Genomic DNA, 57,671 nt, shown 5'->3' on the forward strand with positions numbered 1-57,671 from the left:
CAACAACATCCTCACGGTAATCATGGGGTTCGGCCAGTTACTCCAGCACTCGCTACCCGAAGGGGATCCCATGCTGGAAAACATGGAGCAGATCCTCGATGCCGCAGACCGTGCCACGCACCTCACGAAGAGTCTGCTCGCTTTCAGCAGGAAGCAGGTCATGGTGATGCAGCAGGTCGAACTTAACGAGCTGGCGCGCCGGCATTCCAAATTCCTTATGCGGATCATCGGCGAAGATGTTGCTCTGAAGACCGATTTCAGTGACGTACCGCTTCCGGTTATGGCAGACAGCGGGCAGTTGGAGCAGGTGCTTATGAACCTCGCTACCAACGCAAGAGACGCCATGCCCGGCGGCGGAGAACTCAGCATCAAGACCGCGGCGGTCACCCTCGACAACGAATTTCACCGCCTGCACGGCTATGGCGTTCCAGGTCGCTATGCCCTTATTACCGTTGCCGACACCGGGTCCGGGATGGACACCGAGACCCAGCGGAAGATCTTCGAACCCTTCTTCACCACCAAGCTTCCGGGACGCGGCACCGGCCTCGGTCTTTCCATCGTCTACGGCATCATCAAGCAGCATGGAGGCTACATCACCATAAGAAGCCAGAAAGGCTTCGGAACAACGTTCAGCATATACCTTCCGCTGGCGGAGAAGACCGTCAGATCGAAAGTAGCCACCCAAACGTTCCTTCCTGAAGGGGGGAACGAAACCATCCTGGTGGTCGAAGACGACCCGGCTGTGGGGAGACTCGTGGAATCGGTCTTGAAGCGTTACGGCTATCGGGTCATGCTGGCCGGCAGCGGCGAGGACGCCTTGGAGCTCTTCGAGTCGGACGGAAATGACATCGGCCTGGCGCTGCTCGACGTGATCATGCCCAAGATGAACGGGAAACAGCTCTGCGAGGCTCTCCGGGAGCGCTCCCCGCACCTCAAGGTTTTGTTCCTGAGCGGCTACACCGCGGACGTCATCGAAGACAAGGGAATTTTCATGGAAGGGGTCGATATCATTAAAAAGCCTGCGAAACCGCTCGAGCTCGCGAGAAAGGTTCGGGAGATGCTCGACGCATAGCCGGCTCCCCTCTTCATTTTGCAAAGAGGGGAGGGTGGTTAAATGTCATAAAAACAAATGCTTAGGCGGTGGAAATGATTGTTGAAAATATGACTATGGAGGAATTCGTAGCGGGATTGCGCACTTGCAAGACCGTATATATACCGTTTGGTTCGGTCGAGGAACATGGGAGTCACTTGCCTTTGTCGACGGACACCATCGAGGCATACGAAGTCGGCAAACGTGCAGCCGAGCGGATACCGCTCTTTGTCGTGCCGCCGATTCATTACGGTTCCTGCCGGTCCACGTCTCGTCATCCCGGCACAATTTCCATCAGCACCGGAACCTTGAAGGTGCTTCTCAAGGACATCGTACGTTCGCTGCATGCACAGGGACTTGCAAACTTTATAGTTTTGACCGGGCATGCCGGAGGATCGCATCGCATGGCGCTGCAGGACGCCGGTGAAGAGCTGATTCAGGAGTTGCCGGAGATAAACATGGCCGTGGTCACGGAGTACGATCTGGCCAAGGAAACAGGCGCACACCTGATCGAGACGCGCGGCGACGCACATGCAGGCGAGATCGAGACCTCGCGTATCATGCACTCGCATCCGCATCTGGTCAAGGGAACCGCCGCAGCCGAATACCCGAGTTTTCCGACCGGCATCCTGGTGCGCGACAAGCGCAGCTTCTGGCCCGGCGGTGTCTGGGGGGATCCCGGCAAAGCCACCGCGGAAAAAGGCAAGTTGCTGGAATCACTGGTGGCTGACAAGGTCGTCGAGCTTGTGCGGGCGCTCGAAAGCAGGCGCTGGTGAGGCGCCGAAAAACCGGCTTCCAAATTTGGCTTTTAAAGGGACTTTTTGATCCGGTGTAGGGGTAGGCCTGCACCGGATTTTGCTAGAGAGGCGCCGGCAGGTGATCTTGGGGGCAAATCGGAGCGTTTGGATCTTACGTGCCGTCCCGAGCGGGGTGGATGGAGCATCCCGTGAGAATCATGTGGTGCTAGGTCGCTGACAGGTATGCGCGGCACGAGGTACAGCAGAGTGTCAGCCTCAACCGGCTCAAGGTGGTGTCCCATAGGGCGGGACCGTCGTAAGATAACGAAGGAAACGCGACCGAGATAAGACCGATCCTATGATTTGACGTCTTCCGCGTTTGTAAGCCGGTTCCGGAGCAGTGCTCCTTCAATATGGACACCTTCAACTTGACATAATATATCTTATGGGACGTAAGATAAGGGTAGGCGAGAGAGGGTCCCCTTCGTCGGTCGTCGTCGGTCGCTCGCTCGCGTCGTTCGAGGACGGTGTTGCTCTCTCCTCTTTTCCAAACTGCGTTGTTCCCGCAATGGCAGACTATTCACTACTCAGAGACAGGAGGCGCCCATTTGAAGGTGGGACCTGTTTTTTTAGTGGCTGGCGGTTGCTCATTCCCCGAGGGCTGCTGTGCAGGCTTTTCTCCTTTGAAGAATTCCCTGATCTTTTCCGGCAACGGCACTGCGGCTACCTCTTTTAGCCTGATGTCTTTCACTTCCTTGGCCTTACCTTCAAGTTCGATGGTCTGAACCTTCCCCGAACTGTAGGTGACCTCGATAGTATCTGCCCCGGCGCCCCTCGCACCACACACAAGGCTCATCACCGCACATATTGCAACAGTCGTTTTCTTCATTGTTCTCCCTTTCCAGAGGATAATTTCAGTCATAGTGAGTCCATCATATTAGGCTTATATTATAAATCAAGTCGCAATGACTGACATTTCCAAAATACATGGTATTAATATCTTGGTCGTGAGTTTTTTTATGACCAAAGAAGCTGAGCTTATACGAGGAGGGAAATGATGTTTCACCTCAAGAATGGCTTTTGTTGTCTTACGTTGTTACTACTTCTGCTGGCTGCCCTCCCCTGCTCCTCTCCGGCGGCTGAAAAGGTCTACACGCTGGCCGTTGTACCCAACCTCCCCGCGGTCACATTGCACAAGAACTGGAGACCACTGGTCGAGTATCTATCCAAAGAAACCGGTGCCAGGATCGAGCTTAAGCTTTATGACAAGATCAACACCTTCCTGGCCGATGCACAGGCCGGGCAGGCTGACTTTCTCTACGCCCCCCCAAACATGTATTTCCTCGCTTACCAGAGGCAGAAATACATACCGCTCGTGCGCAGCGCCCACATGATCCGTGGACAGGTCTTCGTGCGCAAGGACTCGCCTTATACCAAGGTGAACGAATTGAAGGGAAAGACCATCGCCTTTGTCGGACCGAGAAACGTCTGCAGCGTCATCACGCGTCATTCCATGCTGACCGGCCAGGGCGCGATCGACTACAACGTCTCGTTCAGCGGTTCGACCATAAATGTAGCGAAGAGCGTCCTGGTCGGAAAGGCCGATGCGGGGGCCACGCTCGACACAAGCATGATGAACGACCTGCCCGAGATGCGAAAGGAGTTCCGCGTCATCATGGAAACGGAAAGAATGGCACCCCACCCTTTCGCCGCCCATCCGCGTGTACCGAAGCAGGTACAGGAAGTGGTAACTGCGGCCCTGCTTCGACTTGATGAGTCTGACCATGGAAGAAAGATCCTGGACACGGTGAAACTGACCAAGCCGATCCGTGCCGACTATAACCGTGATTACTCCTTCTTCGCCAAAGTGGACTTCGAGCGATTGGACAAACAGCAACCGAAGTAACCGGGATTCACTCAATGTTCAAACGTCTCGACGTAAAAATTATCGTATCCCTTGCCCTGATCCTCGCTGCGATGATCGCTGTCTACGGCTGGCGCATAGGCAGCAGACAGCAGTCGGTCTACGTGCAGTCTCTGTCGAACAATCTTAGAGTGCTGTCTCATAGTTACGCGGATAACGCTGCGAATTTTCTTGTTGTTCAGGATTATGCCGGGCTGGAAAGCCAGATGATGAATGCGGCCCACATCCCCGAGGTGCTGAGTGTCCTGGTCGTCGAGCCGGACGGCAACGTGCTTTGCAACGTTGAACGACCCTCGCGTGGAGAGGCGCCGCACCTGACCTACGATGTCAGGCATTTTCCGGTGCCGCGCGGACGCGAGCCGAGTCTCGGCCGCGAAGGGGACCAGTTGGTCAGTTGGGCTCCGATCTTGGCCGGAAACCACCTCGGTTGGGTGCGGATGGCACTCACGCTGGAAACAGCGCGTGATTTGCAGCGCGCCGCATGGCGCAGTTCACTCCAGATAGGGGTGCTCTGGATCCTGGTGGGAACCTTTTTGATGATCTTAGTGGTGCGTCCGCCGCTGCGTGCGATCCGCGAACTGAGCCGCTTCGCGGGTGAGTTGCAGGACCGCAAGGGGGCACAGGTGCCGGTCCAACGCGGGGTCTTGGAGATCGATACCCTTGCCGACGCGCTCAACTACTCGTCCGCCCGTTTGCTGGAGGCGGAAAAGCGCCTTATGGCAGAGCAGGAACGTCTCGCAGTCACCTTGCAGTCCATAGGCGATGGTGTGATCGCTACCGATACCGAGTGCAGGATCGTCTTCTTGAACCACGTAGCCGAGACGCTTACTGGATGGACGCAGGATGAGGTCCGGGGGGAGCATCTCGATCACGTGCTCAGAATCGAGGGGACGCCCGAAGACGCGGGCGCCCTCCCTGCGCTATTCTCCGTGCTTGAGGCGCGACGCACCCTTGAATTGCCGGGCACGCGCCGGCTGCGCTCGAAAACCGGGACCGACCGTACGGTTACCGTCAACGGTGCCCCGATCGTCGATGCCGCTGACCAACTTGGCGGCATGGTACTGGTGATCAGGGACGTCACCGAGAAGACCGAGATGGAGGAAGAGCGTCGCGTGCTCGCCCACCAGCTTGCACAATCGCAGAAGATGGAGGCGATCGGTCAACTGGCGGGCGGCGTGGCGCACGACTTCAACAACATGCTCGGGGTCATCATAGGGCATGCCGAACTAGCCTTGCTGGCACCAGACCTTTCCGGGCAGCTGCAGGACAGGCTCCGGGAGATTCTGGACGCCGCCAGCCGCTCCGCCGAGATAACCCGGCAGCTCCTAGCCTTCTCCCGTAAGCAGCACGCCGAGCCAAAGGTGCTTGATCTGAACGAGACCATCGCCAGGATGCTTAAGATGCTGCATCGCCTCATCGGAGAGGACATTGACCTTTCCTGGTCCCCCGGCTTCGAGCTAAGTCATGTGCGTATAGATCCGAGCCAGTTGGACCAGGTTATGGCCAACCTGTGCGTCAACGCCCGCGACGCCATCGCCGGCATCGGTAAGATCGAGATCTTCACCGACAACGTCATGGTGGGCACGGCGGAACGGGCACGTGTCGGAGACCTTGCACCCGGCCAATACGTAAGGTTGGTGGTGGCGGACAGCGGGTGCGGCATGAGCGCAGAGGTAATGGAAAGGATCTTTGAGCCCTTCTACACAACCAAACAGCTCGGGCGCGGCACCGGACTGGGGCTTGCGACCGTCTTCGGCATCGTGAAGCAAAACGGAGGTCACATCGAGGTTACCAGCTCGGTCGGCAAGGGTTCCGTATTCACCGTGTATCTTCCGGCCGTCACCAAAAGCCCCGAAGAACTCGAGCAGGAGAAGAAACGTCCAGCCGGAGGAACTGAATCGGTGCTACTGGTCGAGGACGAGCCCGCCATCATGGAAATCGGTGCCACCATCTTGAAGCAGCTTGGATATCGAGTCTATCCGGCAGCCTCACCAGAGGAAGCGATCGACATAGCCGAGAACAGCAAAGCGAAGATAGACCTGCTTTTGACCGACATCATCATGCCGGGTATGAACGGCAGAGACCTGTCGGAACGGCTGTTGGAAAGCCGCCCCGACATGAAGTGCCTGTTCATGTCAGGGTACACGTCAGACGTCATAGCCGAGAGGGGCAAGATAGGAGCGGAGATGTGCTTTCTGCAGAAGCCTTTCAGCGTGGAGTCTCTTGCCTTGAAGGTACGAGAAGCGCTGTCAGGTTGAAACGTTGAGTTCAAAGGCGCCCGGCTGGTGTGATCCGGGCGCCTGGTCCGGCGTTACATTCCCATGCCGCCGCCCGACATCATGCCCTGGCGGTAGTACGAAGACATGTTGTGGAAGGGTTGAGCGATGCTGATCGTATCAAGCGTCGAAGTCATCTGATTCATCAGCTGGGTCATGTCCGTATTGGTGTTAGCGGCGCGCACCGAGGACATGTTGCTGAACATGGCCCCCATCATGCCGCGGTAACGGTTCACGTTCACCGTAGTCGTCATGCCGGAAGTCGTGAATACCTGGACCATCTGCCCACCCATGATGGTCGCCATGTTTTGCGCCGTGCTGTGCATGGTCTGGTTCTGCCCCTGGATGTAATCGCCCATCACGCTAGAACTTGAATCAAGGTGGAGCCTGTCCCTTAACTGGGTCATGGCCTGGTCCATGGTGTAGTTGCCGGTCTCAAGCATCTCGCGTACCTGGGTGGTGAGAGGACTTATGAAGTTGCTGCTCACCGTGCCGGAGACGCTTTCCTTCGGCATGCTCATCAGGTAGCTCTTTGTCACAGTCGAGCCGGTATCCTTGTCGATGGTAACGCCCTGCACAGCCATAGCGACGATGGGGTATTTCCCGACGTCGGCAGGATCGACGGTGAGTGTGTATGCGCCGTTTTCGTCGGTCTGGGTGGAAGGCTCGCCTGCATCAAGGAGGTAGTTGCCGTTTTTGTCCATGAACACGGTGGCATTCTGCAGATAGCCGTCAGCCACCTTCCCTGCGACCTTGGCCGTATCCGTCGTAGAAGAACCACCGCCGCCACAACCTGCCAACATCCCTGCCGCGACGACCGCCGCGACCCCAATAAGCCGCTTTTTCATATCAATCCTCCTGTAACTGTTCTTATAGCTATGAAATTTTTTAGAAATCGTAAGTGACCGAGACCCCGCTTGTGAAATCGGGGCTGCTGCGGGTCCACCCTTTGCCGGCGTAGGCTTCGATGCCGGTGTTCTTAGTGGCCAGGTACTTCACTTTGAGTCGTGTCTCCAGCAGGTCACTGCTCCCCGAGATGGGCGCTGTAGACGTTTTAACGATGAGCATCGGTAGCAGCTTTTCGCTTACGGCATAACCGGTTCCGGCGTTGAAGCTCGCGTAATCCTTGAGAGGCAAGACCGACGAGTGCCCCTGGAAGGTGTAGCCAAGTTCGGCGAAGGAGTACCAGTTGCCTAGCTGCTTGAAAAACTCGACCGCGGCCCCTTCATCGAAGGAGCCGGTACCCAGGGCGCGGTCTTTGTCCCCGGTGGGGAACTTTACCGAAAGATAAGGCCTGATCCGCGGCATGAGCTCTCCTTCCTCCACCAGCACGTACCCCGCCTTCGCTGTTACATCCCCTACTCCGCTGGCGGAACGTCCATAGTTATCAGGGTTGGCCGATGACATCGAACCGCCTCCGCTACCGCTTGAGGAACCGCCCATTGATCCACTCATGACTGCAGTCTCTTTCCGCATCCCGGCCATCTGGCCACCGGAGCCAAGGAGTACGCCGGTGTTGACCGCCGAGTTGCTCTGGTAGACGTAGGGGACTTCCAGTGTGAAGCCGAGTCGTTCGGTAGGCGCGACGGTCAGGGTAAAGGGAAGATATATCGACCGCGTCGTGGTCCCTGTTCCGTAGTCGCCTGAGGCAAACTCGAAGCCAAGCGAGGCAGAGACGGCAGGACCCGCCCCCATGGCCGGTCCTGGAATGGCTAAAGCAACAACTGCCAGCATCAACCCGAACCAGACCTCGCAACGGTGCAATTTGTTTGTCATTACCACTCCATCGCGCCGCCGCTAGCGCCGCATCATGCCGCCACCGCCCATCATGCCGCCGCCTCGCATAAATCCGCCACCGAAGCGTCCGTCCTGAGACCGGAACCCTGAAGAGCCTGCATTTTTGCCGGACCAGACCGGTGCACCGTTTTCGCTGCGCAGTTCTGCCGTGGTGCCCGTGGTACGATTCACCAGCTTCTGAGTAAGCAGGTACTGCTTTCCATCCTGGCCTTGTGCTTTCGCGCCTTTGGCGCTGATTTCGTCGTTGATCCGGAGGGCGATCCCGGATTTTTGCCAGTAAGAGCCTGGCCCGACGGTCACGTTGACGGGGCCGGTCCCGGTTTGGACCTCAAAGGCGTACTGCTCGTTTTCAACCGCGTGCGGCAGCGATGAGACATGCCCGTTTACGACCCCCACTGTGTTGAGGTCGTAGCCCCGGTTGAAGTCCAACCCGGTTTTCCCTTTCTCCTCGGAACCGAAACCGAGAAATCCAGCGTAAGCGTTTCCCGTGGGACCGCTGAGAAAGATCGACAAGATCAGCGTTAAGGTCAACCTCCTGTACGACATAACATTTCACCACCTTGTCATTGGTCACTACATCGGATGCAACATGCAGCATCCGTTCAGCAGAACTGCGAACGATAAAACTACCAGTACCACCGTCCAAACTCTCATCGTGTTTCCCTCTCAGTTAGTTGCCTTGGAGTGGCGGACTGCAGATCCGCGCACTCTTTCCTTGCAGTGCACCACGATGAGAAGAAGAGCACGGTCTGTGCCAGCCAAGGCCGACCAGTTAAAGCATTGAAATACAGCGCTTTCAATGAATGAATCTTCCGCCATGGCGTCAGATCGGTGCAACAAATTGCACCATGGATGCAGACGCCTTGCACCACCTAACTCTCGTCGAGCAGGCTGTGTTCCTTCAACTTGTACTGCAGCGAACGGCGCGACATACCGAGTTCCTCGGCAGCTAACCGCCTGTTGCCGCCGTGCCTGGCCAGCGCCTGGGTGATCATCTCGCGTTCCGTCCCTTTCAGACGGTCACGGCTGCAGAGGCAACGCCCGTCCGACTGGCACACGATTTCTTCCGGAAGCGCCTCCTGTCTCACCATGTCCCGGGACAGGATCACCGCACGCTCCATGACGTTTTGCAGTTCCCGGATGTTCCCGGGCCAGTGATAGCGGCGCAGCGTCGCAATCGCGTCGTAATCGATCCCTTTGAGGGATTTCCCCATCTGCTGACAGAAACGCTGCATGAAGTATTCGACCAGGATGGGAATGGCGTCCTCCCTGTCGCGCAGCGGCGGCAGCGGTAACGGAAAGACGTTGAGCCGGTAGTACAGGTCCTCACGGAAGCGCTTCTCAGCCACTTCCTCGCGCAGGTTGCGGTTGGTGGCGGCGATGATCCTGACGTCCGCCTTGATTTCCCGTGTCCCCCCTACCCTTTCAAAAGCGCGCTCCTGGATCACGCGCAACAGCTTGGCCTGCAGGGAAAGTGGCATCTCGCCGATCTCGTCCAGGAAGATGGTTCCACCTTTGGCAAGCTCGAATTTCCCCTGTCTGGCCTGGACGGCACCGGTGAAGGCACCTTTCTCGTGCCCGAAAAGTTCGCTCTCCAAAAGGTTTTCCGGGATCGCGGCGCAGTTAATGGCGACGAAGGCGGCGTTTTTGCGCGGGCTCAAGAGATGCACGGTACGCGCGACGAGTTCCTTGCCGGTACCGCTTTCCCCCATAATGAGGACGTTCGCCATGGTGCCGGAGACGTCGTACACAAGCTGCCGCACCACGCGCATCGCGTCCCCGGCGAAAAGAAGCTCCTCGGGTGGAAGTCCAGCTGCCACAGCTTCCTTAAGGGAAAGGTACTCGCGCGCCCTTCCTTCAGCCTCTACCGTGCGCTGCACGAGGGCCAGGAGCGCCTGCGGGTCGTTCAGCGGCTTGGTCAGAAAATCCACCGCTCCTTCCTTGATGGCGGATACCGCCTCCTCTACGGCGCCAAATGCGGTTAGAAATATAAATGGCGGGGCGGCCAGGTCTGCGCGCGTTTCGCGAAAGATCTCGAGGCCGCTCTTTCCGGGCAGTTTCAGGTCGGAGACTACTACGTCGAAGCTGCGCCGGCGCAATTCGCGCAAGGCTTTCACACCGTCCGCGGCGCATTCGACCTCGTACCCTGCGTCCTGTAGGATGGTCTGCAGGAAACTGCGAAAGGTGTCGTCGTCCTCGATTACCAGCACTGTTCCCTTCATCTCGGCTCCTTCTTTTATCTATGCGTAGCTGCGGGGAGGCTGAGGATCACCCTGGTCCCCACCCCTTCCCTGCTATGCAGCGTGATGCTGCCGCCGTTTCCTTCAACAATTTTCTTGCATAGCGCGAGTCCCAAGCCGGTGCCGCGCGACTTGGTGGTGAAAAACGGCTCGAATACGTGCGGGCGGTGCTCGTCAGCGATGCCGTGACCGTTATCCTCTACGGTGATGACCGTCTCCCTTCCTTGCCCCTCTGCGGTGAACCGCAACATCCCGCCGTCCGGCATAGCCTGGAGCGCGTTCCGCCCTAGGTTCAGCAGCGCCTGTTCCACGCGGTCCCGGTTCGCACGAGCCGAAACGTCGCCGGTACAATCCATCTTTATCTCGACTCCTTGGGCGCGCGCCTCTGGCTCCAGTAGGGAACGGACTTGATCGATCAGGTCACGGAGTTGGAAATCCCCACTTGCCGACGGCTCGTGCGCCGCATAGGTAAGTAGATCGTTGACCAGGGCCTCGAGACGCACCGCTTCGGTAACGATGCTCTGGGCGAAAGGACCGTTGCGCGACTCCTGCGGCTTCGCCGCGATGACCTGGGCGAACCCCTTGATGCCGGCCAGCGGGTTGCGGATCTCGTGGGCCAGCAGCGCGCCCATTTCGCCAAGTTTTGCCAGAGCATCCCGGCGAGCCAGTTCCTGCTTGTGGTTTTCCTCCCGCCGCGCATAACGTATCAGTACCGCGCAGAGCAGCCATCCGGCCAGGACAAGACCAAAGACAATGGTCGCATTGAGGCGGGCTCTGCGGATCACCGCGTCGGCCCGGTAGGTGTGCAGCGTGAGCACCAAGGCAAGAGGTTCCCCCTGCACGGTGACCGGGGAAGTGAACTGGTAGGCGCGCTCTCCGGTGCCAAGGAGCACCCTGGTTTCAGACCGGGTCAGCAGCTGAGTTTTCCCTGCGGATTTAGGATCGGATGCGACGCCGATAAGATCCTTGTTGGAATGGAAACGGTAGACACCACGACGGTCGATGAGCGCGAAGTAGGCGACATCGACCGGGTGGAAGGCGTGCAGGGTCTTGAAAGAAGGATCGTTCGCAGCCAGGTTTTCTATGGCCGTGGTGAGGGAAAGGGCAAGACCGCGCAGGTTCTCCTGTGCGATGGGGCCGGCTTGCCGGTAATCGTAAATCGAGAACCAGAGCATGGGGACAGTGACGAGGATGACCAGCAGAACCGCTGCCTTCTTAAACATGAGCTTTAACCGTCATCTTTCGGATCGGTGACTGTGCCACCGCCTCCCTCAACGTTCGCAACAGTGCCCGACTAAGGTCAGTGCTCTTTTACTTCCAAAGCGACATCGGTGTCGCCAGATGAGGCGCGCCCGATCTTGTCGACCACCTTCCAGTGCACTTTGATGGTAGTTCCCGGCGGGTATGGTTGCGGCTTCTTCGCCTTCAGAACGCCTGCCATGTCGAAGACCGATTGAAAGATCTCACCGTCGATCTTCTTGCCGTTAGCGCCGGAGAGTGTGAGTTCCTTGATGTCGACCGGACGATCGAAAAACGCATCGATCTCCTCTATGTCGGTGCGCCCCTTTTCCTTCATCCCGGTTACGCCCAAAAGCCTGGGTGGAGCAAGAGGGAGAACGCTCTTTTCATCGGCGGATGCGGTTAGTTTGTTGAGCGGTGTATCAGCACCGTCCACCTTGATGGCCACGCGGGACACGCCGGGGAACTGCCGCAGGGTCAGGACGACCGCGTTGACCAGGGACTGCTGCGCCTTTGCATCAAGCTGTGCCCCGGCAAGTTCCTTGCTGAAGTTGACGGACACGGTGTCGCCGGACTGTGAGACATCGAGAACACGGGTACCGGCAGAAAACGGCTGGGCCAGTTCTCCATGGTAGGCGGGAAAATCCCCCATGCCGGCCACCAGTTTGCCGAGGGCCACCTTCTTGAGGCTCCCCTCGTCGAAACTGAAGAACGGGAAAGGGAGCACCTTCCCCGGCTCCTTTGCCGAAGGGAAGTAAATGACGAAGCCGTAGCAGGTCCCTTTGTCGATGGGCGGGACCGGACCGAACTGTGAAACGAAGGCGCCGGTGGCATGCACCCTTCCTTTTGCCTCGGCGGACGGCTCCTTGCGCGCGTTGCATCCGGCAAAGACGACCATCAGGAAAAGGAGAGCGGCCATACTGGAGAGCCTGAAAAGGTTAGAATTTTCCATAGAAGATCCTCTAAGCCATTTTAGGTAAAAACGCCAGATGATTAATCTAATAGTTCAATAAGATGCGCTTTGCATCAGCTGTAGCAGGGGCGGAAGAAGATGACTGAACATTGCAGTGTGGGAGGTAGAACGAGGGCGGCTCCTTATACAGAAGCCGCCCCAGCTTGCACTACTTTACCGTGTACCAGAACTTCGAGCTGCGCACCTGCCCGTCTTTCACCTTAAATTTGCACATGACGCCATACTTCCCTTTTTTTGAGAGGTCGAAGTCCGCACCGAAGTGTCCCTGCATCCCCATCAGGTCCTTGGTCTGCTCCGCCTTGTCCGGCCCCTGAACTTTGACCTTCACGTCGCCCTCGGTGATGGCTTTGCCGGTCTTGGCGTCCTTGAACGTGACCATAATATGATGGGTCTCCTTCATACCCTTGGGCATCTCCATGTCCATCGCCTTCATGTGCTCTTTCATGCTCAGGACCTTGAAGGTTGCCTTGACACCGTTGACGACCTCTTCGTGGGCGAGACTCCCCTCTTTCATCATCGACCCGTGATCCATATTCATTGAGCCGTGGTCCATGGCGAAGGAAGCGATCGGGGCGGTCAGTGCGAGTGCTGCTGCTACGAGGACGATGAGTTTCTTCATGTTTCATTCTCCTTTGATGTGAAAAGTAATCATGCTTCGTTTAGCATGCGGTATGCCAAGAGCTGAAGGTGCGTATTTGCTGGATCCGTGACTCCCGATGGCGGAGTGGGTGCAGAATATTCCACTCACGCAGTAGCATATTCCGCTGTCAGTGCTTCATCCCGGAGTATTTCAGTTTTCCTTTTTTAAGATCGTGCTTCTTCATCAGGACGAAGATCACCGGGGTCATGATGAGTACGTGGACTGCCGAGGAGATCATGCCGCCGATCATCGGCGCCGCGATCGGTTTCATTACGTCGGCACCGGTTCCCGACGACCACATGATCGGAACGAGGCCGAGGAGCGCGACGGCAACAGTCATCAGCTTCGGTCTCAGGCGCAAGACCGCTCCCTCGAAGGTAGCGTCATAGATGTCCTGCTCGGTTACGGGCCCCTTGAGGAGCCTTCGGTCGAGCGCCTCGTGCAGATAGATGACCATGACCACCCCGGTCTCGACCGCAATGCCGTAAAGGGCGATGAAGCCGACCCATACCGCGACGGACATGTTGTAACCGAGGAGCTTCACCAGGTAAACTCCGCCCACCAGCGCGAATGGTACGGAGAGCATGACCATGCTCGCCTCGAGCGCCGAATGGAAGGTGAAGTATAGCAGGATGAAGATGATCAGAATCCCTGCAGGTACCAGCATCTGCAGCCTCGCCTTCGCGCGGACCTGGTTCTCCCACTGTCCCGACCAGGCGACGTAATATCCCGGGGGGAGCTTCAGCTGTTTTTCGAGAACCGTCTTCGCCTCGTTCACGAAGCCGCCCATGTCACGTCCGCGCACGTTCAGGAAGACGATGGAGCGCAAAAGCCCCCCCTCGCTGTTGATCTCGGGCGCACCGGTGGAGACCTTCAGCTTCGTGACCAGCGAAAGCGGGACCTGCGATCCCTCCATGCCGGAGACCAGGATGCGCTGAATGGACGGAATGTCGCTGCGCAACTCGCGCATGTAACGCAGGCGGATCGGGAAGCGGTTGCGCCCCTCGACCGAGGTGGAGAGCATCTCGCCGCCGAGCGCCGTTGAAATCACTTCCTGGATGTCCCCAACCTGCACGCCGTAGCGCGCGGCCGCTTCACGGTCGATATCGATGTCGATGTAGTTGCCGCCGGTGACACGTTCGGCGACGACGTCGGCGGCTCCCGGTACCGTCTTCAGGATCCCCTCGGCCTGCACCGCCAGATCCTTCAGGACGTTCAGGTCGGAGCCGAAGATCTTGACGCCGAGGTCGGTGCGCACGCCGGTTGAGAGCATGTTGATGCGGTTGATGATCGGCTGGGTCCAGCCGTTTCTAACACCTATCTGCTGCAGCTTGCCGTCCAGCTCGGAGACGATGTCCGCCTTCGTTACACCGGGGCGCCATTGCTCCTTGGGCTTCAGGATTATGATGCTCTCGAACATGGAAACCGGCGCCGGGTCCGTGGAGGTCTCCGCGCGCCCCACCTTGCCGAGCACGTGCTCCACCTCAGGGACGCTCTTGATCACGGTGTCCTGTACCTGGATCAGGCGTTTCGCCTCATTGATCGAGATGTTCGGAAGCGTAACCGGCATGTACAGTAGCGATCCCTCGTCCAGAGGCGGCATGAACTCGCTGCCGATGCTCATGAACATCGGGATGGCGATGGCGAGCGCCACTACGTTCAGCGCTATGGTGGTCTTCTTCCACTTGAGCACCCACCTGATGACCGGCGAGTACAGCTTTATGAAGAAGCTGGAGACCGGGTTGGAGCTCTCCGGCGGCATCTTCCCCTTCATGAAGAAGTACATGAGCACCGGGACCAGGGTGATGGCGATGAACGCCGACCCCATCATGGAGAAGGTCTTGGTGAAGGCGAGCGGATGGAACATCTTCCCTTCCTGTCCCTCGAGCAGGAAGACCGGGACGAAGGAGAGGATGATGATGGCGAGCGAGAAGAAGATGGCGCGTCCCACCTGCTTGGCCGAGGTGATGATCACCTCGAGGCGCTTCTCTTTGCGCTCCTCGGGCGGCATCTCGGAAAGGTGTCGGTAGCAGTTCTCCACCATGATGACGCCCGCGTCGACCAGGACGCCGATGGCGATGGCGATCCCCCCTAGCGACATTATGTTCGACGTCACTCCCATGAGCTTCATGGTGATGAAGGAGATGAGCACGGCGATGGGCAGGGTCAGCACGATGACAAGGGCGCTCTGGAAGTGGAGCAGGAACACGAGGATCACCAGCGAGACGACAATCGATTCCTCTATGAGCGAGTGTTTCAGCGTGTCGATGGCGCGGGCGATGAGGTCGCTTCGGTCGTAGGAGACCATGATCTTCACGCCGGGAGGAAGCCCCTTCTCGAGCGAAACGATCTTCTCCTTGACCCGGTCGATGACGTCCTTGGCGTTTTCACCGTAGCGCATGACCACGATGCCGCCTACGGCCTCACCCTGCCCGTTCATGTCGAGCATGCCGCGGCGGATGGCGCCACCCAGTTGCACGGTGCCGAGATTTTTCACGTAGATCGGGGTGCCGCGCATGTCGGCGCCCACGACGATGTCTTCAAGGTCGGCGGTCGACTTCACGTAGCCTCGGCCGCGGATCAGGTACTCGGCGTCGGCCTGCTCGAGCAGCCTCCCCCCCACGTCGTTGTTCGACTTCTTGATCGCCTCGGCCACCTGCCCCACCTTGATGTTGTAGGCAAAGAGGCGGTTGGGATCGAGGTCGACCTGGTACTCGCGTACGAAGCCGCCGATGGAGGCGACCTCGGCCACGCCTGGAACGGTATTCAACTGGTAACGGACGAACCAGTCCTGCAGCGTGCGCAGCTGTTCGAGGTCGTACCCCTTCCCTTCCAGCGTGTACCAGAAGACGTGTCCGACACCGGTGCCGTCAGGGCCAAGCGTCGGCACCACGCCTGCCGGAAGCAGCGAGGCGGCGTAGTTCAGGCGCTCCAGAACGCGTGTCCTCGCCCAGTAGATGTCCGCCTTGTCCTCGAAGATCACGTAGATCATGGAGAAACCGAAGGCGGAGGAGGCACGCACCGCGCGTACCTGCGGGAGCCCCTGCAGGTTCACGGCGAGCGGATAGGTCACCTGGTCCTCGACCACCTGCGGAGAACGGCCGGGGTAATCGGTGAAGACGATTACCTGGTTGTCGGAAAGGTCCGGGATGGCATCCACCGGCGTCTTATAGACGGCCCACACGCCCCAGGCGATCACCAGAGCGAACATCATCAGGATGACGACTCGGTTGCGGGCGGAATATTCGATGATCTTTTCAATCATGTAAAACCTCAGTGCTCAATGGAATGCCGGCAACTACATCTTCATGTCGTCCATGTTCATACCGCCCTTCTTGGGAGCAGCCGGTGCGGCCGGGGCGCCGTGCCCTTCGTGTCCGCCACTCGCGCCGGGAGCGGCAGGAGTCCCTTTAGCGGGAGCCGCGGCACCGCCGTGTCCCTCGTGGCCGCCTCCGCCTGAGCCGCCGGCAAGCTGCGCCTCGGAGTCGATCAGGTAGCCGCCGGAAGCCGCAACCTTCTCGCCCTGCTTCACCCCGGAGAGGATCTGCACCTTGTCGCCCACGCGGGCACCCACCTGTACGTCGCGCGGCTCGAACATCCCCGGCTGGGACTCGACCCAGACCACCTGGCGCTTCCCGGTGTCCATGAGCGCGGTGACCGGAACCACCAGAGCGTTCCCGAGCGGCGCCTTGATGCTCGCGTTGACGAACATGTCGGGCTTCAGTTTCAGCCCCGGGTTGGGAAGATCCACCCTCACCTTCACGGTACGGGTTTTGGGATCGAGGAAGGGGTAGATGAAGGAGACGCGCCCCGCGAAGGTCTTGCCCGGGTAGGACTGCGAGACGATCTCGACGCGCTGCCCCATCTTCACGAAGGAGAACTCGTTTTCGTACACCTCGACCTCGACCCAGACACTGGAGAGGTCGGCGATGCTGAAGAGGGGATCACCCATGTTGACGTATTGCCCCTCCTGGACGATTTTCTCGATGACGATCCCGGAGAGCGGCGTGTAGATGGGAAGCTTGATGTTCGGGTGCCCCGCCTTCTCGAGTCCTGCGATCTGTGCATCCTTGACGCCCAGAAGCTTGAGCCTTTGGCGTGCCGAAGCGACCAGTCCCTCGCCTCCCTGCGAAATGGCCTCTATGGTTGATTTCTTGAACTGGTCGCGGCTTCTCAGGGCGAGAAGGTATTCCTGCTGGGCGGCAACAAGGTCGGGCGAGTAAACCTCGGCAACCGGCCTTCCCTTGGAAACATAGGCGCCGACCGTGTTCACGTTCAGCTTATCGATGCGTCCCGCCACCCATGCGGTCACCTTCGCCTGCCTCGCCTGGTCGTACTGCACGATGCCGACTGCGTTGATCTCCTTGGATAGAGGCGCGTAATCGGCGGCTACCGTAGCCACGTTGGCCATGACCGACTGGGTCGGCGAGAGGGAGACATGGCCGAGCATCTTCTGCTCTTCAGGGCTTGCCTGAGCTCCTTCGACCTTCTTGATCAGCTGCATCCCGCAGATTGGGCAGGTTCCGGGCTTGTCCTTGATGATAAAGGGGTGCATGGCGCAGGTGTAGAGCACCGGTCCCTGGGCGGTTTTTTCCTTCCCTGCGGGAGCCTGGTGTTTCTGCTGCCAGAAGTAGTATCCTCCGCCTGCTGCCGCAACCAGGACCAGGATGATGGGAACCGCAACCTTCAAGCTTTTGTTCATAGGTAAGTACCTCGTGGGTGGAAATTAAATAACATCACTGGTGCCCATCGGCATGTTCGCTCTCGCTGCCCTGCTCGTGCACCGAAGGTGCGTTAGAGGGAGGCGCCGAAGAGAGATCCCTGCCGACCAGCGCTTCCAACTGGGCCAGCTTCATCTGGTAGTCCGCCATGGAGTCGTAGTACTCGCGCTCGTAGTTGAAGAGCGTCACCCGGTTGTCGAGCAGGGTCAGGAAATCGACCTTGTTGACCCGGTAACCGATGACGGCAGATTCCAGCGACTGCTCGGCCTGCGGGAGGATCCCGGTGGTGTAGAGATCGACCAGTTTCCTGCGCCGGTCCATCTGGGCCAGAAGATCGTTGATACCCGAGGATATGGTGTTTCTAGCGGCCGCGAGCTCGGCGTCGCCCATGCTCACCTCGGAGGTGGACTCAGCAACCATCGCCTGGCGGCGCGCCTTCTGGATGGGAAGGTTGAAGGTGACCCCCAGCGAGTACATGTCGGAGCCGTCGCTCCCCATCGCCTTGTCGCGCTGCATGTACTCGAAGGAGACGTTGAAATCCGGGTAGGATTCCTTCTGCGCAAGCAGGCGCCCCGCTTTCCCCTTCTCGATCTGGGCCCGGACCGTTTTCAACTGCGGACGGCTATCCTCGGCCATGTCGAGCAACTGCTCTGAGGTGTAACCGAACGGGGGGAGCTTGAAGTCGCTTATCTCACCCACCTTGGTGCTCTGCGGACGGTTCAGCAGCGAGTTGAGATTGACCTCGAGGCTTCTGCGCTGCTGTTCCAGGGAGATCTTCATGTCGAGCATCTTAGAGCGCTCGAGGAGCGCCTTGTAGATGTCCTGCTGCGCCCCCTGCCCCACCGAGTACTTGGTCTGGGCCAAGGTAATGAAGTCGTCTAGGATCTTGATGTTTTTGTCGAGGATCGCGAGGGATCTGTCAGTGAAATAGATCTGGTAGTAGGTTTCCTTCACCATCCTGGTGAGTTCCAGCTTTCTTTCCTCGACGCTCCAGCGGTACCCTTCCGCCTCGGCGGCTGCGATGTCTTCTTTCAGCTGCCTTTTTCCCGCGAACGGGAACAGCTGGCTTATGCCGATAACCTTCTGAGTCATGCCGTCGCGCTTGAAGTTGACCGGATCGGTGACGACGCCGTTCTGGATCTTCAGCATCAGCATGGGATCTTCCAGGGCGCCGGCTTGCTTGATGCGGTTTCGGTACATCTGCCACCGCGCGGAGGAGGACTTCAGCTCAGGGTTGTTCTCCAGGGCGGATTGCACCAACAGGTCGAGGTTTTCGGGGGTGGGCTTTGTGGCGTCGGCGTGGACTGCAGGAGCGGCCAACAGAAGTGACAGTAACAGGTACAGCGGAAATAGCCGGTATTTCATGGTGACTCCGGAAACTTGGCGATATCTTTAGCTTTGACAGTACACAATCCGTGCCGTACACGTAACATACTGACTTAGCGTGATTCACTGCTTAAGACGGTGCTGTGCGAGAAGGATATTCACCAGTCGGCGTGGAATATTATACAACCACCGGGAAATATTTAACGCAATGCCCTGATATTTCTCGGCATAAAAGGAAAAATCTGAAGAACACACAGTGGGAAAAAGAGTGTTCTCCAGATTCTTCAGACTAAAGTCGTCGGCCTCGCCCCCCACGTGACAGAGGAACGCGGGGGGCTTGCAAAACTAATCGCTGATCAGGCCGTCCTTTAAGCGTATGGTCCGGTCCGAATAAGCGCCGTTCTCCTGGTTGTGCGTGACCATTACCACGGTCTGCCCCGCCTCGTTCAGTTGCCTGAAAAGCGCCATGACTTCCTCGCTCGTCTTGGAGTCGAGGTTTCCCGTCGGCTCGTCGGCAAGAAGGATGTGCGGGTTGTTGACGATGGCCCGGGCGATGGCGACGCGCTCCTGCTCACCGCCGGAAAGCTGGTTCGGAAGCCGGTCCGTTTTCGCGCCGAGACCGACCCGCTCGAGCGCCTTGCGCGCAGCATCCCTCTTCTCTGCCGTGCTCATCTTCACGATGGCAAGCGGGAGCATGACGTTTTCCAGCGCGGTAAGGTATTGGATCAAGTGAAAGGATTGGAACACGAACCCGAGGTTCTGAGCCCTGAAGTCGGCCAACTGCTCGCTTCCCAACTGGTAAAGCTTGACGCCTGCCATCTCGACATCCCCGCTCGTGGGATGGTTCATGCCGCCGAGAACGGACAGCAGGGTACTCTTCCCAGAACCGGACTGCCCCATGATGGTGATGAACTCTCCAGCCTCGATGGTTATGTCGACTCCGCGCAGCGCCTCAACCAGGTCCGCTCCGGTCTGATACTGCTTCTTCACGTTCTTGATTTCTATGATAGCCATGTCGTCCTCTTATAGAGCCCTGAGGGCTTCGGTCGGATCCATCTTGCTTGCGTGCAGCGCCGGGTAGAGGCTTGCCAGGATGCCCAGGAGAAGCGCGAGCCCGACGGAACCGAAGGCGATGGTGGTATCCCATACCAGGTGGGCGTTCTTGCTTTCAGCCATGAAAGGCAGGGCAAGTTTCGCACCTCCCATGCCCGCGGCGTATCCAAGGAGCCCGGCCAGGATGCTAACCAGGGCAGCTTCGAGCAGTATGATGCGCATGATGTGACTCTTCCTGAAGCCGATGGCGCGGAAGACGCCGATCTCAGTGGTGCGCTCGTTCACGCTCCCCATCATGGTCACGAAGACGATCAGGGAGCCGATGAAGACGACCACCCCCGCCATGGCGTAGGAGAAACGTTTGAACTGGTCCAGCGCTTTAAGACGTCCGGCGACTACCTGCTGAATCGCGGAAACCTTGCTGTCGGGAAGCAGTTCGGCGATCTGGTTCACCATGTCGCTGATCGGGCAGCCGGAGCAAAGTGCCGCCACCTCTGCCATGGTGATCTTCCCCTCCTTGCCGAGGATCTTCTGCACCTTCGGGAGCGAGGCGAAGACCAGCGAGTCGTCCTGAGAGCCGGTCTGGTTCAATACACCCGCCACCTTGAACTTCTCCCCTTTTATCTCGATGGTGTCGCCGGAACTTGCGTTCAGCGTATTGGACGCGTCACTGCCTAGCAGGATGTCGTTCTCACCCTTCGGTTCCTCACCGAAAATCTGCCACCACTGTTTCATCTTCAGTTCGGCGGGGAATTCAACCCCAACCAGCAGCACGTCGTGACCATTTATCTTCACGCCGCCCAGCACCTTGGGCGAGATCGCCGAGATGTTCTTGTTGTTCTTGATCTTGCGGACCTTGTCGAGGTCTTCCTGCTTGATCTCGCGCTGGTCGAAGGTGACGCCGCCAAGGCTGATGCCGCCGTAGTTCATGGACAGGCCGTTACTCTGCGGCGTGATCAGGATGTTCGCACCGAACTCGTCCATCTTGCGTTCTATGTCGTTGGACATGGAGCGGGTCAGGGTGACGAGGGTTACGATGGTGGCGATGCCGACCATAAGGCCGATGGTGAGGAAAGCCATCTTTGCCTTGCGCCGTTTCAGGTTGTTGATCGAGATGGTGTGCAGTTTCATCTTGTCTCCGTGATGCGATATCGATCGATTGAGTTGCTGCTGAATGCTTCAAGACGTCCAGTATTCGCTTCTGGTTCCCCTCCCCTTGCGGGAGGGGGGGAGTGATCCGCCGAAGCGCGCACGCGAAGGCGGGTGAGGAAGATGCCGCGGGACCGAGGAGGCGGTATCCCACGGCATCCTTTCCAACGACTACCGGGTTCCTCATTATCAAGGTACGTGCCAACCCTGGGGGACCGCTCAAGTAGGCGAAACTTCGTCATATCCAGACACGACAGGGAAAAACGCGGCACGGCCGCGGAAGAATATTCAACGTACCCCGAGGAATATTCCACACACGGCCGTCCTGCTACTTCCCGACTTCGTCGCTCTTGACGAGCTTCATGCCGCAGATCGAGCAGTCCGCGGTGGGGTCGCTGCTGGTGATCCAGGGATGCATGGGGCAGGCATAGAGGGCGCTCTTCGATGAAGAAGGCTGGCTGGTGCTCTTTTTGCCGAAAAAGAACCAGAGGGTGAAGGCTATCAGGGCGATGCCGCCCAAGGTGACGATGATCTGTGCGGTATCCATGACCTATCCCCTTTCCACGGTGAACCCGCGCAGGCGCAGGGCGTTGGTGACGACGCTTACCGACGACATCGCCATGGTCAGCGAGGCGATGATCGGGCTCAACAGCCAGCCGGTGAACGGGTACAGGATGCCCGCCGCGATCGGGATGCCGAGGATGTTGTAGATGAAGGCGAAGAACAGGTTCTGCTTGATGTTGGCGATGGTGGCCCGCGACAGGGCGATGCTCGAGATGACGCCGTTCAGATCCCCTTTTACGAGGGTGATGTCGGCCGCCTCGATGGCGACGTCGGTGCCGCTTCCCATGGCGATGCCGACGTCCGCCTGGGCCAGTGCCGGTGCGTCGTTGATGCCGTCGCCCACCATGGCGACCACCTTGCCCTGCACCTGCAGTTTCCTGATTTCCTCCCCCTTGCCGTCCGGGAGAACCTCGGCGACGACACGGTCGAGCCCCACCTGGCGTGCGATGGAGTCGGCGGTGCGCCTGTTGTCTCCGGTAAGCATGATCACTTCCAGCCCGAGCTCATGCAGCCTCTTTACGGCCCCGGCAGAACCATCCTTGATCGGGTCGGCGATGGCGATGACGCCGGCATAGGCGCCATCTACGGCCATGAAGATGGGCGTTTTCCCTGCATCGGCAAGATCGTGTGCGGATGCCGCGTCGACGGCTATGCCGTGATTCTTAAGCAGCAACGGCGTTCCGATCAGCACCTTCTTGCCGCCGACCTCGGCTTCGATGCCGTGTCCCGGGATGGCGTTGAAGCCGGAGACCGAGAGCTTCTCGATTCCCTCCTCCTCCGCGCTGCGCTGTATCGCTTCACCAAGAGGATGCTCGCTTCCCGCTTCCGCTGATGCGGCGAGCTGAAGGAGATCTCTACGGTCCATCCCCTGCGCTTCGATATCGGTCACCGACGGGACGCCGCGGGTGATGGTCCCGGTCTTGTCGAGGACGATGGTGGTCAGCTTGTGCGCCGTCTCGAGCGCCTCGCCCCCTTTGATCAGGATGCCGCTTTGCGCGCCCCGCCCTGTGCCTACCATGATGGCGGTAGGCGTGGCGAGCCCGAGCGCGCAGGGGCAGGCGATGATCAGCACGGAGACGAAGGTGAGTACGGCCATGTTGAGCCGGGTCTCGGGCGGGGAGACGTCGAACCAGACCACGAAGGTGGCGATGGCGAGGCTGATCACCACCGGAACGAAGTAGCTCGCTATCAGGTCGGCCAGGCGCTGGATGGGCGCCTTGCTCCCCTGCGCCTGCTGCACAAGTCGAACGATCTGCTGCAGGACGGTGTCCTTGCCAATTCTGGTGGCGCGCATGCGGAAGGAGCCGGTCTTGTTCATGGTTGCACCGATCACGGTGTCCCCGGTCTGCTTTTGCACCGGCAACGGCTCACCGGTCAGCATGCTCTCGTCGATGGACGAGTTCCCCTCGATCACCTCGCCGTCCACCGGAACCTTCTCGCCGGGACGCACCACGATGACATCGCCCAGTTGCACCTCCGCAATCGGGATGTCCTGTTCCTTGCTGTCACGCACGACGCGCGCGAGCTTCGGCTGCAGGCCGATCAGGGCGTGGATGGCGCCGCTTGTCTTGCTGCGGGCGCGGGCTTCGAGCAGGCGCCCCATGAGGATCAGGGTGACGATGATGGCGGCGACCTCGTAGTAGACGCCTACCGGTGCCGCCATGCCATGTGCATGTCCGGCGGCCGCGCCATCCGCGGCGGTGGCACCGGCCATGAGCCATTCGGGCGCTATGGTCGCGACGAGGCTGAAGATATAGGCGGACAGGGTGCCCAGGGAGACCAGGGTGTTCATGTCCGCAACACGATGCTTGGCGGCAGCCCAGGCGCCGGTGAAGAACTCGCGGCCGGCCCAAAAAAGAACCGGCGTGGTGAGCGCAAGTTCCACCCAGGCGCGACCGGGGAAGTTAAGGGCGTCGGAGAGAGCCGGTACCACGTGCCCCGCCATCGCCAGGAAGGCAACCGGAATGGTGAGGGCGAGCGCTATGAAAAACCTGGTCCTGTTTTTCCGGTACTGCGCCTCGTGTACCTGCGTCTGGGCCTCAAGCATCTCGGCCTCGTCGGTCGCCAAGCCGCCTGTGCCCGTTTCCAGCACGTCGTAGCCCATGTCGCGCACCACCTGCTTAAGAGCATCAGGATCGGTGGCCTGCGGGTCGTATTTGACCGTCGCGCGCGTCGTCGCGAAGTTGACCGCCGCGGTAACGACGCCCGGGGTCGTGTTCAGCGTCTTTTCGATGCGTCCTGCGCACCCGGCGCAGTTCATCCCCAAAAGGGGAAACTCGCACTGATCTACCGTACCCGGTGCGGGTGCGGCCTTCGGCGCGTCAGCGGGCGCCTCCTTCAGAAACGTCTCCGGCAAGGCGACGAACTTCTCCTTGCAGCTTGCCGAGCAGAACTTGTAGGTAACCCCCTCGTGGACGGCTTCAATCGGCGCCGTTTCCTCCACGTCCATGCCGCAGACAGGATCGCGTAAAACCAGTTGTTCCGACATATCATTTTCCTCCCATGGCTACTTTAAAAAACGCGACAGCGCCGTCTTAACCTCGTCCAGCAGTTGCTGCTGGCTCATCGGTTTCGCGCTGTCATGCTGCTTGTCGCTCCCCTGCCCCAGCACGCAGTTCTCCAGGTGACGAGTCAAAAGTTCCACCCCAAGCGCGTCCAGCGCAGAGCGGACTGCAGAGATCTGGTTCAGGATGTCGACGCAATAGCGCTTCTCATCCAGCATCCGCTCAATCCCGGCCACCTGCCCGGCAATTTTCTTGACGCGAGTCGTCAGCTTGTCTTTAGGCGAGTCAGTCATGGCTCCCTCCGGCTTTCTTTGATACCCCTGGGGGGTATAGATGCAAAGCCAGCATACCCCCTAGGGGTATTGTCGTCAAGAGGGAATTGTTGTGGACGGAATCAGGGAGGAACTGTCGAATACTGACGCCAGGACGGCATGGTCTAAGGGCGGATCACATACTCCCTCTCCCCCTGGGAGAGGGCTAGGGTGAGGGCGTTGGCAACTGCAATTTCTCACTTCGCGGCAGCGCCCTCACCCGCCCTCCGGGCACCCCCTCCCAGAGGGAGAGGGAACCAGCGGAAGATGGATCTAAATGGTTGCAGTTATGCCTTGAGGAACTGCCTCAGTACGTACGGCAGGATGCCGCCGTGGTGGTAATAGTCGAGCTCGTTGGAAGTGTCGATGCGGGCGAGGACCTTGAAGGACCCCGTATTCCCGTCGATCCTGGAGAAGGCGACTTCCACCTCCTGCCCCGGAACTAGCGCGTCTAGGCCGGTGATCTCGAAGGTCTCGGTCCCGTCCAGCCCTATGCTCTTGTAGTTCTCGCCCGGTCGGAACTGCAGCGGCAGAATCCCCATGCCTACGAGGTTCGAGCGATGGATCCTCTCGAAACTCTCCGCGATGACCGCGCGGATACCGAGGAGCTTGGTCCCTTTAGCCGCCCAGTCGCGCGAGGAGCCGGTGCCGTACTCTTTGCCTGCGATGACGACCAGCGGAACCCCTTCGGCCTGGTACTTCTCGGACGCCTCGAAGATCGATGTCTGCGTCCCGGTGGCGTCGCCTGCTGCGAAATGCTTGGTGACGCCACCTTCAACACCGGCCACCAGCGCGTTCCTGATCCTCGTGTTGGCGAAGGTGCCTCGCACCATCACTTCGTGGTTGCCGCGACGCGCCCCGTAGGAGTTGAAATCCTTCGGCTCGATGCCGAGCGACATGAGGTAGCGTCCCGCCGGAGTGGCCTTGCCGATCGAGCCCGCCGGTGAGATGTGGTCGGTTGTGATGGAATCGCCAAGCAGTGCCAGGCAGCGGGCACCCTTGATGTCTGCGATCGACTCCGGTTGCGCCGGCAGGTCGAGGAAGAACGGCGGCTCCTTGATGTAGGTGGAGTCCTGTTGCCACTGGTACAACTCGCCGCTTGGGACGGAGAGCCCGCGCCACTGGTCGTCGCCATGGAAGACGTCCGCGTAGTTGGTGGCGAAGGACTCGGCGTGCACGCAGCTCTGAACGAGTTGGGCGACTTCCTTGTCGTCCGGCCAGATGTCCTTCAGGTAGACCGGCATGCCGTTGGGATCAGTGCCGAGGGGGTCGCGGGTCAGGTCGATGTTGATGTTGCCCGCCAGTGCGTAGGCGACCACCAGTGGCGGCGAGGCGAGGTAGTTGGCCCTTACGTGCGCGTTGATGCGCCCCTCGAAGTTGCGGTTGCCGGAAAGCACCGCGGCAACGGCGAGGTCACCCTCCACCACGGCGCGCGAAATGTGGTCCGCCAGCGGTCCGCTGTTGCCGATGCAGGTGGTGCAACCGTAGCCCACCAGATGGAAGCGCAGGGCATCCAGGTACGGGGTGAGTCCCGCCGCAGCCAAGTAATCGGTGACCACCTTGGAGCCGGGGGCGAGGCTCGTCTTCACCCAGGGGCGCACCTGGAGACCGCGTCGCACCGCGTTCCTTGCGAGGACACCTGCGCCGATCATTACCGACGGGTTCGAGGTGTTGGTGCAGCTTGTGATGGCCGCGATCACGATGGAGCCGTGGCAGAGGTTGTAGCTCGTTCCGTCCGGCTGGCGTACCGGGACGCATTGCCCGAGGTTGCCAAGCGCCTTGTCGGGGTGCTCCGCCATGAGCTCGGGTGCGACGGTGACCGGTGAGCCCCCTTCACCCAACCAGCGGTTCAGGGTCTCCTTGTCGACGTGTGCGGCGTCCTGCTGCTTGAGAGTGACGAGCTGTTTGCGGAACGAGCCGCGCACCTCCTTGAGGCGGACGCGGTCCATCGGACGACTCGGCCCGGCAAGGGATGGTTCCACGTCGGCAAGGTCGAGCTCGAGGGTGTCGCTGAAGACAGGCTCCGGGCGGTCTGAGGAACGCCACAACTCCTGCTCGCGGAAATACGCCTCGACCCGCGGGACAAACTTTCCCCTGCCGGAAAGCTGCAGGTACGCCGTGGTCTGCTCATCCACCGGGAAAACGCCGATGGTGGCGCCGTATTCGGGTGCCATGTTGCCGATAGTGGCGCGGTCGGCGATATTGAGCGAAGCGGCGCCCGGGCCGTAAAATTCGACGAACTTGCCGACCACCCCTTTCTTCCTGAGCATCTGGGTGATGGTAAGCACCAGGTCGGTCGCCGTGGCACCGGGACTAAGAGAGCCGGTCAGGCGGAAGCCGACCACCTGCGGGATCAGCATGGAACATGGCTGTCCCAGCATGGCCGCCTCGGCTTCGATCCCCCCCACGCCCCAGCCGACCACGCCGAGACCGTTGATCATGGTGGTGTGGGAGTCCGTCCCTACCAGGGTGTCCGGAAGCACCCAATCCTCGCCGTCGACCGTGTTCACCAGGGCTACCTGTGCCAGGTACTCGAGGTTGACCTGGTGGCAGATGCCGGTTGCGGGGGGGACCACGCTGAAGTTTCTAAAGGCGGACTGCCCCCAGCGCAGGAACTGGTAACGCTCGTGGTTTCTTTCGAATTCGAGGACCGAGTTGGCCTGGAGGGCGAGCTGGCTGCCGTACTGGTCCACCTGGACCGAGTGGTCGATGACTAGATCGGCGCGCTGCATCGGATTGATGTCGGCGGGGCGTCCGCCGAGCCGGTCGAGCGCCGAGCGCATCGCGGCAAGATCGGCGACGGCAGGGACACCGGTGAAATCCTGCAACAGGATGCGGGCCGGCATAAACTGCAGCTCCTTGTCCGGCTCCGCCTTCGCGTCCCAGCGGGCGACCGCCTCGATATCCTCCTTTTTCACCACCACTCCGTCTTCGCGGCGCAGCAGGTTCTCCAGGAGGATCTTCATGGAGTAGGGAAGTTTCGAGATGTCGATACCGGAGTTAGCCGAGAAAGCCTTCAGCGAGTGATACCGGTAGGTCTTGCCGTCCACGTTGAGCGTGGAGAGGGTGTTGTAGCTGTTGTTGCCCATGCTGGTCTCCTCAGACTTTTTTTACGGCGACGTTTGCCGCCACGAGAATCGGATCCCAAACCGGTGCGTACGGAGGGGAGTAACTAAGGTCGAGCTCGGCGACTTCGAAAACCGTCATCCCCTTGTAGATCGCAGTCGCGAGGACGTCGAGCCGCTTGGCCACCACGTCCTCGCCCACCATCTGGCACCCGAGCACGAGGCCGCTTCCCTTCTCGCAGAAAAGGACGATACGCACGGTGCCGCCGCCGGGGAACTCACCGCGTGTGGGGGCGTCTACCGTGACCTTGACGACGTTCTTTCCAAGCGTCTGCATCTGCAATTCGGAAAGGCCGGTGGTGGCGACGGTGTATTCGAAGAACTTGAAGACGGCGGTCTGGTCGACGCCCCAGAACTCGGTCATCTTTTCCGGGTTGCAGATGTTCTGGCCGATCACGCGCCCCTGCTTGTTGGCAGCAGGACCAAGGGGGAAGTAGGAGTTCCGCCCGAGCTGCCGCACGTAATGCTCAGCGCAGTCGCCGCCGGAGAAGACACCGTCCAGGTTTGTGCGCAGGAAACGGTCGACCTTCACGGCACCGGCGACGCCGAGCTCGCCTCCTGCCGCCGCGAAGAGAGCGGTGTTCGGACGCGCACCTGCCGCGACTACGACCATGTCCGCCTCAAAAGTGCCGGCCGAGGTGCGGACTATTCGTCCGGCCTTCTCCTCGATGTCCACCCCGGTCAGGAGCTCGATCCCCTTCTCGGCCGCCTTTTCCATCACCTTGGCGCGCACTTCCTCGCAAAAGGAGGGAAGGATCATGGCAGCTTTCTCGACGATCACCGGCTTCAGTTTCATGTTGGTGAGGACATCGGCCACTTCGAGATTGGTGTAACCGGCGCCGATGAGCAGCACCTTGGCGGGAGGTTTACCGTAGAGGAAAGACTTTGCCCGACGGGTGTCTTCGAGGGTTCTGAAATAGAAGATGTCTTCGCTGTCAAAGCCGGGATAATCGAGGCGGATGGCCTTGTTTCCAGTGGCATATACCAGAAAATCGTAACTCTCTCGGTAGCTTTTACCGCTCGTCAGATCGGTCACCTCGACGCTCTTTCCTGACGCATCGATCCTGGTGACCTCCTGGTGCAGTCGGTAGTCCACCCCCCTCTCCTTCCGGATCGTGTCGAGTGGCATCGCGTACAGCTTTTCCACCGGCTTTTCCTTGAAGTAGAGGTTGTAGGGCATGCCGCAGGCGGCGTAGGAGACGTCGCCGCTTTTCTCCAGCACGACGACCTCGGCATCCGGATCCTGCCTCTTTATCTGGCTCGCCGCGGACAACCCGGCGGCAATGCCGCCTATGATGACAGTCTTCATGGAAACTCCGAAGTTAGGCGGGCTCGAACATGCTCTTATCTACGCCGCAGACAGGACAGACCCAGTCCTCGGGAATGTCTTCAAAGGCAGTCCCCGGAGCTACACCACTGTCGATGTCGCCTACTTCCGGGTCATAGATGTACCCACACACTGTGCAACGATATTTTTGCATGACATCCTCCTTTTTCACCGCGAGTTACTGGTCCGGTCTTAAGTCATTCACCCACCTGGGGTCGAAAAAACATTCATAAAAAGTAGCCGCCGGCAAAGTAATGTCAAGTCGTCCAGATCATTAGAGAGAGCAGTATATACAGCGGGAATTATTGGTGCTAAAGATAGCCGACCGCCCCGCTCGTTAATTGTGCGCAGCAGCGAAAAATCACGACAACGGAGTACGGATGAAAGCTGTACCAGGCAAACTCGACACCTCTCTGCTGACTTCTGAGCAGCGCCCGATGCTGCGCTTTCTGGTGGTGCTTACCGCCGCTTCCACTATCGGGCTTCAGGGATACACCATCCTTTTCAACAACTTCGCCGCCGAGATGGTGCACCTGAACGGCAGCCAGGTCGGCATCACCCAGTCAGTCCGGGAGATCCCGGGCCTTCTAACGCTGCTCGTAGTGTTCGTGCTTTTGCTGGTCCGCGAACACAAACTAGCCGCGCTCTCCGTGGCCCTTTTGGGGCTCGGCACAGGGATCACCGCCCTCATCCCGTCCTACGGTTGGGTCATCTTCACAACAGTGGTGATGAGCTTCGGATTTCACTATTACGAGACCACGAACCAGTCCCTCACGCTGCAGTACTTCTCGACCGCCGTCTCTCCGCTCATTTTCGGCCGATTGCGGGCTCTCGCCGCGGTTTCCAGCGTCATTGCCGGCATCATCGTTTTCTGTCTTAGTGGGGTTGTTCAGTACCGGGGGATGTACCTGGCCATCGGCGCTATCGTGTTTGTCGCCGGCATCTGGGGACTTTTCCAGAACCCGACCCACGCGGGGATCATACCGCAGCGCAAAAAGATGATCTTCAGACGAAGATACTCGCTCTTCTACATCCTGACCCTGCTCTCCGGCGCGCGCAGGCAGATCTTCGTGGTGTTCTCCATCCTACTGCTCGTCCAGGTCTTTCACTTCACAGTGCGGGAGATGACCGTCCTTTTCATCGTCAATAACGTGGTCGCCTATATCCTCAACTCCCAGATCGGCAAGGCGATCAACCATTTCGGCGAACGCTCCATCTCCTCCATCGAGTACAGCGGCGTCATCGTCATCTTCCTCGTCTATGCCTTCACCTCGTCGAAAAATCTCGTCATGTTCATGTACATACTGGACAACATCCTCTACAATTTCGACGTCGCCATCAGAACCTACTTCCAGAAGGTGGCCGATCCGGCCGATATAGCGTCATCCATGTCAGTCGGATTCACCATCAATCACATAGCAGCCGTTTTCCTGCCCGCCCTGGGCGGATACTTCTGGATGATGGACTACCGCATCCCTTTCATAGCCGGCAGCGTACTAGGTGTCATTTCGCTCATCGCGGCACAGTGGATGCGGGTTCCTGACAAAGCGCCTGAAGCTGCACTCATTGAGAATCCAAACTGATTATCTGTACAGATAAGGCGGTAAGTACATACACTGATAAGAGGTGACTATGTTTAAACGAATCGATCACATAGAGATAATCCCCACCGACTTCGAACGGTCAATCGCCTTTTACACAGAAATTCTAGGGTTTTCTGTTAAACAAAGGATGACCGTGACAGCTGCTCCGCTTGAGGAAATCGCGTACCTGGCGTTGGGCGATACGGTGCTGGAGCTGATGCGGGTTAAGGACCCGACGATAACCGCGGCAGAGCCGTGGGGAACCGGTTACCGGATGATGGCGCTGGAGGTGGAAGACATGGACGCCGCCCTCGCCTATCTTGCCGGCAAAGGCATTACCCCAAGTTGGGGACCCGTGACACTTGGGCCGTCCAAACGCGCTGAAATCCATGACTGCGACGGCTTTCACATCGAACTGAGACAGTCGTAGCCACCAAAGGAGGAACTATGATGATTCCCGACAAGATGAAAGAAGTGATGGCGCACGAAGGCGTGGTGGCGATTGTGACACAGGGGATCGAAGGGCCCCACATGGTCAACACCTGGAACAGCTACCTAAGGATAAGCGATGACGGCAAGCTTCTCGTGCCGGTGGGTTACATGCATCTCACGGAAAACAACCTGGCGCAGAACCCGCGAGTCCTCATGACGCTGGGAACCCGTGAAGTTGAGGGAACGCACGGTCCGGGCACCGGTTTTCTCGTTGAAGGACAAGGAACCGTGGTCGACAGCGGCGCAACCTTCGATTCGACGAAGGCACAGTTCCCCTGGGCGCGCGCCGTTCTCGAAATAAAAGTCACCTCGGCAAAGCAGACCCTATAACACAGCGTAAGGCGTCATTCCGGCATTCCGGAAACCCACGCCGCAGTCCCCAACGCAGCACTGCACGCGCCCTGACGTCCCCCCTTTGCGAAGGGGGGACAGGGGGGATTTGCCTTTCCCCAACCCGGAAAAACAAAGGGCGTCCGGTACATTACCGGGCGCCCTTTTCGCATCTCCTTACCCACCCATCTTTCTTCGCTGCGGCCTCGTTGCCGCCAGCGGCTCACGGGCCGCCGTCCTACCCGTCTCCAGCAGCGCGAATCGAAGGCAAACCGCCCCCAGCGTGGTAAGCGCTCCGCTGATCTTCCTTTTCGCTGGCGAGCGCCCAGGAACCAGTTCCACCAGGATCCCCGCAACCAGGGCCACCTTCGCCGCTTGCCACAACACGCCCCCCTTCCCTTTTTTCATGGCGGTGGCCGCTTCCGGTGTCGATTGATGCACGTGTTCCATGGCAAGCATGCAAGCGGCCTCTCCCGCCTTCCCTGCCATGCCGAAACGCTGCACCCCCCCCTCCTCCTTCCGGTCGAGCGGCATCATCTCCAGAACGCCCGCGGTACTCGCAACGGCGGAAGAGATGAATAGAAGCGGCAACAGGCGCCTTCGATCCTGCCACAAAGGGTTGGCGCTGTTGCCTAGGAGGACCCCGGTGTACCCAGCAACCATGAGCCCGCCAAGCGCGGTCGCCAAGTTAGCCGGCTTGGCAGAGGGACGGTCTCCCTGCAGGAGGGCCAGGGTCGCCGCCATGCCGGTCCCGGCAAGGGACCACGAACCTACGCTCATGGGCGAAGACGGCCGAAAAACGCGCAGCATGTTCAGAAAACGGCTCATCCTGCCGAGGTCATAGGTCAAAAGGGCGGGACCAACGGTGGTTCCGAGAAAGGCGAGGACCCGGCACCAGGAGGCCAAGCGGCGTAGCGGCCTCTTTCCATGCAGCGCCGCTGCTAGAACGGCACCACCGCCCGCCACGCCCCCCATATAGAAATACGCCGGTACGGACCAGATCCAGACCGGCTCCTTGAGAAGCGCCAGCCCGTAATAGTCACCCGCCTGGGCCGGCAACGACGGCACATCGTGCCAGAGCGGCACGATACCGCCGGCATCCGGTTCCGCCTGCCTCAAGCGCTGCCCGGCCGCCTCGCCGGTCAGTACCGCGAATTCCTCCTCCATTTCCCTTCCCGTCGTTTCCTTTCGCGCATGGATCATCTCTTTTCTCCTCCCGCCCGCGATGCGGCTACCGCCGCCGCGACCATCCCGGCGAGCCCAAGAGCCATCATCCCCCATGAGCCCCCTACCCCTTTGGTCGGGACCGAGGGCGCCGGAGGAAGGTTGTAAGCCTCGGGGCGGTCCAGCAGCAGAAAGAAGGCATGCAGCCCCTCAGTTCCCGGCTGATCTTCATCATTCATCCCGTAGAGGTAGGCCTCGGTTACTCCCCGCCGGTGCAGCTCCTCCAGCCGTTTTTTCGCCTTTTCCTTCAACTCCTCCAAGGGACCGAAGGTGATGGAATCGGTCGGACAGGTCTTGGCGCAGGCGGGCTCCATCCCATCCTTTTGACGGTCGTAGCAGAGCGTGCATTTCCAGGCTCGGCCGTCGTCCTCGCGCCGGTTGATGACGCCGAACGGGCAGCAGACCACGCAGTATCCGCATCCGTTGCAGACGTCGGGCTGGACGTAGACGCTGCCGAACTCGGTGCGCACGATGGCGCCGGTCGGGCAGGCTTCGAGACACCCTGCGCGTTCGCAGTGCTTGCAGACATCGGACATGAGAAGCCAGGAAAATGGTCGCGCCGTGCTCTGCCTGGAAAGGGAAACGCCACGTTCCACAAAGGCGACGTGGCGCCAGGTGGTCGCTTCGAGATGAATGGTGTTGTCGTAGGAACGGCCGCTGAAAAAATCACCGTCGGCAGGAAGCTGGTTCCACTGCTTGCAGGCAACCTCACATGCCTTGCAGCCGATGCAGACGCTCGTATCGGTGAAGAATCCCGTAATTGTCGTGGTCATGCTTCCTCCGTGAGTTCCGTCTTGCCCGCATGCAGGCCGTGCTTGCCGGCAGGTTTCTCCCGCACTTCCGGCTGGTCGCGCTCAGGCCCTTCAACCTCGCGGTCGACCAAAGGCCCGGATGCTGCCGCTCGCCTTTTGCGCGACCTTCTCCCAGCCACGATCTGTACGGAAAAAGCCTTGGATTCCTCGATGCTCACGTTCGGGTCCGCGACGAAGGCCGTCAACTCGTTCGCCGCGTCACCCGTGGAACGGCCGATCCAGCTCCAGTGATACGGGATGCCGACGGTATGGAGCGTCCTCCCCTGCTGGACGAAAGAATGCATCCGCTCGGTAACGAGCACCCGCGCCTCGATCTCACCCCGCACGGTGCTGACCGTAGCCCATCCGCCGTTTTTCAGCCCGCGCAGCGCTGCCAGTTCCGGTGAAACCTCGACGAACATCTCCGGCTGAAGCTCGCAAAGCCATGGTACCCAACGGGTCATGCCCCCGGCGGTATGGTGCTCGGTCAGTCGATACGTGGTGGCGATGAAGGGGTAGTCGGGGTCGCCCCAGGCCTTGTGATAGGGATTTTCCTTCCGGATCCACTCCATGCGCGCCGGGTTGCACTGCTGCCCGTAGAGCGGGTTCTTGAGCACCGACTCCTCGGGCTCGTAATGCGTCGGCAGGGGTCCGTCCAGAAGACCGTTCGGGTCGTAGAGCCAGGCCTTTCCCTCGGCCTGCATGATGAAGGGGTCGATGCCGGAGAGGGTGTCTATCCCCTTCGCGTCCGGTCCGGGGCGGTAATCGGGGGAGCGGCCTACGATGAAATCCGGGTTATCGACGCCGGTCCACTTCTTCTCTCCCGCGTCCCACCAGACGTACTTCTTGCGCTCCGACCAAGGCCGTCCCTGCGGGTCCGCCGAGGCACGGTTGTAGAGAAGGCGACGGTTCGCGGGCCAGGCCCAGCCCCATTCCGGCGCCACCCAGCTCTGCTCGCTAGCAGGTTTGCGCTGCGCCGCCTGGTTCGTCCCGTCCTTGTAGCACCCGCAGTAGATCCAGCAGCCACAGACGGTGCTGCCGTCGTTCTTGAGTTCTTTGTAGCCGGAGAGACTCTTCTTGTCGCCGAGCGTGTAACCGCCGATTTCGGCAAGCACCTCTTCGGCGTCCGGCTCCTCTATCGCACCGATGCTGCGGTAATCCCAGGTGAGGTCCCGGATCGCACGGTCTTTCGGCGCGCTGGACGCGCGATACAGCTCTTTGAGGCGCCTCCCCAGATGCCAGGCGAAATGAAGCTCGGAGCGGCAGTCGCCCGGAGGCTCCACCGCTTTGTGGTGCCACTGCAACAGACGCTGGGTATTCGTGAAGCTGCCGTCCTTTTCGGTGTGGGCTGCGCAGGGGAAAAAGAAGACTTCGGTCCCGATATCCTCGGTGCGTACCTGGCCTGATACGACCTCCGGCGCGTTGTGCCAGAACTCGGCCGTCTCCGTCGGTGCGAAGTCACGCACCACGAGCCACTTGAGGTTGCGAAGCCCCTTGCGCTGCAGTGCGCAGTTCATCGAGCCTACGGCCGGGTTTTCCCCCATGACGAAATACCCCTGGATGAGCGCGTCTGCCATCGCGGCTACCGTCACCATGTGCGAGTGGTCACCGGTTATGTGCGGCAGATAGTCGTAGCACCAGTCGTTCTGCAGGGTAGCGGCAGGCCCGTACCATGCCTTGAGAAGGGAAACCATGTATTTCGGGAACTCGCTCCACCAGCCGGAGGCGGACTCGTTGTACTCGATGTACTTCTGGAGGTCGGTGTCGTAGGAAGCCTTCGGCATGGGAAGGTACCCAGGGAGCATGTTGTAGAGGGTCGGGATATCCGTTGAGCCCTGGATCGACGCGTGTCCTCGCAAGGCCATTATGCCGCCGCCTGGCCTGCCGATATTGCCCAAAAGAAGCTGTACGATGGCCGCAGTACGGATGTACTGCACCCCTACCGAGTGCTGCGTCCACCCGACCGCGTAGCAGAACGCACCGGTGCGCTCAGGGCCGGAATTCTCGCAGAGGGCGCGAGCCACCTTCTCGAAGAGCTCACGCGGCACGCCGCACGCCTCCTCGACCATCTCCGGCGTGTAACGCGAGTAATGCCTCTTTATGATCTGGAAAACGCAGAGCGGGTCGGTAAGCGTGTAGTCGTGTTGTTCGGCGCTCACGATGGCGCCGCGTTCCGCCCTCGGCTCGCCGGAAAACATCTCACGGTGCCCCGCAGCCGGGGTTACATCCAAACCACGGTATTGCCAGGAGGAGGGGTCGTACTGCCCTTTTTCGTGGTCCCAGCCGCTGAACAGGCCGTCCAGGTCTTCCGTGTCTTTGTAGTCCTCGGAGACGAGAGCTGCCGCGTTCGTGTAGTTGACCACGTACTCCTTGAACCAGAGGTCGTTGCTGATGATGTAGTTGACGAGGGCGCCGAGAAAGGCGATGTCGCTGCCGGGCCGAATCGGTACGTGGATGTCGGCAACGGCGCTGGTGCGGGTGAACCGGGGATCGACGTGGATGATGGTGGCCCCGCGACGTTTGGCCTCCATGACCCAGCGGAACCCGACAGGGTGGCACTCGGCCATGTTGGAGCCCTGGATTACGATGCAGTCAGAGTTCTGCAGGTCCTGCTGGAAGGTCGTGGCCCCTCCCCTGCCGAACGATATCCCCAGACCGGGGACGGTGGAGGAATGTCATATACGGGCCTGGTTCTCGACTTGAACGATCCCGAGCGCGGTGAAGAGCTTCTTTAACAGGTAGTTCTCTTCATTGTCGAGGGTCGCGCCGCCAAGGTGCGCAATACCGAGCGTGCGCCTGAGCGGATGACCCTTTTCGTGCTGCTCTTCCCATGTCTCGTCCCGCGCCTTTTTCACCCGTTCGGCGACCATGTCCATGGCCTTATCAAGAGGGATCTTTTCCCATTTCCGACCGTAAGGTCGGCGGTAAAGGACGCTCATAGTGCGGTGCGTCCCGGTGACCAACTGCATGGTCGCAGAACCTTTCGGACATAGGCATCCCTGGGAAATGGGCGAGTCGTAGTCTCCCTCTATGTCCATGATCCTGCCGTCTTTGACATAAACCTTTTGGCCGCACCCGACACCGCAGAAGGGGCAGACGGAACCCACGACCTTGTCAGCGTCTGCGATGCGGGCTCTGAGGTTTCGAGTCCTCTCCGACATGGCGCTTTCCCCCAAACCAGTCGGATCTCCTTCAGCGAGTTGTCTCAGTGCCGGCCATTTCAGCGCCCATCCGTTTTTTGCCATCGCCAGGCTCCTTGGCTACCGTCGTAAAAAACATTAGACGGATTTAACATCTATGCCGGCGATGTCAATGAACATAAAAAAACACCTGAAGGCAATGAAGCCGACAGGTGTTTTGATTACGTCTTTTGAGTAGAGCTAACTACTTGAAAGTGGCAAGGATGTACTTGGCGATGGCGTTGGCCTCGGCATCAGGCACCGCCTTGGCGTCGAACTTGGTCATGCCCGGACCGGGGTTGCGCATCTTCGCAACGATGTCCTTCTCGGATTTGACCCCGTTTTCGGCAAGGGACTTCTTGCTGAGCGTCTTTTTCGGGTTGATGATGTTGCCACCTTTGGGGTGACAGGCGGCACAGTGCTGATCGAATTTGGCCTTCGCGTCCACCTTCGCTGCAGCAAATGCGGGAGCGGCCATCACGGACAGAGACAACGCGGCGACAATAGCAACGACAACTTTCTTCATATGATTCCTCCTTGGATGTTTTCCTGCGCCCCACACAGTTCACAGCGGTCAAGGCTGTGACTGTAGGGCGGCAAAAGCGGAATCAATGCTAGTCTAGATTTTCCTGTTGTCAATCACCCTGGAGGCTTTGCCTTCAGCCCTCGGGATGCTGTTCGGCTCGACCAGTTTCACCACGGCGCCGACGCCGAGTACCGAGTCGATCTTCTTCTCGACCTTGTCGAGGAACGCCTTCTGCATCTTCATCTCATCGAAGAAGATGTTCTCGGTCACCTCGATGCGGATCTCCAGGGTGTCGAGCGCCCCCTTCCTGTCGACGACCAGCTGGTAGTGCGGCTGGCACCCTTCGATGGCGAACAGTACGTCCTCGATCTGCGAGGGATACACGTTCACCCCCTTGATGATGAGCATGTCGTCGGAGCGCCCCATGGTCTTTTTCATGCGCACGAAGGTCCTGCCGCAGTCGCACTTCTCGTAGTCGAGCGAGGTGATGTCGCGGGTCCGGTAGCGGACCATCGGGAACGCCTCCTTGGTGAGCGAGGTGAGCACGAGTTCGCCGACACTCCCCGGGGGGAGCACCGCGCCGGTATCGGGATCGATGATCTCGGCGATGAAGTGGTCCTCCGAGATGTGCATGCCGCGCTTGCAGAGGCACTCGCCGGCGACACCTGGGCCGATGACCTCGGAGAGTCCGTAGTTGTCGGTCGCGGTGATGCCGAGACGCTCCTCGATCTCGCGGCGCATGGACTCGGACCAGGGCTCACCGCCGAAGAGGCCGACCTTGAGGGTGAGGCTTTTCGGGTCAACCCCCATCTTCTCCATGCGCTCGGCGATGGTCACCGCGTAGCTCGGCGTGGAGACGAGCGCGGTGGTGCGGTAGTCCTGCATGATCATGATCTGCTTCTCGGTGTTGCCGGCACCCATCGGGATGACCGAGGCGCCGATCATCTCGGAGCCGTAGTGCAGGCCGAAGGCACCGGTGAAGAGCCCGTAGCCGAAGGCGATCTGGACCACATCGTCGCTGTTGACGCCGGCCGCGGTCATGAAACGCGAGACCAGACCGGACCACACCTTGAGGTCGTGTTTCGTGTACCCCACGACGGTCGGCTTGCCGGTCGTGCCGCTCGAGGAATGGATGCGCACGACCTCGCGCAAAGGCACCGCGAACATGCCGTACGGGTAGTTCAGGCGCAGGTCCTCTTTGGTGGTGAAAGGGAGTTTCGAAAGGTCGGCGAGGGAGCGTACATCCTCGGGGACGATCCCCATCTCTTTGAACCTGTTGCGGTAGCAGGTGACGTTCTTGTAGACGCGGTTCAGAGTAGCCTGGAGTCTTTCCAGTTGAAGCTGCTCGATTTCTTCCCGCGGCATGCACTCGTAATCGGGATCCCAAATCTGCATGTAAAACCTCTCTTCAATTACAGTATCAACGCTCCCAAATTTCCTTCTTATCACGGCCAAGGTAGGCGCGTTGGACATCCTTGTTTTCTAGTAACTCGGATGCCTTTCCTTCAAGAATAACTTTACCTGTCTCCAGGACGTAACCGCGGTCGGCGACCTTCAGGGCGGCACGCGCGTTCTGCTCGACGAGCAGGATGGTGGTTCCCTCCTCGGCTCTCAGACGTTCGATGACCTTGAAGATGTCCTGCACGACCAGGGGTGCGAGCCCCATGGACGGCTCGTCCAGCAGAAGAAGCCTCGGGCGCGCCATCAGTGCCCGGCCTATGGCGAGCATTTGCTGTTCGCCGCCGGAAAGGGTCCCGGCCGCCTGGCGCCTGCGTTCCTTGAGCCTCGGGAACATCAGGAACATCTTCTCCAGGTCCGCGGCGATCTCCCCCTTCTCTCTCCTCGTACGAAAACGAAGATAAGCGCCGAGCTCGAGGTTCTCCTCGACGGTGAGCGGGTTGAAAACCTGGCGCCCCTCAGGCACCTGTGAAAGCCCGAGCGAAACGATGCGGTCCGCGGTATGCCCCACGACATCCCTTCCCTCCAGCATGATCTCGCCGCTCGCGGTCGGGATGATGCCGGAAAGGGTGTTGAGGAGCGTCGTCTTCCCAGCGCCGTTGGCGCCGATGAGCGTTACGATCTCGCCCGGCTTCAGGTGCAGCGACACGTTCTTCAGGGCGTGCACCTTGCCGTAGTAGGCGTTTATGTTCTTGATCTTTAGCATCTCTGTCCTCGCCTACTCTTCCCCGAGGTAAGCCGTGATGACTGCAGGGTTATCCTGAATCTCGCGCGGCGTCCCTTGCGCCAGCATGGTCCCCAAGTTCAGCACAACGAGATGGTCGCAGATGTCCATGACGAGATCCATGTCGTGCTCGACCAGGGCCACGGTGACGCCCAGGTCGCGGATACGCTTGATCAAATCGCCCAGGTCCGCGGTCTCGCCGCTGTTGAGTCCGGCAGCAGGCTCGTCCATGAGCAAGAGCTTCGGCTCAAGCGCCATGGCGCGTGCGATCTCCAGCAAACGACCCTTGCCGAACGAGAGCGTTCCCGCCTGCACATCGGCCAGTTCCGGGATGCCGACGAACTCGAGCAACTCAAGAGCCCGCTCGCGGATGCGGCGTTCTTCCTTCATCTGCCAGGGCATCCTGAAGGAACAGGCGAAGAGCCCGGAGCCGCTTTGCGTATGCAGCCCGACCATCACGTTCTCGAGGACGGTCATCTTCCCGAAGAGTTCGATGTTCTGGAAAGTCCGCACGAGACCAAGGCGCGCACGTCCTTCCGGCGGGAGTTTGGAGATGTCCTTCCCATCGAAAACCACCGCACCGCACGAAGGGGGATAAATCCCGGTGGCAACGTTGAAAAGAGTTGTCTTGCCGGCGCCGTTGGGACCGATGATGCCGGTGATGGCCCCCTTTCCTACCTCGAAACTGATACCGTCGAGAGCGGTGAGCCCGCCGAACCTCTTGCCTATGCCGCTAAGGCTAAGCATTACCCACCTCCGAGCCTTTCTTCGTCGGCATGATGAGCCTGAAAAGCGCAGGGATTCCTTCGACCAGCCCGCCCGGCATGTAGATGGTCATGGTCACGAGCAGCAGACCGTACACGATGATGTCGTAGTCCTGGAAGGTGCGCAGCATCTCCGGGAGCAGGGTGAGCAGAAGCGCCCCGAGGATGGAGCCGTAGACGCTTCCCAGGCCGCCGATGACCACCATGGTGAGGATCTCGACGGAAAAGCTGAACCCAAAGGACGTCGGCGAGATGAAGGTCATGACATGGCAGTAAAGGCTCCCCATGATGGCGGACATGACCGCGGAGAGCGTGAAGACCTGTACCTTCATGAGCCTTGCGTTCACCCCCATGACGCGCGCCGCCACCTCGGAGTCGTGAATCGCCCTGAGCGCCCTGCCGAAGCGCGAATTGACGAGGTTCAGGGATAGAAGGATCATGCCGAGCGCGAAGCACCATACGAGGTAGTAGTTCTTGAGGTCCGAGTCGAAGGTGAGCGTGCCGATGGCGAGGTTCGGGATGCCGGAAAGCCCGGAGGGGCCGCCGGTTAGGTCGACGGTCTCGTTGAAGGCGATGTTTGCGATGACGCCGACGCCGAGCGTGGCCATGGCGAGGTAGTGCCCTTTCAGACGCAGTACCGGGAAACCGAGGGCGAAGGCGAAAAGAGCGACGCACAGGGCGACCACGACCATCGCCACCCATGGATTGAAGCCGAACTGTGTGGTGAGCACCCCCGAGCCGTAGGCCCCAAGACCGAAGAAGGCTGCCTGCCCGAGCGAGATCTGCCCGGCGTAACCGAGCAGGAGGTTTAGCCCGAGCGCCAGCACACCGTTGATCCCGACGAAGATGAGGACGTTGGTGAGGTATCCGCCCGACAACGGCAGCGGTAGAAGCAGCACCACAAGGGCGAAAGCGAGGAATTTAATTCTGTCGGATCTCAAAGTAAAACCTTGTCATTCAGCGTCGTTGTAAAGCGGGAATCGCTCCCGAAGAGAGCGTTACACCCGCTCGGTTTCGCCCTTCTTGAAAAGCCCCTGCGGACGGATGAAGAGGATCAGGAGCAGGATAAAAAACGCGATGGCGTCTTTGTAGCCCGAAGAAATGAGCCCTGCACCGAGGGACTCCAGGGTGCCGAGGATGAGCCCACCCAAAACCGTCCCGAGACCGCTCCCCATACCTCCCATGATCGCGGCGCAAAACCCCTTGAGGCCGAGCATCACCCCCACGTCGTAAGCGGTCATGGTGAGGGGCGCGATGATTACGCCCGCCAGAGAGCCGACCGCAGCGCTGATCACGAAGGAAAAGAGCACCATGCGCCCGACACTGATGCCGACGAGGTTCGCGGCGCGGCGGTTGAAGGAACAGGCGCGCATCGCCTTGCCGCTGATGGTGTGGTTGAAGAAAAGGCGGCAGCCCACAATGACCATCACGGTGACGCCGAAGATCCAAAGATGCTGCGGCAAAAGCGTCGCTCCGGCGACAGTGATGGGGTCGGTCCCGGAAAAGGCCGGTAGCGCCTGGGTGTCTTTTCCCCAAAGGAGCATGACCACACCGCGGATGAGGATGCTCATGCCGATGGTTATGATGATGAGAGCAAGCGGCGTCGCGTTCTTGAGCGGCCGGATCGCCAGCCGCTCGAAGAGAATGCCTATTACGGTGGTCACCGCGACGGCGGCCACGATGGCCGCCGCAAGCGGCAATTGCAGCACGTTCAGCGAAAAGATGGTCAGCACCCCGCCCAGCATGACGAACTCACCCTGGGCGAAGTTGATGATCCCTGTCGAGTTGAAGATGATGGCGAAGCTGAGTCCGATCAGGGCATAGATGGAACCGGTGGCGAGCCCCGATATGACGAACTGCGTTACCTGGTTTAGAAGCTCCATGGATCCTCTTTACTTGACCAAAACCCAGTCTTTCTTCCGGACCTCTACCAGGGTGAAGGCATCCTTGGTAAGCCCTGCGTGATCCTTGGCCGAGTAGCTGAACACGCCGCCGATGCCGGCGAAGTTGCGGGTCGCTTCCAGCGCGTTGCGGATGCCGGCGGGGGTGTCGCCCCCCCTCTCGATGGCGCCCTTCAGAAGCATCATGGCGTCCCACGCGTGCCCGCCGAAGTGGTCGCCTTCGGCCCTGTAGTGGTTCTGGTAGTCCTTGATGAAGGCGAGGAGAGATCCCTTCTGCTTGTCGCTCTTAGGCAGGAGGTCTGCGACGAGGACTTTCCCGGAAGGAAGCCTGATACCCTCAGCCGCGTCGCCGGCAAGCTCGATGAACTTCTTGGAGGATACGCCGTGGCTCATGTAGAGCGGGATGGCAAGCCCGAGCTGCTTCGCGTTCCTGGCGATGACCGCGGGACCGGGATTGGTGCCCCAGCAGATGATGGCGTCGGGCTTGGCCGACTTGATCTTGGTGAGCTGCGGCGTCATGTCGGTATCTTTCGGACCGTAGGTGTCATCGGAGACGATCTGGATGCCGAAATGCTTGGCCTGCGCCTTAAGCTGCTCGCGCCCGGAGGAGCCGAAGGAGTCGGAGACGGTAAGGATGGCGACCTTGCTCTTTTTCTCCTTCTTCAGCTGCTCATAGATGCGCGCGACGGCGAGGGTGTCGTTCTGGGCGGTCTTGAAGACCCATTTCTTCACCGGTTCGGTGATCTTGATGCCTGCCGAGCAGGAGATGAGCGGCACCTGCGCCTTTTCGACGACCGGGATGACCGCCATCGTGTCGCCGGTGGTGCTCGGGCCGATGATGGCGACAACCTGGTCGTTCTTCACCAGCTTGTTGGCTAGCTGAACCGCCTTGGTGGCGTCCCCGCCCGTGTCGTAGGTGATCAATTCGAGCTTGCGCCCCTTCACACCGCCTGCCTTGTTGATCTCGTCGACCACCATCTGGGCGGTATTGCGCTCGGGTTCACCGAGAAACGACGCCGGGCCGGTCACGGCGAAGAGCGCACCGATCTTGATCGGAGGAGCCGCCAGGGCGGCGGTGGACATACAAAACAACGCAAGCGAAGCGAAAGCAGTCGAGACCAGTTTTTTCACGGATCATACCTCCCCTTAGGTGCGGCAAAGCCGCGATCTTATTTCACGATTACCCAGTCACCCTTGACGATACGCACCATCTCGAAAGCACCGAGGTCGAGCCCGTTGTGGTCGGCCGGCGTCATCTTGAAGATGCCGGACACCCCGACCAGGCGACCGTTTTTCTCGATGCCGTCGCGGATCTGCGCCGGGGTGGTTGCGCCCTTCTTCACAGCGGCCAGGATAAGCTGGAACCCGTCATAGGCATATCCGCCGAAAGTGGAAGCCTCGACGCCGTAGCTTTTCTTAAACGAGGTGTTGTAGTCCTTGAGCAGTTTCGCCTGCGGATCGCTGCTTTTCAGCAGATCGAAGACGGCAAGCTTGCCTGCCGGGAGCATGATCCCTTCGGATGCCTGCGGAGTCGCCAGTTCGATGTACTTCTTCGAAGCAACGCCGTGGCTCTGGTAGACCTGGGTTTTGATGCCGAGTTGCTGGATGTTCCTGGTGATGATGGCGGGGCCGGGGTTCGTTCCCCAGCAGATGATGGCGTCCGGCTTGGCCGCCTTGATCTTGGTGAGCTGCGGCGTCATGTCGGTGTCCTTAGGCGAGTACACCTCGTCGGCCACGATCTTGAAGCCGCGCTTGGCCGCCATCTGCTTCAGCTGCTCGCGTCCGGAAGAGCCGAAGGAATCGGAAACGGTGATGAGCGCGATGTTTTTCTGTTTCAGTTTTTCAGCCTGGATGAGGATCTTTTCCGCAGCGACGTGGTCGTTAGCCGGGGTCTTGAAGACCCATTTCTTCACCGGTTCGGTGATCTTGATCCCGGCGGCACAGGAGATGAGCGGTACCTGCTCCTTCTCCGCGATGGGGATGACCGCCATGGACTCGCCTGTGGTGCTGGGACCGACGATGGCGACGACCTTGTCGTTCTTGATCAGTTTGTTGGCGAGTTGCACCGCCTTGGTGGCATCGCCGCCGGTATCGTAGACGACAACCTCGACCTTGGAGCCGTTGATGCCGCCTTTGGCGTTGAGTTCGTTTGCAAGGAGTTCAAGGGTCTTCTTTTCTGGTTCACCGAGGAAGGAGGCTGGGCCGGTGACGGCGAAGAGTCCGCCGATCTTGATGGTGCCCGCGGCAAATACCGCAGTGGCGGTGGTCAGAAGCAGCATGGTGATACTGATTACAGCAAGCATCTTTCTCATCTGTTGCCCCCCCCTTCTTAGTTAACCGCATTGAATATCAACAGGTTGTACGAGATCAGTTAAAGAAACACTTAATGACGCAGGGCAATCCACCCAGCCGTCATGAGACGCCGCATTTCACACGGCCAGGAGTCCATGCTCCTCCCCAGCCCGCCCCCTCCATGGGAGGGCGTACAGAGACTACATGCTGTAAAGCCTATTCCCCGGCAGCACGTTGAAGTTCTTGGAGGTCAACGTGGTGATCGCCTTTTGCGTCTCGTCGAACCGGAAGATCATCACCGCGTTTTCGCCGCAGCGCTCAACGAACGCGTACATGTACTCGACGTTGATCCCGTCGGCGTCAAGCACCTGGAGGATGTCGGCGAGTCCGCCGGGACGGTCCGGGATCTCGACGGCAACGACCTCGGTCTTGCTGACGGTGAAGCCGCGCTCCTTGAGCACGGTCCTCGCCTTCTCCGTATCGTTCACGATGAGGCGCAGGATCCCGAAGTCGGAGGTGTCCGCCAAGGAAAGGGTGCGGATGTTAACCCCGGCATCGCCGAGGATGCGGGTCACTTCCGCCAGACGTCCGAACTTGTTTTCGATGAATATGGAGATCTGTTCTACGTGCATGACTTTTCCCCCTTAGGCCTTGTTCCTGTTGTCGATGACGCGCTTTGCCTTTCCTTCGCTGCGGGTGATGCTCTTCGGTTCCACGAGCCTTACGCGGCAGGTGACGCCGAGCATCTCCTTGATCTGTTTCTCGATCTTCGCCGAGAGCGCCTGCAGATGCTTGATCTCGTCAGAGAAGAGGTTCTCGCCCACTTCAACCTGCACCTCGAGGGTATCCAGGTTGTCCTTTCTTTCAACGATAAGGACGTAGTGCGGCTCGACCCCTTCGACACCCATGAGGATAGCCTCGATCTGCGACGGGAACACGTTGACGCCGCGGATGATGAGCATGTCGTCGCTTCTGCCGCTCATGCGCGCGATGCGGGCATGGGTCCTGCCGCAGACGCACGGCTCGTAGGTGATGGAGGTGATGTCGCGCGTGCGGTAGCGGATGAGCGGGATCCCCTCCTTGGTGATGGTGGTGATGACCAGCTCGCCCATCTGTCCCTCGGGAAGCACCTCGCAGGTCTCCGGGTTGATGATCTCGGGGATGAAATGGTCCTCCCAGATGTGAAGACCCTTCTTCGCCTGGCAGCACTCGATGGCCACGCCCGGTCCCATGATCTCGGAGAGGCCGTAGATGTCGACGGCGGAGAGGTTCAGTTTCTCCTCGATGTCGCGGCGCATCTCCTCGGACCAGGGCTCGGCGCCGAAGATGCCGACCCTCAGTTTCAGGTCGCGGAAGTCGATCCCCTCTTCTTTTGCGGCCTCGGCCATGAAGAGCGAGTAGGAAGGGGTGCAGGTGAGGACGGTGGAACCGAAGTCCTGCATGATCATGATCTGCTTCTTCGTGTTGCCGCCGGACATCGGGATAACCGAGGCGCCCAGCCGCTCGGCGCCGTAGTGCGCGCCCAGGCCGCCGGTGAAGAGGCCGTAACCGTAGGAGTTGTGGATGATGTCGCCCTTGTGCACCCCTGCCGCCATGAAGGAGCGCGCCATGAGTTCGCTCCAGGTCTCGATGTCCTTCTTCGTGTAGCCGACGACGGTCGGTTTTCCCGTGGTGCCGGAGGAAGCGTGGATGCGGACGATGTCCTCCATGGGTACCGCGAACAGGTTGTACGGGTAGGAGTCCCGCATGTCCTGCTTGTAGGTGAAGGGGAGCCGCTGCAGATCCTTGAGCGACTGGATCGAATCCGCGGTGACGCCCGCTTTGGCGAGCGCCTCCTTGTAGAAGGGAACCGACTTCTCGACGCGCGCCACCATCGCCTTCAGCCTTTTGAGCTGCAGTGCCTCGAGCGCCTCCCTGGGCAGCGTTTCAAACTCCTCGTTGAAGAACATGACTGACTCCTTGGACTGAAAACCAAACAATGAATCTTTAACGCAAAGACGCAAAGCCGCGGAGGCGCAAAGAAAACCAACAAAAAAGCATTAAGGCTTCAGGTTTATACCAGTCTTACCTTCGCGTCTTTGCGCCTTGGCGTCTTTGCGTTGAGGCCTTTGACTTTTGACCTACTTAAGCCCGCGCCCCATCTGGAACGCCTTGAGGTTCACCTCAAGCGCCTTTTTCGGCACCATCTTCTCGATCGCCTCGACCCAGTACTTCTCCTCGATGTCGAGACGCTTCGATACGGCGCCAAGCAGCACGGTGTTCGCGGCACGCGCGTTGCCCGCCTGGATGGCGAGGTTCTGACCGTCGACGAGCAGGCAGTCCGGGAAAAGGTCCTGGATCTTGAGCGCCATGTCGGCCGGGTACTGCTCCTGGCCGATGAGCACGGAGGGAGGCGCGATGCAGAGATCGTTCACCACCACGGTGCCGCCCGGCTTCAAAAGGGAAAGGTGACGGTAGCTCTCCATCAGCTCGAAGCCGAAGAGGATGTCGCCGTCCCCTTCCGGCACCATCGGGGAGAAGACCTCCTTGCCGTAGCGCACATGCGACACGACGGAGCCGCCGCGCTGGGACATGCCGTGGATCTCGCTCTTCTTGACGTCGAAGCCAGCGAGCATGAAGGTCTCGGAAAGGATCTCGGCGGCGAGCAGAATGCCCTGGCCACCAACGCCCACCAGGACGATATTGGTTACCTTGTCGCTCATTTTGCCTCCTTGATCGCAGAGAACTTGCACAGCTGGCTGCAGACGTCGCATCCGTTGCACAGAAGCGGATCGATGTGCGCCTTACCCTTCTTACCGCTGGACGGGATCCACTCGATAGCGGGACAGCCGATCTTCAAGCAGGCGCGGCAGCCGGCGCAGGCGTCGTCAACGACCTGCAGCGGCGCACCCGGCTTGAACACCCCTTCCCTCTTGATGAGGACGCAGGGCTTGTCGGTGATGATCACCGAGGTCTCCGGGCGCTCCATCTCTTCGGCGATGGCGGTACGGCACTCGTCAAGGTCGAGCGGGTTGATGGTGCGCACGTTCTTCACGCCAATCGCCTTGCAGAGCAGTTCGAAGTTCACTTCATTGGTGGGGTCGTTCATCAGGGTATGGCCGGAGCCGGGGTTTTCCTGGCGTCCTGTCATGGCGGTGATCCTGTTGTCCAGGATGATGACCGTCGCCGCCCCCTTGTTGTACACCATGTCCATGAGGCCGTTGATGCCGGTGTGGAGGAATGTGGAGTCGCCGATGACGGCCACCACCTTTTTCCTCTCCTCGGGAGGGAGCACCTTGGCAGCGCCCGTCGCCATGCCGATGGAGGCGCCCATGCATACGCAGGTATCCATCGCGGAGAGAGGCGGCATGAAGCCCAAGGTATAGCAGCCGATATCGCCGGAGACGTAGGCATTCAGTTGCTTAAGGGTGTAGAAGACGCCGCGGTGCGGGCAGCCCGGACACATGTTGGGGGGACGCCCGGGGAGTTTTTCGACGGTAGAGGACGCGTTCTCGGGGAGACCGAAGGCCTTCCTCACCCTTCCCGGGGTAAGCTCGCCGCAGATCGGGATGATTTCCTTGCCGATGACCGGTATGCCGATCGCCTTAACTTGATCCTCGATGAACGGGTCCAGTTCCTCGACCACGTAAAGCTTGTCGACTTTCGAGGCGAACTCGCGGATCAGGTCGAAAGGAAGCGGGTGCACCATGCCGAGCTTCAGTACGGAAGCCTCGGGAAGCGCCTCGCGCACGTGCTGGTAGCTGATCCCGGCGGTGATCACCCCCATCTTCGTGCCGCGCATCTCGACGCGGTTGATGGGGAGAGAGACGCCGTCCTTGGAAAGCTGGAGGGTGCGATCCTCGACCACGTAGTGACGGCCGCGCGCGTTCCCGGGGAGCATAACGAACTTGGCCGGGTTCCTTTCGAGCTTCGGTTCCTTGACGGCGCCGATGCGCTCGCCAAAAGTCACCACTGACTTACTGTGCGAGATGCGGGTGGTGGTTCTCAGCATCACCGGGGTGTCGTACTTCTCCGAGATCTCGTAGGCGAGCCTGGTGAAGTCGAGGCACTCCTGGGAATCGGAAGGCTCCAGCATCGGGATTTTAACGAACTTGGCGTAGTTACGGCTGTCCTGCTCGTCCTGGGAGGAATGCAGTTCGGGGTCGTCGGCGCAGACAAGCACCAGGCCGCCATTCACGCCGGTGTAGGAGAGCGTGAAAAGGGGGTCAGCCGCAACGTTGACGCCTACGTGCTTCATGGTGACCAGAGATCTGGCCCCAACGAAAGAAGCGCCGATGCCGACCTCGAGAGCGACCTTCTCGTTGGTGGCCCAAGAAGAATCGATCTCCTTGTAGCGGACGGTGTTTTCAAGTATCTCGGTGGAAGGGGTGCCCGGATAAGCGCAGGCGACTTTCACCCCTGCCTCATAGGCACCTCTGGCAATGGCTTCGTTGCCGGAAAGTATTTCCTTCATAGATAGACGGTCCTCTTTATTAATGTGAGAGTCGGCGAAATATACTAGAGTATTGGCCGCGCTGTCAACTGCTTTATAGGAACGAGTTAATCGCTAAAATAAGTATTTATGCAGATTTAGGTGCCAACAGAGTCGTTCTTTGAACCATGTTAAAAACATTTATGACATACTAAAGAAGGCATGTTTACTGTCAGAATTAACATCGTTTTGACATGCTCAAACCCGGAGGTGAAATAAGAACTTGGTGCAGTTGCTCATGGCCACCACAGGTGGCCTAACATCCCCCCCCTTTGCGAAGGGGGGCCAGGGGGGATTTGCCTTGATATCCAAAGCAATCAGCCCCAATGGCGCATAGTTGAGAATCTTCATCCCGAACACAGCAATGTTCAGCTTGTGCTCGCAGAGAATCAGGTATAATTTGCGGGTCTTCGGGAAGGATTAAAGGAGGTTCGACGTGGGACTCATCATCAAGTGGTTGTTAAACGGCGTAGCGATTGTCATCACAGCCTATCTTCTGCCGGGCGTTAGCCTGACCGGCTTCGGTGCAGCACTCATCACAGCACTGGTTCTGGGGCTTATCAATACCTTCATCAAGCCGGTACTGATGCTGCTCACCCTCCCCTTGAATATCCTCACTCTGGGGCTGCTAACTTTCGTCATCAACGCCTTGCTCATCATGCTGACGAGCGCGTTGGTGAGCGGCTTCACGGTGCACGGCTTCGGGTGGGCGCTGCTGTTCAGCCTGGTACTCTCCATCGTGAGCTACATCCTGAACGTCATCGTCCTCTAGATCGGCTCTCCCATGAGCAGGCGGTTTTTCGGGGAGATGTCACCGGGGATGGTCTGGGTGTAGACCCGGTACCCCTGTGAGCGGAGCCAGGCAGCACGCGTGACGTCGATGGCGAGTGGTCCGTCGAGCCACCCCTTCAAGCTGCCGTCATCGCAAGTAAGCAGGTCGTGACAGCACGGAAGCACCGCGACCCGGCAGCGGGCAGCGACGGCACGTCGCAGCACTAGATCGGTCAGAGCGCCGCAGGCGTGGGCTGAAACGACCAGGTCGCTGGGGCTCAGGTCTACTTCGTTGAGATCCTGCTGCAGGATTTGAAAGCGAGCGGCAGCAACCGGCCAGTCGGCGGCCACCTCGGCGGCCAGGCGCGCCGCGCTCTCCGGAATGCGAAGGTCGACGGCAACCGCAGACGATATATCGCGATCAAGGATAAGCAGCACCTGCGCCAGCAACCCATGTCCCGCGGCGAGGTCCACCACCCGTCCGCCACGGAAGCGCCGGTGCACCCTTCGCGCCACCTCCCATGCCTCGTAAAGCTCCTTGCGCGGCAGACACCCCGCCCGGCACACCGCGCGGGCAAGGCGATCAAAAAGGGTGTCGCCAGCGAAGTGCGGCAGCATGTGAGGGGTGAGACGGTTCTTCGAAGATCGGTCCATCAGCCATTTCCTTTACTCCCCTCGCCCGCCGGGAGAGGGGGCGGGGTGAGGGCTTCGCAATCGGCAATGTCGTCAATCAAGGCAACACCCTCACCCGCCTTCCAGGCACCCTCTTCCAGAGGGAGAGGGAACAGGGCGCAGTCGGCGAAGGGCAAAGGTGAGCGTGCTGCACCATCTATCTGAGAAAGAGACCAGCGGAGGCTCCAATGGCGCCAGGCAGAATCCGCATCGGCACCTGCTCCTGGACGGAAAGCAGTCTCATCGAAAGCGGCGCCTTCTACCCGCACGGTGCCGGCACGCCCAAGGCTCGGCTAAAGTACTACTCCCACCGCTTCGACACCGTTGAAATCGAAAGCTCCTACTACCAGATCCCCACCATCGAGATGGCCAACGCCTGGGTCAGCCGCACCCCGCAGAACTTTCTCTTTCACGCCAAGGCCTTCGGCGCCCTCACCGGCCACAACATCGCCCCCAGAAGACTCCCCGAGCATTTGCGACGGATTTTACCCGCCGCCGACCAGGAGAAGGAGGAGCTGCACCTTTCCGAACCCGAATTGCTGAAGGGGGTGGCCCAGGCGATGCTCGAAGCTTTGGTGCCGCTTAGGGAAGCCCGCAAGATGGGGTTCGTCATCTTCCAGTTCCCGCCCTGGTTTGGCTTCAGCAAGGCGAACCTCGCCTACCTGGGTTACTGCAGGGAACTGATGACTGGAATACCTATCGCAGTTGAATTCAGGCACGGCAGCTGGTTCACCTCGCACCACCGCGACCAGGTCTTCGCCTTTCTCCGGGAGCACAAGATAACCTACATAACCTGCGACGAACCCCAGTACGGCAACCTTTCCACCGCCCCTTTCCATCCCGAAGCGACCACCGGCATCGCCTATCTGAGGCTGCACGGCAGAAGCGGCGACTCCTGGCACGGCGGCCCGCCCACCGACGAGTACCTGTACCCGGAGCAAGAGTTGGAGGAGATCGCGCAGCACGCCTTGCGCCTGAGCGAGACGGCCCGAACGACCTTCATCATGTTCAACAACTGCCGCTGCGGCTACGCCGCCCAAAACGCCCTGCGCATGCGAGACCACTACCTCCGCAACTGTGAATAAACGAGGAAGTTTTTTCGGGCACGGGAAATGTAGAATAACCGCATCAATGAAGTGCTGCACGAGCCCTGACGTCCCCCCCTTTGCAAAGGGGGAGCCTGCCCCCCGTAGCCTTGGCGAAGGGGGGACAGGGGGGATTTGCCTGAGTAGGAGTCCCGTAGTTGAAAGCGTCCTCCCAGTTTAAAACCTATTCCTTACTCGCCGCCAGCAGATCGTTAACCACGACACCAGCCATGGTGAGTCCGAAGATGGAAGGAATAAAGGAGACACTCCCAAGGATGATGCGCCTGTGCTCGCAGGAAAACCTCTGATCGTCCTTGTTCGGGCAGATGCAGTTCCCTTTGCAGCCGCCGTCTTTTCCCTCCTGCTCACGGTACTCCTCGGTCGAGAAGACCACCTTCACACCGCTCTCGATCCCCTGCTTCTTCAGCAGTTTCCTCACCGAGCGCGCCATGCGGCACTTGTGCGTCTGGGAGATGTCGGCAACTCCGATCTTGGTCGGGTCGAGTTTCGCGGCCGCCCCCATGCTGGAGATGATCGGAATGTTCCTCTCACGACAGGTGCGGATCAGGTGCAGCTTGCTGGTGATATGGTCGATGGCGTCGACCACGTAGTCGTAACCGTCGCCCAGCAGAAAGTCGCTGTTCTCGGCGGAATAGAAGTCCTGGTACGGGACGATCTCCGCCTGCGGGTTGATCAGGCGCATCCTCTCCGCCATGACCATGGCCTTGGCCTTGCCGACGGTGCCGTCCATGGCGTGAAGCTGCCGGTTCACGTTGGTGAGGCAGATCTCGTCGAAATCGACGATGACCAGGCGCCCGATGCCGGCCCGCACTAGGGCTTCGGCGGCGTAGCTCCCTACCCCGCCCAGTCCGAAAATGGCGACGGTTGCATTTTTGAGGGTGTTGAGTCCTGCGGGTCCAATGAGGAGTTCGGTACGGGAGAAGCGGTGCAGATGTGACATGTTTCCTTTGCCTTAAACGCTATTAGCGGTGATGGTGACGGCAAAGTATCGCACAGGTGGGACGTATCTTGGAAGTGAAAGTTTAACAGGCGGCTCAACAACTATCAGCGTCTCGGCAGAGGGTTTCCCGACTCAGTACGTATCCGTTCGAAGTTCTCTTCCTGGGCAACCTTCTCGTCATAGGTGAAGAAGATGGCATAGTTGCTCCCGACACCGTGAGGATCGAGCTGGATCCCCTTCTCTTCCCACCTTTTGAACAACTGGAGATTCTCCTCGAAGTTGCGGATCAAGTCGCCGATGGTCCGCGCCCCAACCGCAGTGAACTTGATCTGGTGAACGTGCTCGTAGCGAATCCTCTGCATAGACACCTCCCGGCCTGCATTAGCACCCGCCAAATTCTAGCGTGCTTCAGCCGGGAGGCAATCCATTCCGGACGCATTTGCTACTTCATCTTTTCGTAGAGTGGATCGGCCTGGGTTTCGCTGACCTGCACCCCTTCACGCTCGAGGATTTCCCCGGTCACCCGCCACAGTTGCGTGATCGCGTTGTTGTAATCAACCAGCGCCTGGATCTGGCTCCCCTTCGCGGCCACGAGGTCGTTTTCCACGTCGAACACGTCTTTGGTGGTTGCAAGGCCGACATCGTGGCGTTTCTGGAAGGCACGCAGCCGGTCCTCGGCGTACGCCTTGCCCCGCGCGGTCACCTCGAGCTGTTTGAAGTTTGTGGCAACGAGTCGTATCGCTGCCTTCACATCGCGGTTCACACCCGACTCAAGGCTCTCCAACTGGGTCCGGGACTGCTCCAGGGCGAGCTTCTTCCGGATGTAGTCGTTTGTCGCGGCGCGGTTACCCAGTGGATACGTGAACTGCACGCCGACTCCCCAGGTAGGCTCATCGATGGTCGCGGTCTTCTCCAATCCGCTCAGGAAACCGCGGTCGAAGCCGCCGGTCCCGACCGTCGCGTTCAGGGTCAGATCGGGCAGCGTCTGGTTCTTCGCCACGCGCTGCTGCAGATCGTTGATCCTGATGACGTCGCGTTGGGTAGCAAGCTCCGGGCGGCTCGCCATGGCGCGGGCAAGGGCCTGGTCCTCAGCGACCGCGTAATCGCTGCGGAACGGCTCGTCGGCGAGCACGATCTCGCTGCCCGCGGGAAGCTGCAGCTCGACGCGCAACACGTCCATCTGGTCGCGCACCGCGCGCTCCGCGTCGATGACCTCTTTCTCGCGGGTCGCCACCTGGAACTCCGAGTTCAACAGTTCGTAGGCCGGCAGGACACCCGCCTTCACCCTTCCCCGGTCGTCCTGGAGGATGCGCTGCGCGAGCGCGAGCGAGGTCTTGCGCACCTCGAGGATCTCGCGCAGGTTGTACAGCTTGAAATAGTCGTTGCGCACCTGGACGATGGTATCGCTTAGACGGGTCCTGAATGCGTTCAGGGTCTCCGACTTCGTGAAGCGCGAAACGTTGATGGCCAGCTCGGTGTTCTCGCGACCAAAACCCTTGAGCAGCGGCTGCTGCAGGGTCAGGTCGAGGGCGGTCGAGTAGTAACGCGTAGAGTTGTTCACCCAGCCGCTCGTTACCGTCGCGCCGAGGAGGGTGCCGGTCGGAAGCAGTTGGCTCACCCCTGCGTTAGCCGTCACCTGGTCGATCGCCTGCGGCCTGAAGGTCAGGGTGTTGGTGCTGTTCGAGCGCTGGTAGTTTGCACCGAGCGTGAGCAGCGGGTCGTAGATGCCAAGGTTGCGCCGGATATCCGCCTCCGCCATCGCCGGGTTGTAGAGCTCCACCTTGAGGTCGAGGTTCTTCTCGAACGCCATGGTGATGGCGTCCTGCAGTTTGAGGTTGACGGTGGGCTGTGCCGAGGCGTTGACTGCGGTGCCGAGCACGAGAGTGAGGGCACAGGCGACCGCGGTATTTCTGGTTCTCTTCATAGGTGCGATCCTTTCGATCAGCATTGTTGCGGGATTACTCGTATCTCAGGGCATCGATCGGGTTCAGCGACGCGGCCTTGCGCGCCGGGTAGAAACCGAAGAAGACACCCACCCCGGCCGAGAAGCCGAAGGCGATGATGATGGTGTTGACCGAAATCAGGGTGGGCCACCCGATGAGGCTCGCCACGATACGCGCGCCCGCTACGCCTAGCAGCATGCCGATGATCCCGCCGCAGGTGGTCAGAAGCACCGCTTCGGTCAGAAACTGCAGCATGATGTCGCGTTTTTTGGCGCCGATGGCGATGCGGATGCCGATCTCCCTGGTCCTCTCGGTGACGGAAACAAGCATGATGTTCATGATGCCGATCCCCCCAACAACGAGGGAAATGGATGCGACGGCACCCAGCAGGATCGACATCACCTTCGAGGACTGCTCGGTGACGGCGAGGAGCTCGGAGAGGTTCCTGATCGTGTAGTCCACTTCGCGGTTCGGGCCGATGCGGTGGCGCTGGTTCAGGAGCTCGGTGACCTCTTCCTCTGCCTTGTCGAGCACGTCGGCGTCCTTAGCCTGCACCATGATCGAGCCGACCACGTTGGGGAACTGGCTGCCTAAAAGCTTCCTCTGCGCGGTCCTCAGCGGAACGTAGATCACGTCGTCCTGGTCCTGCCCCTGGGGGGATTGCCCCTTGCGGCCGAGAATTCCGACCACGGTGAAGGGAATCTTCTTGATCCTGATGATCTTCCCCATCGGGTCCGTGCCGCCGAAGAGATTATCAACGACGGTCTGTCCGATCAAGCAGTTCTTGGTGGCGCCGTCCACGTCGGATTGGGTGATGTTTCGTCCGGCCACGATGGTCCAGTCGCGCACATGCACCATGTCCGGGGTGACGCCGAAGAGCACGGTGGACCAGTTCTGGTTGCCGTACACCACCTGGCCCGAGCCGCGCACGCTTGGAGCGACTGCGCCGACCGACGGGCATTCCGCCTTTATGGCCCGGGCATCGTCGTAGGTGAGCGTCTGGGTGCCGCCGGCACCGGAACGCATGCCGCCGCTCGTCACCGAACCGGGCAGCACCAAAAGGAGGTTTGAGCCGATGCTGGATATCTGGTCGGAGATCATCTTGCTCGCGCCGGAGCCGATGGCGACCATGGCGATCACCGCGCCGATGCCGATGATGATCCCCAGCATGGTGAGCAGCGCGCGCATCTTGTTCACCCGCAGCGCGCGCAGGGCTATGAGGAGGCTTTGCCACAAGGTCGTCATCGTTTATCCACCTCGGCAGGCGGAACAGCGGTTTTCGCCTGGAACTGTTCATCGGAAATAATCAGGCCGTCACGGAAGATGATGTGCCGGCTGGTGAACTCGGCCACGTCGGGCTCGTGCGTCACCATGATGATGGTGATCCCCTGCCGGTTCAGCTCCTGGAAAATGGCCATGATCTCGATGGTGGTCCTGGAGTCGAGGTTGCCGGTCGGCTCGTCCGCCAGTATGATCGACGGGCGGTTGACCAGGGCGCGGGCGATGGCCACGCGCTGCTGCTGTCCGCCGGAGAGCTGGTTCGAGTAATGCCCTTCGCGGCTTGCGAGCCCCACCTTCTCCAGTGCCTCGAGGGCGCGGGCCTTGCGCTCCGCCGCGGGGATCTGGGCGTAAACAAGGGGCAATTCGACGTTCTGGCGCGCCGTAGTCCGGGCCAGCAGGTTGAACCCCTGGAAGACGAAACCGAGCTTTTTATTGCGCACTTCGGCCAGCGCGTCGGCCGAGAGCTCCCCGACGTTCACGCCGTCCAGAAGGTAGCTGCCGCTGGTGGGAACATCGAGGCACCCAAGGATGTTCATGCAGGTGGACTTGCCGCTCCCGGAGGCGCCCATGATGGAGACGAATTCGCCACGGTTAACGGTGAAGGAGACCCCCTTCATCGCCTCGACGCGCTCCTCCCCCATCGTGTATATCTTCACTACGTCGTTTAGCCGAACCACTTCGTCCATTTAGAACCTCGGCCCCATCGGCATGCCGTTCTTCTTCTTGTCCTGGCCGACCTGCTCGATGATGACGTCATCCCCTTCCTTCAGGTTCCCGCTCACCACCTCGACCATGCCGCCATCCGAGATGCCGGTGGTTATGGATACAGGAACAGCCTTACCTTCCTTGAGCAGGTAAACGGTCTGCCCGCGGTCCTTCCCGCCGGGTTTTCCTCCGGGGCCGGTGCCCGCACCGGAACCGCCGCCCGTACCGGTCATGCTGCCCGGCCCGGTCTTTCCTTTGGCACCCTTTTCCTTGCCGGATTTGGGCTTGAAGCGGAGCGCTGCAGCCGGGACCTTGAGCAGGTTATCCTTCCTCTCGGTCTCGATGGAAACGTTGGCCGTCATGCCGGGCTTCAACTTGAGGTCCTTGTTATCGACCGCGATCACGGTCACGTAGGTGACGACGTTCTGCGTCACCACCGGGGCGTTGCGGATCTGCACCACCGTCCCCTCAAACTGCTGGTCCGAATAGGCGTCCACGGTAAAGGTAGCCTTCTGCCCCACCTTAAGCTTGCTGATGTCGGACTCGTCGACACTCGTGTCGATCTGCATCTTGGTCAGGTCCTGCGCGATGGTGAAAAGGGTCGGCGTCTGGAAGGAAGCGGCAACGGTCTGGCCGACGTCGACGTTTCTCGACACGACGATGCCGTCCACCGGCGACCTTATCGTCGAGTAATTCAGGTTCGTTTCAGCCTGTTTCAAGGCCCCGCGGGTCTGCAGCACCGCGGCTTCCGCGGCTCTGACGCCGGCGACCGCCGCATCATACGCAGTCTGTGCGGCGTCCATGTCGCTCTGGGCAACGATCCCTTCCTTCAGAAGCTCCTTGTTGCGCGCCATGGTCCGTTTTGTATCGGCCACGGTGACGCGCGCCTTGGCGAGGTTGGCCTCTGCGTTAAGCGCGTTGCCCCGCGCCTGCTGGACTGCCGAATTGAAGAGCGCCGGGTCGATCTGGGCGATCGGCTGCCCTTTTTTCACCTGCGAGTTGAAGTCGACGTAAAGCTTCGCGATGGTGCCGGAAACCTGGGTACCGACCTGGACGGTGACCACGGCATTCAGTGTGCCGGTCGCCGAGACGGATGAGGCGATGGCGCCCCGCTCGACCTTTTGCGTCTTGTACTCGACCTTGGGAGGCTGTTTGAAGTAGAAGAAACCGGCCGTTACCAGAACGGAAAGGACTATGACGGCGCCTATGATTCTTTTCACTGATCCACCTCATTCATGATCATTATCCCTGCAATAGCATCTGAGCCTCAGCATCGAGGTCATCTGCTAAGTACGGTAAATGCTAAATGTGCAAGAAAGATGAAATGATTGGAGCATTTTCTCAATCCTGCGGCCAAACCAGCACTTTAAACATCCTGCAACAGAGGGTCAACAAAAATTACTTTCCCCTCACCGAACGTTCTCGCTTTCGAGGTTATTGCAGGACGTCAACCGTCGACTCGTCAGAGTTGAGGTTTGCAGCAACAGATGCGTCGGAGGGTTTGACAGGGCTAATCGTTCCT

Annotated in this window: 50 protein-coding genes (1 of these 50 running past the window's edge); 9 read left to right on the forward strand and 41 right to left on the reverse strand. The window is 59.8% G+C overall.

What is annotated here, in order from left to right; translation table 11 throughout:
* Positions 1-1,072, forward strand: partial view of a PAS domain S-box protein gene (locus tag E8L22_RS11530; RefSeq protein WP_246044680.1) — the final stretch only. It extends 2,699 nt beyond the left edge of the window; 1,072 of the gene's 3,771 nt are visible here — the last part of the coding sequence; its start codon lies off the left edge, out of view; its stop codon occupies positions 1,070-1,072.
* A 74-nt stretch (positions 1,073-1,146) separates the two neighbouring features.
* Positions 1,147-1,866 carry a creatininase family protein gene (locus tag E8L22_RS11535; RefSeq protein WP_136525324.1) on the forward strand — a complete coding sequence of 240 codons (720 nt, stop codon included), beginning with the start codon at positions 1,147-1,149 and terminating at the stop codon, positions 1,864-1,866.
* A 544-nt stretch (positions 1,867-2,410) separates the two neighbouring features.
* Here E8L22_RS11535 and E8L22_RS11540 read toward each other — a convergent pair.
* On the reverse strand, positions 2,411-2,716 hold the full coding sequence (locus E8L22_RS11540; RefSeq protein ID WP_136525325.1) for a hypothetical protein: 306 nt from the start codon (positions 2,714-2,716) through the stop codon (positions 2,411-2,413).
* Between the two features lie 168 nt (positions 2,717-2,884).
* On the opposite strand from E8L22_RS11540, the gene E8L22_RS11545 reads away from it, so the two are divergent.
* The gene (locus tag E8L22_RS11545; RefSeq protein WP_136525326.1) at positions 2,885-3,733 is read left to right on the forward strand and encodes a phosphate/phosphite/phosphonate ABC transporter substrate-binding protein; all 849 of its coding nucleotides are present in this window, start codon (positions 2,885-2,887) and stop codon (positions 3,731-3,733) included.
* Positions 3,734-3,747: 14 nt separating this feature from the next.
* The gene (locus E8L22_RS11550) at positions 3,748-6,009 is read left to right on the forward strand and encodes an ATP-binding protein (protein WP_136525327.1); all 2,262 of its coding nucleotides are present in this window, start codon (positions 3,748-3,750) and stop codon (positions 6,007-6,009) included.
* Positions 6,010-6,062: 53 nt separating this feature from the next.
* Here the strand turns inward: E8L22_RS11550 and E8L22_RS11555 are convergent, their stop codons facing one another.
* The 18 genes from E8L22_RS11555 to rd all read right to left on the reverse strand — a co-directional run bounded on the left by E8L22_RS11555 (position 6,063) and on the right by rd (position 29,150).
* The gene (locus tag E8L22_RS11555) at positions 6,063-6,875 is read right to left on the reverse strand and encodes a hypothetical protein (protein ID WP_136525328.1); all 813 of its coding nucleotides are present in this window, start codon (positions 6,873-6,875) and stop codon (positions 6,063-6,065) included.
* A 40-nt stretch (positions 6,876-6,915) separates the two neighbouring features.
* Positions 6,916-7,803, reverse strand: coding sequence for a transporter (locus E8L22_RS11560; protein ID WP_246044623.1), 888 nt, complete (start codon positions 7,801-7,803; stop codon positions 6,916-6,918).
* 21 nt (positions 7,804-7,824) lie between these two features.
* Entirely contained in the window at positions 7,825-8,355 is a 531-nt protein-coding gene (locus tag E8L22_RS11565) for a DNA-binding protein (protein ID WP_246044624.1), read from the reverse strand.
* Positions 8,356-8,696: 341 nt separating this feature from the next.
* The gene (locus E8L22_RS11570) at positions 8,697-10,046 is read right to left on the reverse strand and encodes a sigma-54-dependent transcriptional regulator (protein WP_136525330.1); all 1,350 of its coding nucleotides are present in this window, start codon (positions 10,044-10,046) and stop codon (positions 8,697-8,699) included.
* A gap of 14 nt (positions 10,047-10,060) precedes the next feature.
* Positions 10,061-11,287, reverse strand: coding sequence for a two-component system sensor histidine kinase NtrB (locus E8L22_RS11575; protein ID WP_136525331.1), 1,227 nt, complete (start codon positions 11,285-11,287; stop codon positions 10,061-10,063).
* A 77-nt stretch (positions 11,288-11,364) separates the two neighbouring features.
* Positions 11,365-12,255 (reverse strand): GerMN domain-containing protein, encoded by an 891-nt coding sequence (locus tag E8L22_RS11580; RefSeq protein ID WP_136525332.1) that lies wholly within the window; start codon positions 12,253-12,255, stop codon positions 11,365-11,367.
* Positions 12,256-12,424: 169 nt separating this feature from the next.
* Positions 12,425-12,895: a hypothetical protein gene (locus E8L22_RS11585; RefSeq protein WP_136525333.1), complete on the reverse strand. Its 471-nt coding sequence runs from the start codon at positions 12,893-12,895 to the stop codon at positions 12,425-12,427.
* A 148-nt stretch (positions 12,896-13,043) separates the two neighbouring features.
* Positions 13,044-16,181, reverse strand: coding sequence for an efflux RND transporter permease subunit (locus tag E8L22_RS11590; protein WP_136525334.1), 3,138 nt, complete (start codon positions 16,179-16,181; stop codon positions 13,044-13,046).
* Positions 16,182-16,214: 33 nt separating this feature from the next.
* Positions 16,215-17,618, reverse strand: coding sequence for an efflux RND transporter periplasmic adaptor subunit (locus E8L22_RS11595; protein ID WP_136525335.1), 1,404 nt, complete (start codon positions 17,616-17,618; stop codon positions 16,215-16,217).
* A gap of 34 nt (positions 17,619-17,652) precedes the next feature.
* Entirely contained in the window at positions 17,653-19,002 is a 1,350-nt protein-coding gene (locus tag E8L22_RS11600; RefSeq protein WP_136525336.1) for a TolC family protein, read from the reverse strand.
* Positions 19,003-19,308: 306 nt separating this feature from the next.
* Positions 19,309-19,977, reverse strand: a complete 669-nt coding sequence (locus E8L22_RS11605; protein WP_136525337.1) for an ABC transporter ATP-binding protein — start codon at positions 19,975-19,977, stop codon at positions 19,309-19,311.
* 9 nt (positions 19,978-19,986) lie between these two features.
* Entirely contained in the window at positions 19,987-21,147 is a 1,161-nt protein-coding gene (locus tag E8L22_RS11610; protein WP_136525338.1) for an ABC transporter permease, read from the reverse strand.
* A gap of 346 nt (positions 21,148-21,493) precedes the next feature.
* The gene (locus tag E8L22_RS11615) at positions 21,494-21,712 is read right to left on the reverse strand and encodes a heavy metal-binding domain-containing protein (RefSeq protein ID WP_136525339.1); all 219 of its coding nucleotides are present in this window, start codon (positions 21,710-21,712) and stop codon (positions 21,494-21,496) included.
* A gap of 3 nt (positions 21,713-21,715) precedes the next feature.
* A complete protein-coding gene (locus tag E8L22_RS11620; protein WP_136525340.1) occupies positions 21,716-24,217 on the reverse strand; it encodes a heavy metal translocating P-type ATPase in 2,502 nt (833 codons plus the stop codon).
* Positions 24,218-24,235: 18 nt separating this feature from the next.
* Positions 24,236-24,526 (reverse strand): metal-sensitive transcriptional regulator, encoded by a 291-nt coding sequence (locus E8L22_RS11625; RefSeq protein WP_136525341.1) that lies wholly within the window; start codon positions 24,524-24,526, stop codon positions 24,236-24,238.
* Between the two features lie 305 nt (positions 24,527-24,831).
* Positions 24,832-27,633 carry an aconitate hydratase AcnA gene (gene acnA, locus E8L22_RS11630; RefSeq protein WP_136525342.1) on the reverse strand — a complete coding sequence of 934 codons (2,802 nt, stop codon included), beginning with the start codon at positions 27,631-27,633 and terminating at the stop codon, positions 24,832-24,834.
* A gap of 10 nt (positions 27,634-27,643) precedes the next feature.
* Positions 27,644-28,978 carry an FAD-dependent oxidoreductase gene (locus E8L22_RS11635; RefSeq protein WP_136525343.1) on the reverse strand — a complete coding sequence of 445 codons (1,335 nt, stop codon included), beginning with the start codon at positions 28,976-28,978 and terminating at the stop codon, positions 27,644-27,646.
* Positions 28,979-28,991: 13 nt separating this feature from the next.
* Positions 28,992-29,150 carry a rubredoxin gene (rd, locus tag E8L22_RS11640; RefSeq protein ID WP_135869943.1) on the reverse strand — a complete coding sequence of 53 codons (159 nt, stop codon included), beginning with the start codon at positions 29,148-29,150 and terminating at the stop codon, positions 28,992-28,994.
* A gap of 226 nt (positions 29,151-29,376) precedes the next feature.
* On the opposite strand from rd, the gene E8L22_RS11645 reads away from it, so the two are divergent.
* The 3 genes from E8L22_RS11645 to E8L22_RS11655 are packed head-to-tail and all read left to right on the forward strand — an operon-like array spanning position 29,377 to position 31,401.
* On the forward strand, positions 29,377-30,579 hold the full coding sequence (locus tag E8L22_RS11645; RefSeq protein ID WP_136525344.1) for an MFS transporter: 1,203 nt from the start codon (positions 29,377-29,379) through the stop codon (positions 30,577-30,579).
* 49 nt (positions 30,580-30,628) lie between these two features.
* Positions 30,629-31,009, forward strand: coding sequence for a VOC family protein (locus tag E8L22_RS11650; RefSeq protein ID WP_136525345.1), 381 nt, complete (start codon positions 30,629-30,631; stop codon positions 31,007-31,009).
* Positions 31,010-31,026: 17 nt separating this feature from the next.
* Positions 31,027-31,401, forward strand: coding sequence for a pyridoxamine 5'-phosphate oxidase family protein (locus tag E8L22_RS11655; protein ID WP_281282961.1), 375 nt, complete (start codon positions 31,027-31,029; stop codon positions 31,399-31,401).
* Between the two features lie 177 nt (positions 31,402-31,578).
* Here E8L22_RS11655 and nrfD read toward each other — a convergent pair whose 3' ends face one another.
* The 15 genes from nrfD to iorA all read right to left on the reverse strand — a co-directional run bounded on the left by nrfD (position 31,579) and on the right by iorA (position 48,713).
* Complete coding sequence (gene nrfD, locus E8L22_RS11660) at positions 31,579-32,604, reverse strand: NrfD/PsrC family molybdoenzyme membrane anchor subunit (protein WP_162604820.1); 1,026 nt, start codon at positions 32,602-32,604, stop codon at positions 31,579-31,581.
* Positions 32,601-33,398, reverse strand: a complete 798-nt coding sequence (locus E8L22_RS11665) for a 4Fe-4S dicluster domain-containing protein (RefSeq protein WP_136525347.1) — start codon at positions 33,396-33,398, stop codon at positions 32,601-32,603. Before E8L22_RS11665 ends, nrfD begins: the two co-directional genes overlap by 4 nt.
* Positions 33,395-36,661 (reverse strand): formate dehydrogenase, encoded by a 3,267-nt coding sequence (gene fdh, locus E8L22_RS11670; protein ID WP_136525348.1) that lies wholly within the window; start codon positions 36,659-36,661, stop codon positions 33,395-33,397. The genes E8L22_RS11665 and fdh overlap by 4 nt, the downstream gene beginning before the upstream one ends.
* 139 nt (positions 36,662-36,800) lie before the next feature.
* Positions 36,801-37,121 carry a c-type cytochrome gene (locus E8L22_RS11675; protein ID WP_136525349.1) on the reverse strand — a complete coding sequence of 107 codons (321 nt, stop codon included), beginning with the start codon at positions 37,119-37,121 and terminating at the stop codon, positions 36,801-36,803.
* Positions 37,122-37,214: 93 nt separating this feature from the next.
* Entirely contained in the window at positions 37,215-38,516 is a 1,302-nt protein-coding gene (locus tag E8L22_RS11680) for a phenylacetate--CoA ligase family protein (RefSeq protein ID WP_136525350.1), read from the reverse strand.
* Positions 38,517-38,541: 25 nt separating this feature from the next.
* On the reverse strand, positions 38,542-39,285 hold the full coding sequence (locus tag E8L22_RS11685) for an ABC transporter ATP-binding protein (RefSeq protein WP_136525351.1): 744 nt from the start codon (positions 39,283-39,285) through the stop codon (positions 38,542-38,544).
* A gap of 12 nt (positions 39,286-39,297) precedes the next feature.
* Positions 39,298-40,050 (reverse strand): ABC transporter ATP-binding protein, encoded by a 753-nt coding sequence (locus E8L22_RS11690; protein WP_136525352.1) that lies wholly within the window; start codon positions 40,048-40,050, stop codon positions 39,298-39,300.
* On the reverse strand, positions 40,043-41,008 hold the full coding sequence (locus E8L22_RS11695; RefSeq protein ID WP_136525353.1) for a branched-chain amino acid ABC transporter permease: 966 nt from the start codon (positions 41,006-41,008) through the stop codon (positions 40,043-40,045). Before E8L22_RS11695 ends, E8L22_RS11690 begins: the two co-directional genes overlap by 8 nt.
* A 57-nt stretch (positions 41,009-41,065) precedes the next feature.
* Complete coding sequence (locus tag E8L22_RS11700) at positions 41,066-41,950, reverse strand: branched-chain amino acid ABC transporter permease (protein WP_136525354.1); 885 nt, start codon at positions 41,948-41,950, stop codon at positions 41,066-41,068.
* A gap of 9 nt (positions 41,951-41,959) precedes the next feature.
* Complete coding sequence (locus E8L22_RS11705) at positions 41,960-43,099, reverse strand: ABC transporter substrate-binding protein (RefSeq protein WP_198420149.1); 1,140 nt, start codon at positions 43,097-43,099, stop codon at positions 41,960-41,962.
* A gap of 38 nt (positions 43,100-43,137) precedes the next feature.
* On the reverse strand, positions 43,138-44,280 hold the full coding sequence (locus tag E8L22_RS11710; RefSeq protein WP_136525355.1) for an ABC transporter substrate-binding protein: 1,143 nt from the start codon (positions 44,278-44,280) through the stop codon (positions 43,138-43,140).
* A 180-nt stretch (positions 44,281-44,460) separates the two neighbouring features.
* Entirely contained in the window at positions 44,461-44,892 is a 432-nt protein-coding gene (locus tag E8L22_RS11715; protein ID WP_135869933.1) for an ACT domain-containing protein, read from the reverse strand.
* Between the two features lie 12 nt (positions 44,893-44,904).
* The gene (locus E8L22_RS11720) at positions 44,905-46,209 is read right to left on the reverse strand and encodes a phenylacetate--CoA ligase family protein (RefSeq protein WP_136525356.1); all 1,305 of its coding nucleotides are present in this window, start codon (positions 46,207-46,209) and stop codon (positions 44,905-44,907) included.
* A gap of 171 nt (positions 46,210-46,380) precedes the next feature.
* Positions 46,381-46,962 (reverse strand): indolepyruvate oxidoreductase subunit beta, encoded by a 582-nt coding sequence (locus E8L22_RS11725; RefSeq protein WP_136525357.1) that lies wholly within the window; start codon positions 46,960-46,962, stop codon positions 46,381-46,383.
* Positions 46,959-48,713 carry an indolepyruvate ferredoxin oxidoreductase subunit alpha gene (gene iorA, locus E8L22_RS11730; protein WP_136525358.1) on the reverse strand — a complete coding sequence of 585 codons (1,755 nt, stop codon included), beginning with the start codon at positions 48,711-48,713 and terminating at the stop codon, positions 46,959-46,961. The genes E8L22_RS11725 and iorA overlap by 4 nt, the downstream gene beginning before the upstream one ends.
* A gap of 454 nt (positions 48,714-49,167) precedes the next feature.
* Here iorA and E8L22_RS11735 point away from each other — a divergent pair, with 454 nt between their 5' ends.
* The gene (locus tag E8L22_RS11735; protein WP_135869929.1) at positions 49,168-49,503 is read left to right on the forward strand and encodes a phage holin family protein; all 336 of its coding nucleotides are present in this window, start codon (positions 49,168-49,170) and stop codon (positions 49,501-49,503) included.
* On the opposite strand, the gene E8L22_RS11740 is transcribed toward E8L22_RS11735, so the two are convergent.
* Entirely contained in the window at positions 49,500-50,156 is a 657-nt protein-coding gene (locus E8L22_RS11740; RefSeq protein ID WP_136525359.1) for a methyltransferase, read from the reverse strand. The two genes, E8L22_RS11735 and E8L22_RS11740, sit on opposite strands and share 4 nt — an antisense overlap.
* Before the next feature lie 206 nt (positions 50,157-50,362).
* Between E8L22_RS11740 and E8L22_RS11745 the strand changes: the two genes are divergently transcribed.
* On the forward strand, positions 50,363-51,259 hold the full coding sequence (locus E8L22_RS11745) for a DUF72 domain-containing protein (RefSeq protein WP_136525360.1): 897 nt from the start codon (positions 50,363-50,365) through the stop codon (positions 51,257-51,259).
* Positions 51,260-51,443: 184 nt separating this feature from the next.
* On the opposite strand, the gene E8L22_RS11750 is transcribed toward E8L22_RS11745, so the two are convergent.
* The 6 genes from E8L22_RS11750 to E8L22_RS11775 all read right to left on the reverse strand — a co-directional run bounded on the left by E8L22_RS11750 (position 51,444) and on the right by E8L22_RS11775 (position 57,369).
* Positions 51,444-52,220 carry a tRNA threonylcarbamoyladenosine dehydratase gene (locus tag E8L22_RS11750; RefSeq protein WP_136525361.1) on the reverse strand — a complete coding sequence of 259 codons (777 nt, stop codon included), beginning with the start codon at positions 52,218-52,220 and terminating at the stop codon, positions 51,444-51,446.
* 104 nt (positions 52,221-52,324) lie between these two features.
* Positions 52,325-52,582 carry a hypothetical protein gene (locus tag E8L22_RS11755; RefSeq protein ID WP_136525362.1) on the reverse strand — a complete coding sequence of 86 codons (258 nt, stop codon included), beginning with the start codon at positions 52,580-52,582 and terminating at the stop codon, positions 52,325-52,327.
* Between the two features lie 80 nt (positions 52,583-52,662).
* Entirely contained in the window at positions 52,663-54,144 is a 1,482-nt protein-coding gene (locus E8L22_RS11760) for a TolC family protein (RefSeq protein WP_136525363.1), read from the reverse strand.
* A gap of 34 nt (positions 54,145-54,178) precedes the next feature.
* A complete protein-coding gene (locus tag E8L22_RS11765; protein WP_136513340.1) occupies positions 54,179-55,408 on the reverse strand; it encodes an ABC transporter permease in 1,230 nt (409 codons plus the stop codon).
* Complete coding sequence (locus E8L22_RS11770; RefSeq protein ID WP_135869922.1) at positions 55,405-56,130, reverse strand: ABC transporter ATP-binding protein; 726 nt, start codon at positions 56,128-56,130, stop codon at positions 55,405-55,407. Before E8L22_RS11770 ends, E8L22_RS11765 begins: the two co-directional genes overlap by 4 nt.
* On the reverse strand, positions 56,131-57,369 hold the full coding sequence (locus tag E8L22_RS11775) for an efflux RND transporter periplasmic adaptor subunit (protein WP_136525364.1): 1,239 nt from the start codon (positions 57,367-57,369) through the stop codon (positions 56,131-56,133). It lies immediately after the preceding gene.
* Between the last annotated feature and the right edge of the window lie 302 nt (positions 57,370-57,671).

The sequence above is a fragment of the Geomonas ferrireducens genome (assembly GCF_004917065.1).
GTDB classification, from domain to species: domain Bacteria; phylum Desulfobacterota; class Desulfuromonadia; order Geobacterales; family Geobacteraceae; genus Geomonas; species Geomonas ferrireducens.

Bases quoted from the DNA above. Each gene is read 5' to 3' on its own strand.
- E8L22_RS11535 (WP_136525324.1), top strand. From the start codon at position 1,147: ATGATTGTTGAAAATATGACTATGGAGGAATTCGTAGCGGGATTGCGC.
- E8L22_RS11540 (WP_136525325.1), bottom strand. From the start codon at position 2,716: ATGAAGAAAACGACTGTTGCAATATGTGCGGTGATGAGCCTTGTGTGT.
- E8L22_RS11545 (WP_136525326.1), top strand. From the start codon at position 2,885: ATGTTTCACCTCAAGAATGGCTTTTGTTGTCTTACGTTGTTACTACTT.
- E8L22_RS11550 (WP_136525327.1), top strand. From the start codon at position 3,748: ATGTTCAAACGTCTCGACGTAAAAATTATCGTATCCCTTGCCCTGATC.
- E8L22_RS11555 (WP_136525328.1), bottom strand. From the start codon at position 6,875: ATGAAAAAGCGGCTTATTGGGGTCGCGGCGGTCGTCGCGGCAGGGATG.
- E8L22_RS11560 (WP_246044623.1), bottom strand. From the start codon at position 7,803: ATGACAAACAAATTGCACCGTTGCGAGGTCTGGTTCGGGTTGATGCTG.
- E8L22_RS11570 (WP_136525330.1), bottom strand. From the start codon at position 10,046: ATGAAGGGAACAGTGCTGGTAATCGAGGACGACGACACCTTTCGCAGT.
- E8L22_RS11575 (WP_136525331.1), bottom strand. From the start codon at position 11,287: ATGTTTAAGAAGGCAGCGGTTCTGCTGGTCATCCTCGTCACTGTCCCC.
- E8L22_RS11580 (WP_136525332.1), bottom strand. From the start codon at position 12,255: ATGGAAAATTCTAACCTTTTCAGGCTCTCCAGTATGGCCGCTCTCCTT.
- E8L22_RS11585 (WP_136525333.1), bottom strand. From the start codon at position 12,895: ATGAAGAAACTCATCGTCCTCGTAGCAGCAGCACTCGCACTGACCGCC.
- E8L22_RS11590 (WP_136525334.1), bottom strand. From the start codon at position 16,181: ATGATTGAAAAGATCATCGAATATTCCGCCCGCAACCGAGTCGTCATC.
- E8L22_RS11595 (WP_136525335.1), bottom strand. From the start codon at position 17,618: ATGAACAAAAGCTTGAAGGTTGCGGTTCCCATCATCCTGGTCCTGGTT.
- E8L22_RS11600 (WP_136525336.1), bottom strand. From the start codon at position 19,002: ATGAAATACCGGCTATTTCCGCTGTACCTGTTACTGTCACTTCTGTTG.
- E8L22_RS11605 (WP_136525337.1), bottom strand. From the start codon at position 19,977: ATGGCTATCATAGAAATCAAGAACGTGAAGAAGCAGTATCAGACCGGA.
- E8L22_RS11610 (WP_136525338.1), bottom strand. From the start codon at position 21,147: ATGAAACTGCACACCATCTCGATCAACAACCTGAAACGGCGCAAGGCA.
- E8L22_RS11615 (WP_136525339.1), bottom strand. From the start codon at position 21,712: ATGGATACCGCACAGATCATCGTCACCTTGGGCGGCATCGCCCTGATA.
- E8L22_RS11620 (WP_136525340.1), bottom strand. From the start codon at position 24,217: ATGTCGGAACAACTGGTTTTACGCGATCCTGTCTGCGGCATGGACGTG.
- E8L22_RS11625 (WP_136525341.1), bottom strand. From the start codon at position 24,526: ATGACTGACTCGCCTAAAGACAAGCTGACGACTCGCGTCAAGAAAATT.
- acnA (WP_136525342.1), bottom strand. From the start codon at position 27,633: ATGGGCAACAACAGCTACAACACCCTCTCCACGCTCAACGTGGACGGC.
- E8L22_RS11635 (WP_136525343.1), bottom strand. From the start codon at position 28,978: ATGAAGACTGTCATCATAGGCGGCATTGCCGCCGGGTTGTCCGCGGCG.
- rd (WP_135869943.1), bottom strand. From the start codon at position 29,150: ATGCAAAAATATCGTTGCACAGTGTGTGGGTACATCTATGACCCGGAA.
- E8L22_RS11645 (WP_136525344.1), top strand. From the start codon at position 29,377: ATGAAAGCTGTACCAGGCAAACTCGACACCTCTCTGCTGACTTCTGAG.
- E8L22_RS11650 (WP_136525345.1), top strand. From the start codon at position 30,629: ATGTTTAAACGAATCGATCACATAGAGATAATCCCCACCGACTTCGAA.
- E8L22_RS11655 (WP_281282961.1), top strand. From the start codon at position 31,027: ATGATGATTCCCGACAAGATGAAAGAAGTGATGGCGCACGAAGGCGTG.
- nrfD (WP_162604820.1), bottom strand. From the start codon at position 32,604: ATGATCCATGCGCGAAAGGAAACGACGGGAAGGGAAATGGAGGAGGAA.
- E8L22_RS11665 (WP_136525347.1), bottom strand. From the start codon at position 33,398: ATGACCACGACAATTACGGGATTCTTCACCGATACGAGCGTCTGCATC.
- E8L22_RS11675 (WP_136525349.1), bottom strand. From the start codon at position 37,121: ATGAAGAAAGTTGTCGTTGCTATTGTCGCCGCGTTGTCTCTGTCCGTG.
- E8L22_RS11680 (WP_136525350.1), bottom strand. From the start codon at position 38,516: ATGCAGATTTGGGATCCCGATTACGAGTGCATGCCGCGGGAAGAAATC.
- E8L22_RS11685 (WP_136525351.1), bottom strand. From the start codon at position 39,285: ATGCTAAAGATCAAGAACATAAACGCCTACTACGGCAAGGTGCACGCC.
- E8L22_RS11690 (WP_136525352.1), bottom strand. From the start codon at position 40,050: ATGCTTAGCCTTAGCGGCATAGGCAAGAGGTTCGGCGGGCTCACCGCT.
- E8L22_RS11700 (WP_136525354.1), bottom strand. From the start codon at position 41,950: ATGGAGCTTCTAAACCAGGTAACGCAGTTCGTCATATCGGGGCTCGCC.
- E8L22_RS11710 (WP_136525355.1), bottom strand. From the start codon at position 44,280: ATGAGAAAGATGCTTGCTGTAATCAGTATCACCATGCTGCTTCTGACC.
- E8L22_RS11715 (WP_135869933.1), bottom strand. From the start codon at position 44,892: ATGCACGTAGAACAGATCTCCATATTCATCGAAAACAAGTTCGGACGT.
- E8L22_RS11720 (WP_136525356.1), bottom strand. From the start codon at position 46,209: ATGTTCTTCAACGAGGAGTTTGAAACGCTGCCCAGGGAGGCGCTCGAG.
- E8L22_RS11725 (WP_136525357.1), bottom strand. From the start codon at position 46,962: ATGAGCGACAAGGTAACCAATATCGTCCTGGTGGGCGTTGGTGGCCAG.
- iorA (WP_136525358.1), bottom strand. From the start codon at position 48,713: ATGAAGGAAATACTTTCCGGCAACGAAGCCATTGCCAGAGGTGCCTAT.
- E8L22_RS11740 (WP_136525359.1), bottom strand. From the start codon at position 50,156: ATGGACCGATCTTCGAAGAACCGTCTCACCCCTCACATGCTGCCGCAC.
- E8L22_RS11745 (WP_136525360.1), top strand. From the start codon at position 50,363: ATGGCGCCAGGCAGAATCCGCATCGGCACCTGCTCCTGGACGGAAAGC.
- E8L22_RS11750 (WP_136525361.1), bottom strand. From the start codon at position 52,220: ATGTCACATCTGCACCGCTTCTCCCGTACCGAACTCCTCATTGGACCC.
- E8L22_RS11755 (WP_136525362.1), bottom strand. From the start codon at position 52,582: ATGCAGAGGATTCGCTACGAGCACGTTCACCAGATCAAGTTCACTGCG.
- E8L22_RS11760 (WP_136525363.1), bottom strand. From the start codon at position 54,144: ATGAAGAGAACCAGAAATACCGCGGTCGCCTGTGCCCTCACTCTCGTG.
- E8L22_RS11765 (WP_136513340.1), bottom strand. From the start codon at position 55,408: ATGACGACCTTGTGGCAAAGCCTCCTCATAGCCCTGCGCGCGCTGCGG.
- E8L22_RS11770 (WP_135869922.1), bottom strand. From the start codon at position 56,130: ATGGACGAAGTGGTTCGGCTAAACGACGTAGTGAAGATATACACGATG.